This window comes from Pseudomonas sp. 10-1B (genome assembly GCF_000935045.1).
Taxonomy (GTDB): Bacteria; Pseudomonadota; Gammaproteobacteria; order Pseudomonadales; family Pseudomonadaceae; genus Aquipseudomonas.
In genome coordinates this window covers 1-56,673 of sequence record NZ_JYKS01000008.1, presented here as the reverse complement: position 1 = coordinate 56,673, position 56,673 = coordinate 1, and the positions used below count along the sequence as shown (strand labels likewise).

Below are 56,673 nucleotides of genomic sequence, written 5' to 3'. Positions count from 1 at the left end.
CGCGACAGGCTGGCGAGGCCTTCGCCACGGCAATCGAAAGCGTGAGGGTTTCTTTCATTGCGGCTATAATCGCCGCCTTTTCATCAGGCATTGCTTTTTCGACATGAGCCAATCCAGCGAGCTGATCCAATCCGCCCAACGCACCCTGCGCCTGGAACTCGAGGCCGTAGAGGCCCTGCTGGCGCGCATCGACGACAATTTCGTCAAGGCCTGCGAACTGATCCTGGCCAGCAAGGGCCGGGTCGTCGTGGTCGGCATGGGCAAGTCCGGGCACATCGGCAACAAGATCGCCGCCACCCTGGCCAGCACCGGCACACCGGCGTTTTTCGTGCACCCGGCCGAGGCCAGCCATGGCGACATGGGCATGATCACCCGCGATGATGTCATCCTTGCCCTGTCGAATTCCGGCAGCACCGCCGAAATCATCACCCTTCTGCCTCTGATCAAACGCCTGGGCATCAAGCTGATCAGCCTGACCGGCAACCCGGATTCGCCGCTGGCCCAGGCCGCCGAGGTCAATCTCGATGCCCGCGTCGAGCAAGAGGCCTGCCCGCTGAACCTGGCGCCCACCTCCTCCACCACGGCATCGCTGGTGCTGGGCGACGCGCTGGCCATCGCCCTGCTCGAGGCCCGCGGCTTCACCGCCGAGGACTTTGCCTTCTCGCACCCAGGTGGTGCGCTGGGCCGCCGCCTGCTGCTCAAGGTCGAGAACGTGATGCACGCCGGCGACGCCCTGCCCCAGGTACCGCGCGGCACCCTGCTCAAGGACGCACTCCTTGAAATGTCTCGCAAAGGTTTGGGCATGACCGTGATCGTCGAAGCCGACGGCAGGCTGGCCGGGGTCTTCACCGACGGCGACCTGCGCCGCAGCCTGGACCGCAATATCGACGTGCACACCACCCTGATCGACCAGGTAATGACCGTGCACGGCAAGACGGCCCGCGCCGAAATGCTCGCCGCCGAGGCCTTGAAGATCATGGAAGACCACAAGATCGGTGCCCTGGTGGTGGTGGACCGCGATGACCGCCCGACCGGTGCCCTGAACATGCATGACCTGCTGCGCGCCGGCGTAATGTAAAGGAGCGATGGAATGAACCAGGACCTCATGCAACGCGGCAAAGGCATCAAGCTGGCAGTGTTCGACGTGGATGGCGTGCTCACCGACGGGCGCTTGTACTTCCTCGAGGACGGCAGCGAATTCAAGACCTTCAACACCCTCGACGGCCAAGGCATCAAGATGCTCATGGCCTCGGGCGTGACCACCGCGATCATCAGCGGGCGCAAGACCCCGGTGGTCGAACGCCGGGCGAAGAACCTCGGCATCCCGCACCTGTACCAGGGCCGCGAGGACAAATTGGTCGTGCTCGACGGCCTGCTCGCCGAGCTGGGCCTAAGCTATGATCAAGTAGCCTACTTGGGCGACGACCTGCCCGACCTGCCGGTGATTCGCAGGGTAGCCTTGGGCATGGCAGTGGCCAACGCCGCACCATTCGTCCGCCAGCACGCCCATGGCGTGACCCAGGCACGCGGCGGTGAGGGTGCGGCCCGTGAATTCTGCGAACTGATCATGCAGGCCCAGGGCACCCTGGACACTGCCAACGCCAACTACCTGTAAGGCTGCCCATGTTCAGCAAAAAAGTCCGCAATATTGCGCTGCTGGCGGCGATCGCCGCCGTGCTCGCAGCCATCGGCTACTGGAATGTCAGCCCGGAGAGCTTCCTCGACCAGCCCGTGGCGCAGGTCGATGAAAGCGCCATCGACTACTATGCGATCAACGCCCATAGCGTGCAGTTCTTGCCGGACGGCAAGTTGCAGTACGAAATGACCGCAGACAAGGTCGAGCACCTGAAGGCCTCTGAAGTTACCCTGGTGACCACGCCGAACCTGCACATGTACCGCGGCACCGAATACCCCTGGCACGTCCAGAGCGAGCGCGCCGAGGTAAACCCGGACGGCAGCGAGGTCGAACTGATCAACCAGGTACGTGTCGCCCGCACCGACGAAAAGCAGCGCGACACCATCATCACCAGCTCACGCATGACCGTATTCCCGCAGAAGCAATATGCGCAGACCGAGCAAGCCGTTAAAATCGACGGCGCCGGTGGCACAACCACGGGCAAGGGCATGAAAGCGTATTTGAAAGAAGGCAAGATGGACTTGCTCTCTAACGTAAGAGGACAGTATGAGGCTCGTTAAAACCCTCCCCCTTTTGCTCAGCCTGAGCGCAGCACTGGGAAGCGCGAGCGCCTTCGCCCTGCCGAATGACCGTGATCAGCCCATCCGCATCCAGGCCGACAACGCGCATCTGGACGACAAGCAGGGTGTCGCGACCTATACCGGTGACGTGATCATCACCCAAGGTTCGATGATGATCAAAGGCAATACCGTGACCATGACCCGCGCCGCCAATGGCGACATCGACGTGGTCACCTCGGTTGGCAACCTGGCCTACTTCGAGCAACAGCAGAGCACCGCCAAGCCCGACAAGATGAAAGGTTGGGCAGTGACCATTCAGTACCAGGCGCAGAAAGACACCGTGATCCTCACCGACCGCGCCAAGGTCGAGAACGAGGGCAATACTACCGAAGGCGAGAAAATCGTCTACAACACCAAGACCCAGGTGGCGACCGCCGGCCGTGGCGGCAACGTGACCCAACCACGTCAGCGCATCGACATGGTGATCCAGCCCAAGAAGAAGGCCGAGTAAATGGCAACCCTCAAAGCCCAGCACCTGGCCAAGAGCTACAAGGGGCGGCAAGTCGTACGTGACGTCAGCCTGTCGATCGACAGCGGCCAGATCGTCGGCCTGCTCGGCCCCAACGGCGCCGGCAAGACCACTTGCTTCTACATGATCGTCGGCCTGGTCCAGGCCGAACAGGGGCGCGTACTGATCGACAGCCTCGATGTCAGCCACCAGCCCATGCACGGCCGCGCCCGCGCCGGTATCGGCTACCTGCCGCAAGAAGCCTCGATCTTTCGCAAACTGTCGGTGGCTGACAACATCATGGCCATCCTCGAGACCCGCAAGGACCTCGACCGCGACGGCCGGCGCAAAGAACTGGAAAGCCTGCTGCAGGAGTTCCACATCAGCCACATTCGCGACAACCTTGGCATGAGCCTGTCCGGTGGCGAACGCCGCCGCGTCGAGATTGCCCGCGCGCTGGCGACCGCGCCCAAGTTCATCCTGCTGGATGAACCGTTCGCCGGTGTCGACCCGATCTCGGTCGGTGACATCAAGCAGATCATCCATCACCTCAAAGCCAAAGGCATCGGCGTACTGATCACCGACCACAACGTGCGCGAGACCCTGGATATCTGCGAAACCGCCTATATCGTCAATGATGGCCAACTGATCGCCGAAGGCGACGCCGAGACCATCCTGGCCAATGACCTGGTCAAAGAGGTTTACCTAGGCCACGAGTTCCGGCTCTGACCCCGGCACGTGCCTGGAGCACTGGCAAATTGCCCTGAAACTGGGGTTAAAGTTGTTACAGCGCTCTAGGCAAACGCTACAATTTAAGGCATAAAACTTGCTTGATCTGGCGCTTCGGCGCCCTCGTGTAGTGGATGGCGCATGCGCGCCGGCGAACAAGGTACCAAGCCCCAGCCATGAAACCATCGCTCGTCCTAAAAATGGGCCAGCAACTGACGATGACACCGCAGTTGCAACAGGCCATCCGCCTGCTCCAGCTCTCCACCCTGGACCTCCAACAGGAAATCCAGGAAGCGCTGGAGTCGAACCCGATGCTCGAACGTCAGGAAGACGGCGACGACTTCGACAACAGCGACCCGATGGCGGACAACGCCGAGAACAAGCCGGCCGCCGAAGCCCAGGACAACAGCTTCCAGGAAAGCACGGCCAGTGCCGACAACCTGGAAGACGGTGAGTGGAGCGAGCGCATCCCCAACGAGCTGCCGGTGGACACCGCCTGGGAAGACATCTACCAGACCAGCGCCAGCAGCCTGCCGAGCAACGATGACGACGAGTGGGACTTCACCACCCGCACATCGGCCGGCGAGAGCCTGCAAAGCCACCTGCTGTGGCAGCTGAACCTGGCGCCGATGTCCGACACCGACCGCCTGATCGCCGTCACCCTGATCGACAGCATCAACGGCCAGGGCTACCTGGAAGACACCCTCGAAGAAATCTGCGCCGGTTTCGACCCGGAGCTGGATATCGAACTGGATGAGGTCGAGGCGGTGCTGCACCGCATCCAGCAGTTCGAGCCGGCCGGCGTCGGCGCGCGCAACCTGGGCGAATGCCTGCTGCTGCAATTGCGCCAACTGCCTGTCGACACGCCATGGATGACCGAGGCCAAGCGCCTGGTCACCGATTTCATCGACCTGCTCGGCAGCCGCGACTACAGCCAGCTGATGCGGCGCATGAAAATCAAGGAAGACGAGCTGCGCCAGGTCATCGAACTGGTACAAAGCCTCAACCCGCGCCCCGGTTCACAAATCGAATCCAGCGAGCCGGAGTACGTGGTCCCCGACGTCATCGTGCGCAAAGACAGCGACCGCTGGCTGGTGGAACTGAACCAGGAGGCCATCCCGCGCCTGCGTGTAAACCCGCAATACGCCGGTTTCGTGCGCCGCGCCGACACCAGTGCCGACAACACCTTCATGCGCAATCAGTTGCAGGAAGCGCGCTGGTTCATCAAGAGCCTGCAAAGCCGCAACGAAACCCTGATGAAGGTCGCCACGCAGATCGTCGAGCATCAGCGCGGCTTCCTCGACCATGGCGATGAAGCGATGAAGCCGTTGGTGCTGCACGACATCGCCGAGGCCGTGGGCATGCACGAGTCGACCATTTCGCGGGTGACCACGCAGAAATACATGCACACACCGCGTGGCATCTACGAACTGAAATACTTTTTCTCCAGCCACGTCAGCACCTCCGAAGGCGGAGAATGCTCGTCCACGGCGATCCGCGCGATCATCAAGAAACTGGTTGCGGCGGAAAATCAGAAAAAGCCATTGAGTGACAGCAAGATCGCTGGTTTACTGGAGGCACAAGGCATCCAGGTAGCCCGTCGCACCGTCGCCAAGTACCGCGAGTCCCTCGGCATCGCACCGTCGAGCGAGCGCAAGCGACTGATGTAGCCCCTAGGATGTGCCACAGCGTTTGTGGGGCAGGTGCAAGACCTGCCTCTTTATGCACGGGCAACAAAGGAGAAGCTGTATGCAAGTCAATATCAGTGGACAGCATGTAGAAGTCACCCAACCACTGCGCGATTACGTGCTTGAAAAGCTCGCACGCGTGGAAAGTCACTTCGACAAGATCACCAACGTGCAGGTCATCATGAAAGTCGAGAAGCTGCAGCAGAAGGTCGAGGCGACCCTGCAGATTCCCGGCGGCGAAGTGGTTGCCAATGCCGAGCACGAAGACATGTATGCAGCGATCGATGCCCTGGCCGACAAGCTCGACCGCCAACTGAAAAAACACAAGGAAAAACAGCAAAGCCTGCTGCAAGGTGCAGCCGCCCGCTGATCCCCCTCATCCATGATCCGACTTGAAACCATCCTGACCCCCGGCCGTTCCCTTGTGAACGTGCCGGGCGGCAGTAAGAAGCGCGCCCTGGAAAAGGTCGCCAACGTCATCGCCGAACAAGTGCCAGAACTGGAGATGCAGGACATCTTCGAAAAACTGGTCGCTCGGGAAAAACTCGGTTCGACCGGTTTCGGTAATGGCATCGCCATACCGCACTGCCGGCTTGAAGGATGTTCCTCCCCGGTCAGCGCCCTGCTGCACCTGGAAGCACCCATCGACTACGACGCCATCGATGGCGCGCCCGTGGACCTGCTGTTCGTCCTGCTGGTGCCTGAAGCCGCCACCGATGCGCATCTGGAACTGCTGCGCCAGATTGCCAGCATGCTCGATCGCAAGGAGGTCCGTGATCGCCTGCGTGCGGCCACCAGCAGTGAGGCCCTGTTCCAGGTTGTCCTGGACGTACAGAACGAGCACTGAACATGCGCCTGATCATCGTCAGCGGCCGGTCCGGCTCCGGCAAGAGCACCGCCCTCGATGTCCTGGAAGACAACGGTTACTACTGCATTGACAACCTGCCCGCCGGGCTGCTGCCGCAGCTGGCGGAAAACGCGCTGATCAACACCGAACTGCTGCAACCCAAGGTCGCCGTGTCGATCGACGCGCGCAACCTGCCCAGCCACCTCACGCGCTTCCCTGAACTGCTCGAAGAAGCTCGTGCCCGGCATATCCAGTGCGACGTGCTGTACCTGGATGCCGACGAAGAAACCCTGCTCAAGCGCTTCTCGGAAACCCGTCGACGCCACCCGCTGACCAATGCCGACCGCTCGCTGGCAGAAGCGATCCGCGTCGAGAGCGACCTGCTGGGGCCGATTGCCGACCTGGCCGACCTGAAGATCGACACTACCAACCTCAACCTGTACCAGCTGCGTGATTCGATCAAGCTGCGCCTGCTCAACCAACCCGAGCCTGGCACCGCGTTCCTGGTCGAGTCGTTTGGCTTCAAGCGCGGGATGCCGGTCGATGCCGACCTGGTGTTCGATGTGCGCTGCCTGCCCAACCCTTACTGGAAGCCCGAACTGCGTGAGCACTCCGGCCTCGACCAACCGGTGATCGACTACCTGGCCGCGCAACCGGATGTCGAAGACATGTTCAACGACATTTCCAGCTACCTGCTCAAGTGGCTGCCGCGCTTCGCCGCCAGCAACCGTGCCTACGTCACCATTGCCATTGGCTGCACCGGCGGCCACCACCGTTCGGTGTACATCACCGAACGCCTTGGCCAGTTGCTGCAGCAATCCCTGAAAAACGTCCAGGTCCGCCACCGCGACCTCTAGCCCAAGGATCCGCCCCACGATGCCCGCCCGCGAAATCACCATCATCAACAAGCTGGGTCTGCATGCCCGGGCGGCAGCCAAGTTCGTCGGCGTGGCCGGCCGCTTCCCCTGCCAGGTCAGGGTAGGCCGCGCACCGGACAAGCTGGTGGATGGCAAAAGCATCATGGCGGTGATGATGCTGGCGGCCGGCAAAGGCACCCAGGTGCACCTGCATACCGAAGGCGAGCAGGACAACGACGCCATGGATGCGCTGGTTGCGCTGATCAACAACTTCTTCGACGAAGGCGAGTAAGCACCGCAACATCTTCTGTCAATTGTCAGGATGCAATGAGGAACGGTTGTATTTATACCTATATAGGTATAGATTGAGGCCATTCCATGGATGCATTCAAACGAATCAGGGCGCTGTACTGGGTAGGCAACAGCAAGAAGGATCTCCAGGCACTTCCAGAGGATGTACAGGACATCTTCGGCTTTGCATTGCATCTGGCGCAGGAAGGCGGCAAGCACCAGCAAGCCAAGAGCCTTAAAGGCTTTACAGGTGCGGGCGTGCTGGAGGTCGTGGAGGATTACAACCGCAATACCTACCGTGCGGTTTACACCGTGAGCTTTGGCTCGGCCGTCTATGTACTGCACTGTTTCCAGAAGAAGTCCACCTCTGGCATCAAGACTCCGGGTCATGACATAGCCCTGATCAAGTCACGCCTGAAGCTGGCGGAGGCTCACTCAAGAGGAGAAACAAATGACTGAGATCGAAGCAGGCAGCGGTAACGTCTATGCCGACCTCAACAGTGCCGACGCCAATGAAATGCAGGTAAAAGCACAGCTTGCCAGCAAGATCTGCAGCATCATCAAGGCTCGTCACCTCACCCAGGTGCAGGCCTCTGCAGTACTTGGGTTACCCCAACCCAAGGTATCCGAGATGATGCGAGGCAAGTTTCGCGGTATCAGCGAAACCAAGATGATCGATTGCCTGGCGCGCCTCGGACGCGATGTGCAGATTGTGGTCAAGACCGCCCCCCGCTCGCGTCGCGAAGGGCGAGTAGAAGTCATCTTCGCCTGAAGGGGCCTGCAAGAAACAAGCGCCCCCCAAGCTGACTTACGACATCGCCGTATCCATCACCATCATCAGGCAGAAGCCGATGCACAGCCCCAGGCTGGCCAGTCGGTGATGGCCATTGCTGCGCGATTCCGGGATGATTTCCTGGGTCACCACCAGCAACATGGCCCCCGCCGCGCAGGCCAGGCCCAGGGGCAACAGCAGCTCGGCAATGTTCACCAACCAGGCACAGATCACCGCTGCCACCGGCTCGACCAGCCCTGAAGCAGCCCCGATCAAGAATGCCTTGAAGCGCGGCATGCCCGCCCCTGCCAGTACCAGCGCGATCACCAACCCCTCGGGTACGTCCTGCAAGGCAATGCCCATGGCCAGGCTGTCGGCGTCGGCCATGCCACCACCAGCCGAAACCCCGATGGCCATGCCTTCGGGGATGTTGTGGGCGATGATGGCGATCACGAACAGCCAGATGCGTGCGGCAATCACTGGCTGGTTCTCCGTGCCGACCAGCGCTTCCGGCGAGGCGCCGGACACCTTGAGGTCGACCAGAAACAGGCACAGCGCACCGAACATCAAGCCAAAGCTGATCAGGCTACCGGCCCCCCAAGGGCTGAAACCGATGGCCTGGGCCGCCCCCAAGCCTGGGATGATCAGGGAAAATGCCGTGGCGGCCAGCATCACGCCGGCGCCGAAGCCCAGCAGCGTGTCGGCCAGCGCCACCGGCATGTTGCGAATGACCAGTACCGGTACCGCGCCCAGCGCCGTCCCCAGTGCGCACAACGCACCGCCCTCCAGGGCGCGCAGCATGCGTGGTTCCAGGTCCAGCCAGGCGAGGCCGCGCGCCACCAGCAGCGCGGAGCCGGCCAGTAACAGCAAGGTCCCAAGCGCCAGGCGGAACAGGCGCACACTGCTGACAGACATCACCTCAGAGCGCATACCGGTCGGACTCACTTCAGGGCTTCGAGGTAACGGCGGTCCACTTCCGCCCAGTCGATGACGTTGTAGAAGGCACCAATGTATTCCGGGCGGCGGTTCTGGTACTTCAGGTAGTAGGCATGCTCCCACACGTCCAGGCCGAGGATCGGCGTGTTGCCGTGCATCAGCGGGCTGTCCTGGTTACCGCTGCTTTCCACCACCAGGGTTTTCTGCGGCGTCACGCTGAGCCAGGCCCAACCGCTGCCGAAGCGGGTCAGCGCGGCCTTGGTGAAGGCCTCCTTGAACGCCTCGAAACCGCCCAGCTGCGCGTCGATGGCCTGGGCCAGCTGGCCCAGCGGCTCAGCGCCGCCCTGCGGCGACATCACGGTCCAGAACAGGCTGTGGTTGGCGTGCCCGCCACCATGGTTGGTCACCGCGCCACGCAGGTTTTCCGGCAACTGCTTGACCGCAGCGACCAGTTTTTCCACCGGCCACTCGGCCCACTCGGTACCTTCGATGGCGGCGTTCAGGCCGTTGACATAAGTCTGGTGGTGCTTGGTGTGGTGGATTTCCATGGTCTGCGTGTCGATGTGCGGTTCCAGCGCATCGTAGGCGTAAGGCAAAGCAGGCAAGGTATGCGGCATGTCAGTGAATTCCGTAGGCATGGGTTCTGGGCGCCACGTCCGACTGGGCAGCGAGTTCGCTGCTCCCGGCGCTGTGGCGGTTGAGCAGGCGCTCGGTACGCGGGTACTGGCCGTACTCGGCGATGAAACTCAGCAATTCGGTGTAGGTACGCCCACTATGGCGCAAGGCTGCATCACGCAGCGCCTGGGGCAGGCGCGCCTCCTGGCTGGCCTGCAACAGCCGCTGGTGGGCGGCACACAGGTAGTCGGCACTCTCGTGCGGCTGGTTCAGGCGCAGGTGCAGGTCGGCCAGGTTGTGGTGGGCGATGACGAACGCCGCCACCGCTTCGTCGACGTCATGCCAGCGCTCGAACAGCACCTGGGCCAGCGCCAGGGCTTGCAGGTAGTGTTCCCGGGCGTCGACCAGCTCGCCTTGTTCGAACAGGCGGTTGGCGGTTTCCGTGGTGCGTTTCCAGTGCTGCATGACAGTCTCCTGAGCGGTGACGCAGGGTCAGATACCGCCGGCGGTGAGTTTTTCCGGGTTCAGCAGCGCTTCCAGCTGGTCGCGCGACAGGTCGGTATGCTCCAGCGCCACATCGATGATCGGGCGGCCCTGCTTGTAGGCGGTCTTGGCGATTTCGGCGGCCTTGAGGTAGCCGATGATCGGGTTCAGTGCGGTGACCAGGATCGGGTTGCGTGCCAGGGCCTCCTTGAGCTTCTCTTCGTTGACCTTGAAAGTGGCGATGGCCTTGTCGGCCAGCAGGCGGCTGACGTTGGCCATCAGCTCGATGCTCTCCAGCAGGTTGCGAGCGATCACCGGCAACATCACGTTCAACTCGAAGTTGCCCGACTGGCCGGCGACGGCGATGGTCGCGTCGTTACCGATCACCTGGGCGGCGACCATGGCGGTAGCCTCCGGGATCACCGGGTTGACCTTGCCTGGCATGATCGAGGAGCCCGGCTGCAGGCCTTGCAGCTCGATTTCGCCCAGGCCGGCGAGCGGGCCGGAGTTCATCCAGCGCAGGTCGTTGGCAATTTTCATCAGCGCCACGGCGGTGGTCTTGAGCTGGCCGGACAGGGCCACGGCGGTGTCCTGCGAACCGATCAGGGCGAACAGGTTTTGCCCAGGGGTGAACTCGACCTGGGTCAGGGCGCTGAGCTGGCGGGCGAAACCGGCAGCGAACTGCGGATGGGCGTTGATGCCGGTACCCACGGCGGTACCGCCCTGGGCCAGCGCCTGCAGGCTCGGCAGGGTCGCCTCGATATGCGCCTTGGCAGCGTTGATTTGCGCTGCCCAGCCATCCAGCACCTGGCTCATGCGCACCGGCATGGCGTCCATCAGGTGGGTGCGGCCGGTCTTCACGTACTGGTGCACCTGCGCCGACTTGCTCTCGATCACCTGCACCAGGTGGCTCAGGGCCGGCAGCAGTTGCTCGTGCAGGGCCAGGGCGGCGCTGACGTGAATGGTGGTCGGGATGATGTCGTTGCTGCTCTGGCCACAGTTGACATGGTCGTTGGCGTTGACCGCGTCACCCAGTACACGGCTGGCCAGGGTAGCGATCACTTCGTTGGCGTTCATGTTCGAGCTGGTGCCGGAGCCGGTCTGGAACACATCCACCGGGAAGTGCTGGATGAAATCTTCGGCCAGCAGTTGCTCGACGGCCTTGACGATGGCCTGGCCCTGCGCGGCCGACAGTTGCTCCAGCTCGACGTTGGCCTTGGCGGCGGCAGCCTTGGCCAGCAGCAACGCACGAATGAACTGGGCCGGCATGCGCTGGCCGCTGATCGGGAAGTTGTCGACCGCGCGCTGGGTCTGGGCACCGTACAGGGCCTGGGCCGGCACCTGCAGTTCGCCCATGCTGTCACGCTCGATACGGGTATCACTCATCATCAAATCCTTGCATCAGTTCATCGGGAGAAATCGACGGCAGCAGGCGGCAATTGGCCAACTGCAGGGCGTAGGGCTGCCAGCGCTGGTTCTGCTCTTGGCGGTCGAGGTTGCGCAGGTCCAGCAGCGGGCGCCAAGCCTGGTCCAGGCACAGGCAGCGCCAATGCCAGGGCAGCATGCGGTCGCAGGCGGTATCCAGCAGCAGGCGGAAGGATGTCAGTGCCACCGTCCATGGCGAGGTCTCGGTGCAGCACACCAGATAGCGGCCTTCGGCCAGATAGTGCTCGATCAGGCGCGGCTCGTCGGGTTCGAGCGCGCAGCGGATGCGCCGACTGAGCCAGCGCCAGTTTTCCAGGTAGGGGAGTTCGCGGAGGACGGGTTTCATGAACATCATCGCCGGGTTACTGGATAATGATATTCATTATTAAGTGATAAATAGAATCACTTCAAGAAAAAGGTGATGAAAGAAAAAACCCGGCGCGAGGGCCGGGTCTTGTATTCCACTAAAAATTCTTTATTGCCTGCACCGGCCCTTTCGCGGGCTCGCCCGCTCCCACAGGGATTGCACAGGCTTCAAGCTGTGGGAGCGGGCAAGCCCGCGAAGACGCCAGTACAGGCTAATGATCAGCTCCCTGCAACAGTCATCCGCTCGATCAACACCGACCCGGTGTGGATATTGCTGCGGGTCTCAAGATCACTGCCAATCGCGACAATCTGCTGGAACATATCTTTCATATTACCGGCAATGGTCACTTCCTGAACGGCATGCTGGATCTCGCCATTTTCGACCCAGAACCCCGCCGCGCCACGGGAATAATCGCCCGTCACCATATTCAGCCCATGCCCCATCAGCTCGGTCACCAGCAACCCGCGCCCCATGCGGCGGATCAGCGCCGCCTGGTCTTCGACCCCATGGCTGACGAACAGGTTGTGCACACCGCCCGAGTTGGCCGTGCTCGGCAAGCCCAGCTTGCGCCCGGAATAGGTACCCAGCAGGTACGACACCAGCTCGCCTTTGTCGACGAACGGCTTGGCATAGGTGGCCAGGCCATCACCGTCGAACGCGGCGCTGCCCAGCGCGCGCGGAATGTGCGGGCGCTCGTCGAGGGTCAGCCAGGTGGGGAACAGGCGCTGGCCAATGGTCCCCTCGAGGAATGACGACTTGCGGTATAGGTTGCCACCGGAAATGGCCGACAGGAAGCTGCCGAACAGGCCGCCGGCCAGTTCGGCCGAGAACAGCACCGGTACCTCGCAAGTCGGCACCGGCCGGGCCCCAAGGCGGCTGGCGGCACGCTGGGCGGCGCGCACGCCAATGCTGCGCGGGTCGGCCAGCAGGTTGCCCTGGCGGTTCACGTCGTACCAGTAGTCACGCTGCATCTGCCCGTCGCCTTCGGCGATCATCACGCAGCTCAGGCTGTGCCGAGTCGAGGCGTAACCACCGATGAAACCATGACTGTTGCCATACACACGGCAGCCCTGGTGGGTATTGAGGGTGGTGCCATCGGCGTTGAGAATGCGCGAGTCGGCGTCGAACGCCGCAGCCTCGCAGGCCAGGGCCATCTCGATGGCCTTCTCGGGCTCGAGATCCCAGTCGTGGTACAGGTCCAGGTCAGGGATTTCACGGGCCATCAGCGCCGCGTCGGCCAGGCCCGAACATTCGTCTTCGGAAGTATGCTTGGCAATCGCCAAGGCTGCAGCGACGGTTTCGCGGATCGCCTCCGGGCCACTGGCCGAGGTGCTGGCCGAGCCCTTGCGCTGGCCCACATAGAGGGTGATGCCAAAGCCCTGGTCGCGGTTGAACTCGACCGTTTCGACCTCGCGCTGGCGTACCGTGGTGGACAGGCCCTGCTCCAGCGACACCGCCACTTCACAGGCACTGGCCCCCTGGCGGCGCGCTTCGGCGATGATCGCCTCGACCTGCTCCTGCAATGCTGGCAGGTCTTTCGGACCTACGCTCTGGACTGCACTCATGGTTCTCTCCACTCAAATTCTGCGTTCGGCGAGGGTCATTCTACGACCGGGCCGGACAAGCGGCCCCCGACTGGTTATCATGGCGGCGATTCTTAGCGGACTGCCACCATGGTTGATTCAAACGACGACGCCTTCGACGGCGAAAAAAGCAAAACCCAGATCAAGCGCGAACTGCATGCGCTGGTCGAACTCGGCGAGCGCCTTACCACGCTCAAGGCCGATACCCTGGCACGCCTGCCGTTGACCGACGAACTGCGCAAGGCCCTGGCCGAGGCCAGCAAGCACACCGCTCATGGTGCGCGCAAACGCCACATGTCGTTCGTCGGCAAGCTGATGCGCGTGCAAGACCTGGATGCCATCCAGGCCTTGCTCGAACAGATGGACAGCTCGACCCGCCAGTACAACGAGCGCTTCCACAGCCTGGAGCGCTGGCGTGACCGATTGATCGACGGTAACGACGAAGATCTCGAACGCTTCGTCAACGAGTACCCCGAAACCGACCGCCAGCAGCTGCGCTCGCTGGTACGCCATGCCCAGCACGAGAAGGCGCGGAACAAACCGCCTGCCGCCGCGCGCAAGGTGTTCAAGTACATCCGCGACCTCGACGAGTTGCAGCGCGGATTGCGCTGACAGACCGGGACCCTGTGGGAGCGGGCGCGCCCGCGAACACCGGCGAAGCCGGTGCCACGCACCGCGTCGCCTGCTTCGCGGGCATGCCCGCTCCCACAACGGTCCCTGAGGCCATCACGCGCCTGTACCGCCCACGGTAATCGCATCCAGCTTCAAGGTGGGCTGCCCCACCCCGACCGGTACCGATTGCCCGTCCTTGCCACACGTCCCCACCCCGCTGTCCAGCGCCAGGTCGTTACCGACCATCGACACCCGGCTCATCGCCTCCGGACCATTGCCGATCAAGGTCGCGCCCTTCACCGGCGCGGTGATCTTGCCGTCTTCGATCAGGTAGGCCTCACTGGTCGAGAACACGAACTTGCCGCTGGTGATGTCCACCTGGCCACCGCCGAGGTTGGCGCAGTAGATGCCCTTCTTCACCGAGGCGATGATTTCCTGCGGGTCGCTTTCGCCGGCACGCATGTAGGTGTTGGTCATGCGCGGCATCGGCAGGTGCGCGTAGGATTCACGGCGGCCGTTGCCGGTCACCGCCATACCCATCAGGCGTGCGTTGAGCTTGTCCTGCATGTAACCCTTGAGCACACCGTTCTCGATCAGCGTGGTGCATTCGGTCGGGGTGCCTTCGTCGTCCACGCTCAGCGAGCCACGGCGGCCTTCGAGGGTGCCATCGTCGACGATGGTGCACAGGCTCGACGCCACTTTCTCGCCAATGCGACCGCTGAACGCCGAACTGCCCTTGCGGTTGAAGTCGCCTTCCAGGCCATGGCCGACGGCCTCGTGCAGCAGCACACCCGACCAGCCCGAACCCAGCACCACCGGCAAGGTACCAGCCGGCGCCGGGATCGCCTCCAGGTTCACCAGGGCCTGGCGCAGCGCCTCGCGGGCATAACCCATCACCCGTTCCTCGGTGAAGAAGCGGTAGTCGGTACGCCCGCCACCGCCCTGCCCGCCGCGCTCGCGGCGGCCGTTCTGCTCGACGATGACGCTGACGTTGAAGCGCACCAGCGGGCGCACGTCGGCGGCCAGGCTGCCATCGGCGGCAGCGATCAGGATGCGCTCCCAGACCCCGGCCATGCTCACGCTGACTTGCTGGATGCGTGGGTCCAGGGCACGGGTGGCAGCATCGACACGCTTGAGCAGCTCGACCTTTTCGGCCCGGCTGAGCACATCCAGCGGGTTGTCCGCGGGATACAGAGCCGTCACGTCCTGGCTGCGGAACGCTTGCACCTTGCCGTTCTGCCCGGCACGGGAAATCGAACGAGCGGCGCGGGCCGCCGAGGTCAGCGCTTCGAGGTTGATGGCGTTGCTGTAGGCGAAGCCAGTCTTTTCACCAGACTGAGCACGCACGCCCACGCCCTGGTCGAGGTTGAAGCTGCCTTCTTTGACGATGCCGTCTTCCAGCGCCCAGGTTTCCGATATCTGGCCCTGGAAATACAGGTCGGCGGCGTCGATGCCGGGGCCGGCCAACTCACCCAGCACGCTCTGCAGGCTGTCCAGGGTCAAGCCGCCTGGGGCCAGGAGCTGCTCGCTGACGGTGGATAACATCTGGCTCATAGTCACTCCGAGGTGTGCGCAGGCCGCAACGCGCCCTGCGAGAAAAAGCGCCGGTGCGATACCACCGGCATGCGCGCCCGGATGGACGCTTGTTCATCAATGTCGCGCTCGGCAAGCAGTACCGCTTCGCCTTGCGCCTGTTCCGCGACGATGCGCCCCCAAGGGTCGACGATCGCCGCATGGCCATGGGTTTCCCGTGGGCCGGGGTGGGTGCCACCCTGTGCCGCGGCCAGCAGGTAGCACTGGGTCTCGATGGCACGGGCGCGCACCAGCACTTCCCAGTGCGCCGCGCCCGTTACCGCAGTGAAAGCAGCTGGCGCAGTGATCAGTTCCGCGCCGGCAGCGCGCAGTTCGCTATACAGCTCGGGGAAGCGCAAGTCGTAGCATACGCTCAGGCCCACCCGCCCTACCGGCGTATCAGCCACCACCACCTGGGCGCCATGGGCGTAGTCGTCGGACTCGCGGTAGCGGCCACGGTTGTCGGCAACGTCCACGTCGAACAGGTGCAGCTTGTCATAGCGTGCCGCCACCTCACCGTGTTCGTCGATCAGCAGCGAGCAGGCATGGGCCTTGGCCTCGGGCTGGCCGACCGGTGGCAAGGGCAAGGTACCGGCGACAATCCATAACCTGAGGTCGCGTGCGGTGCGTTTCAACCATGGCAGGATCGGCCCAGCGCCCAACGCTTCGGCGCGACCGATGGCTGCGGCGTCCTTGCGGCCCATGGCGGCGAAGTTTTCCGGCAGCACGGCCAGCCGTGCGCCACCGAACGCCGCCTGCTCCAGCAGGGCACCGGCACGCTGCAGGTTGGCCAGCACATCGTCCTGGCTGACCATCTGGATTACCGCTGCCTTCATGGGCACTCCTAGCGGGATTTCTCGAAAGGTTTCACAAATGTGATTCTAGGCTCTTTCCACGGCCCTTCGACACGGTAGTGCACACTGGCAAAGCGCGACACACGGTCGCCGATCAGCCGGTCGACCAGGAACAGCGCCCCGCCCACCGCCGGCGCGCCGACAATCAGGGCGGCCAGCGGCAGATTGTTGGTCACCGGCAGGCTCACCTGCAGGTTGGCATCGACCCGGTCACGGACCATGTCCAGGGTGCCATCCAGCTCGAAGTTGCTCGACGGGCCGGTCACGGTGATCGGCTCGCGGGTCACGTAGACGCCGTTACTGGCCGCCAGCACGCCTTTGACCCGGTCATAGGCCAGGCCCTTGTCGAACAGGTCGGAGAAGTCCAGACGCAGGCGCCGGCCAATGGAGTTGAAGTTGAGCAGGCCGAATACCCGCAGCGCCTGGGCGCTGCCTTCGACCTCGACGAACTGGCCAGTACGTAGCGCCGCGTCCATGCTGCCGGAGAACCGCTTCAGGCCCACCCAGGCGGGCGAACCCGGCCAGCGGCCATCCACATCCAGGCGGAAATCGCGGCTGGTGACGGTCGGCGCAAAGCCCCAGGCCTTGAGCACATCCGCCAGGTTCTTGCCGTCCAGGCGCCCTTTGTACCAACTGCTGGTTCTGCCTGGCTCGCCTTCCCAGCCGCCGCCGCCATCGATGCGCAGGCCCTTGAAGTCGAGATCGATGGCGCTGGCGCTGACGCCACGCGCGGTCGGCCGCAATTTGATCGACGCGCTGCCGAACAGGTCGTCGCCGCGGTAGAGCTTGTCGATGCTCAGGTCCAGCGCAGGCACCTTGCGCGGGTCGAATGCCGCCAGCGGGTCCGGGCCATCCTCAGCCTGCTCTTCAGCCGCATCAGCGGCGGGCAGGCGCAAGGTCTGCAGGCGCACTACCATGGGCGCGCCCTTGGCGTCCGGCACCCGGGCATTGCCGATGACCTCCTTGCTGTCCAGGCGCAGGTTCCAGGCCGGGCCGTCACGGATCAGGCGCACCACGGCCTGGTTCAGGTCCATGCCAAAGGCTTTCAGCTGGCCAATACTCAAGTCGACGCTTTGCAGGTTCTGCCGCGTACTGCCACCCGGGTCGTCGCCGGCAAGGCGCGCCGCCTGCTCTTGCCACGGCCCCAGGTCCAGCGCCTCCAGGCGCCCGCGCACCCGCAGGCCCTGGCCGGCAGGTACCTGGGCGTCACCGGCCCCCAGCAACAACTCGCCACGGCCCTGGGCCAGCTTGTCGGCAGGCGCGGCGTAGGCAAAGCGTGCAAGGTTGGTGTAGGCGGCATCGAAGCGCCGCTCCGAGCCTTGCAGGGTCATGCTGAAACGGCTGTCGCGGGTATCTGCCGCAGCCTTGCCAAAGGGTGCCGGCAAGTCGATGGCCAGGCCCTTGAGGTTCGAGGTGACGCTCAGGCGATTGTCCCGGCTACCCAGGCTGAGCTGCAATTGGTACGGCAGGTCGCCGGACGCTGGCAGCGCCTGGTCGAACTGCAGCCAGTCGGTCAGGGCCTTGAGCGACACCAGGCCATTGGCGTTGATGCGTGTCTGCATCTGCCCAGGCTGGCCCTCGGCGGTGATTTGCGCCGTCACTGGCTTGCCGAAGGCCTGCAGGCTGATGCCCTTGCCGCTCAGGCCCTTGTCGAAATCGAAGCTGAAATCCCCCTTCAGGCGGCTCAACTCCAGGCTTGGCGGCGCGACCTTCAGGCGCGCATCGGCCGTGGCGAAGTCCACCTGCACTTTCGGCCGTTGCCCGTGGGCCAGCGGGATATCGAGTTTGACATTGCCCTTCAGCGGCCCCTCGCCCTCCCAGCCGGCGAAAATCTCGCCCGTGCCGATAGGCGCTTCCTTGAGGATTTTCAGGCCATCGCCCAGGCTGCCGTCGAAGTCGCCATCGAGGTACAGGTGGCTGTGATGGTCACCGTCGACATGCGGGATATTCACATTCACATTGCTGACCTTGGTGTCGAGCAGCACGCCACGCTGGGCCTTGATGCGCACACCGCTGTCCTCGATCAGCACATCGCCATCCACATGCTGCACCTGCGGCCAGCCAGGCTGGAAGTTCAGGGCCGCGTCACGCACCTTGAAGAACAGGCTGATGCTGCGGGCTTCGGGCGCAGCGTCATGGTTCAGCGAGCCCTGGTACTGGAAGTAGCCTTCGTCCACCGTGCCTTTGACGATCGCGCTGCGCAGCCATTCGTCCAAGGCCGGGCTGAGTACCTCGGGCAGGTACTTGGCAGTGTAGCGACCATCGCCTTCGGTCAGGCCGACGCGCAGGTCCATGTAGTCCTCGCGGCCGTCTTCGAACAACAGGCGAATGAGGAAGTCACCGGCGATCTTGCCCTCCTCGCCCAGCACCTTGAGGTATGGCGCGACCAGGGTGAAACCGTCCTTGTCCAGGGTCCAGGTGAGGCGTGCATTGGCCTTCTGGTAGTGCCAGGGTTTGGCGAAGATCGGGTACAGGTGCAGCATGAACGCATCGGTATCCAGGCGCAGCTCACCGTGGCCGAGGTCACCGCTGATGCTGCCGCTGACGTTACCGGCAGCCGGAGCATTGTGATAAGCATTGAAGCCGACCTTTTCCAGGTTGGCTTCGAACTGCAGGCGCTGGTCGCCCTCGGCCTTGGGGCGGGCCTCCAGGCGCACATTACGCAGCGCACCGGTCACCTTCAGGCCGTCGATCACCTCCTTGAGGTTATCCGGCAGTGGTGCCAGGGCGTCAATCAGCGGGGTCAAAGGCGTAAGGTGGAGGCGGTCGGCCTGCACCTGCCAGCGCTCACCCGCGGCGTCCTCGCCGGGGCGCTGGCGCAATTGCATGCGCGACTCCCAACGGGTCTTGCCGATATCCATGGCCAGGGAGTCGAGCACCACATCGAAACCTTGTTGCTGACGCTGGAACCAGGCATCCAGCGCCAGGTTGTTCAGTTTGGCGGCCTCGCGCCCGGCATAGGCACCCTGCAGCTCAGGTGCATTGAGCCGCACCACTGCCCGCTGCAATTGCCCCTTGCGCCAGTCGACCCAGAACTCGCCGCCCGCCCGCAGGGCGTCGGCGCGCCACTGGCCCAACAAGCGTGGCGGCAGCCAGCGCGCCCAGTCACTCTGCGGCAGGCTCAGGTAGGCTTCGACCTGGCTTTCGCGCCAGGCCTTGGCCGAGGTGCGGCTGCGCAGGTTCAGCGCCAGGGGCTGGCCATCGGGCAAGGTCGCGCGCAGTTCCACGACCTGGCGCGAAGCCCCGGCCTGCAGGCCGGCGCTGACATAGGTCAGGGTCAGCGGGTCGCGCTGCCAGGGGTGCAGGGTGACCTGGCTATCGAACACATCGATACGGCCCAGCTGGCGCAGACGCTGCAGCGCCTCGGCAGGGTCGAACGGCGCGTCATCCTTGTGCGGCAGGCCCTCCAGGCCCCACCCACCCTGCTCGTTCTCGCGCAAGATCAGTTGCAGGCCACCCAGTCGAATGCGCGCCAGGCGCACTTCGCGGGCGGTGACGCTGGCCCACATGTCGGGCACCACCTTGACGTCGTCCAGGCGCAAGGCTGTCGCGCCCTCGCCCAACTGCAGGTCGCGCACCCGCAGCACCGGTGCCAAGCCGCTCCAACTTCCCTCCAGGGCACCGATGTGCACCGGCAGGCCCAGCGCCTGCTCGGCCTTGCTTTGCACATCGGCACGGTACTCTGCAACCAGCGGCATCAACTCGCGGCCCAGGCTGACATACAGCGCCACCAATACCGCCAACAGGGCGCACACGCCCAGCCCCCAGCGGGTCAAGGCGACAAGAACGCGGGTCAGACGTCCCATGGCCATGGCCCTCCAAGTCGTTTACCCATGATGGCCCGTAGCGGCGGTTTTGCCAGCTCGACCCTCCTGCGGCGCGTTCGAGAAAGCCTCAGAGCAGCACCACGTCGTATTGTTCCTGCGAATACATCGACTCGACCTGGAAGCGAATGGTTCGGCCAATGAAGGCCTCCAGCTCCGCCACGTTGCCGGACTCTTCATCCAACAGGCGGTCGACCACCTTCTGGTTGGCCAGCACTCGGTAGCCTTCGGCCTGGTAGGCGCGGGCCTCGCGCAGGATCTCGCGGAAAATTTCGTAACAGATAGTCTCGGGGGTTTTCAGCTTGCCGCGGCCCTGGCAGGCCAGGCAGGGTTCGCACAGCACCTGCTCCAGGCTTTCACGCGTGCGCTTGCGGGTCATCTGCACCAGGCCCAGTTCGGTGATGCCGATGATATTGGTCTTGGCGTGATCGCGTTCCAGCTGCTTTTCCAGGGTACGCAGCACCTGGCGCTGATGCTCTTCGTCTTCCATGTCGATGAAGTCGATGATGATGATGCCGCCAATGTTGCGCAGGCGCAGCTGCCGGGCGATGGCGGTGGCAGCCTCGAGGTTGGTCTTGAAAATGGTCTCTTCAAGGTTGCGATGGCCGACGAAGGCACCGGTGTTGACATCGATGGTGGTCATCGCTTCGGCCGGGTCGACCACCAGGTAACCACCGGATTTGAGCGGCACCTTGCGTTCCAGCGCGCGCTGGATCTCGTCTTCGACACCGTACAGGTCGAAGATCGGTCTTTCGCCAGGGTAGTGCTCGAGGCGGTCGGCGATTTCCGGCATCAGTTCACCAACGAACTGCGTGGTCTTCTGGAAGGTCTCCCGCGAATCGATGCGGATTTTCTCGATCTTCGGGTTGACCAGGTCGCGCAGGGTACGCAGGGCAAGGCCCAGGTCTTCGTAGATGACCGTGGGTGCGCCGCAGGACTTGATCTGGGTGCCAATCTGCTCCCACAGGCGACGCAGGTAGCGGATGTCCTGCAGGATCTCTTCAGCGCGTGCGCCTTCGGCAGCCGTGCGCAGGATGAAGCCACCGGCATCCTTGATGTCCTCGCTTTCCATGCAATTGCTGACCACCTGCTTGAGGCGATCGCGCTCGGCTTCATCCTCGATCTTCAGGGAGATACCGACATGGCTGCTGCGCGGCATGTACACCAGGTAGCGTGACGGGATCGACAGCTGTGTGGTCAGTCGCGCGCCCTTGGTGCCGATCGGGTCCTTGGTCACCTGCACCACCAGGGCCTGGCCTTCGTGCACCAGCGCGGTGATGTTCTCGACCGCAGAGCCTTCGCGCTGGGAAATTTCCGAGGCATGGATGAACGCGGCGCGCTCCAGGCCGATGTCGACGAAGGCCGCCTGCATGCCCGGCAGCACACGCACCACCTTGCCTTTGTAGATATTGCCGACGATGCCCCGGCGCTGGGTACGCTCGACGTGTACTTCCTGCAGCACCCCGTTTTCCACCACCGCCACGCGTGACTCCATCGGGGTGATGTTGATCAGGATCTCTTCACTCATGGCAGGCTCTCGTCAAAGGTCTTAAGTAATGATGGATCGCGTACGCAGTGCTGGCTACCGCTGGTTTGTTACCTCTGGCGTATGCGCGGGCGATTGCCAGCAGGCAATGCCGAATCGAGCGAGCAGCTCGGCTGTTTCACTGAGGGGCAAGCCAACCACCGCCGAATAGCTGCCGGAAAGGCCGGTGACGAACACCGCAGCCAGGCCCTGGATGGCGTAGCCGCCGGCCTTGTCCGCGGGTTCGCCACTGGCCCAATAGCGTTGCGCCTCATCGGCGCTGATGGCACGAAAGCGTACCTTGCTGGTAACGCACAGGCTGTGCACGCGCTGGCCATCGCTGAGGGCGACCGCGGTCAATACCTGGTGCTCACGGCCAGACAGCTCGGCCAGCATGGCCAGGGCATCTTCGCGGTTTTCCGGCTTGCCGAGAATACGACCATCGAGCACCACGGCGGTGTCTGCGCCGAGCACTACGGCTCGACTCTCCAGGACCGCGGTGTCGCTATTCGCGGGCACGCCCGCTCCCACAGGGACGGCGCTGCCTTCAGTATCATCACTGGACCTGTGGGAGCGGGCATGCCCGCGAATAGCCTGCATCGGATCTTCCAGACTGGCCAGGCCGGCGGCAGCCTTGGCCCGGGCCAGGCGTTCGACGTAGGCCGGGGCGCTTTCGTCGGGCAGCGGGGTTTCATCGATAGGGGCACTGACGACGCTGAACGGCACGCCGATCTGGGTCAGCAGTTCACGACGACGGGGCGAGCCGGAGGCCAGGTATAGCGGGTTCATACAGACATCTCCCTGTCAGTCGCGGCGTCGCCGTCAGTTGATATGCAAGCGTCGGCGCAGGTCGCGCAGGGCAAAGCTGATCCAGGGCCAGAGCAAGGCACTGATCACCGCCGACCAGACCAGCGCCAGGGTGGGCAGGCGGTTGCCGGTCAGCGCGCTGAGCCACAGCTGGATCAACTGGGCGATGCCGAAGATCACCAGGATCACCAGGCTCTGCTGCCACATGGGGAACATGCGTAACCGCTGCTGCAGGGACAGGACCAGGAAGGTGATGAGGGTAAGAATCAGCGCATTCTGCCCAAGCAGGGTGCCATACAACACATCCTCGGCCAGGCCCAGCACGAACGCCGTGGTCATGCCGACCTTGTTCGGCACGGCGAGGGTCCAGAACGATACCAGCAAGGCCAGCCACATGGGCCGGAACACTTCCATGAACTGCGGCATGGGCGAGACGCTGAGCAGCAGGCCGATGGCGAAAGTCAGCCAGATGACCCAGCCGTTGTTGCGGCGTGATGCTGCCATCATTGTCTCCGGGGTTGGGCGGGCGCGGCAGGCGTAGCCGCCGGGGCCGCAGGCTGTGCCAGCGGAGCTGCCGAGGCCGCTGGCGTGGCCGGTGCGACCGGCGCGCTGCCGGCAGGTGTACCCTGCTCGCCCGTGCTGGCCGGCTGGCCAGAGGCCGAGTCGCCCTTGCGGTCGGCCTCTTCCTGGGCGATACCGGCATCGGTGGCGCGCTGCTCGGGGGTACGCCGATCGCTGAACACCAACAGCATGTAGCGGCTGCGATTGAGCGCGGCGGTGGGGATGGCGCGCACGATGGCGAACGGCTGACCGGAATCGTGGATCACTTCGTTGACCGTGGCCACCGGGTAGCCGGCCGGGAAGCGCTGGCCCATGCCGGAACTGACCAACAGATCGCCTTCCTTGATGTCGGCGGTATCGGCCACATGGCGCAGCTCCAGGCGCTCCGGGTTGCCGGTGCCGCTGGCGATGGCGCGCAGGCCGTTGCGGTTGACCTGCACCGGAATGCTATGGGTGGTGTCGGTCAGCAACAGGACCCGCGAAGTGTAGGGCATCAGCTCGACCACCTGGCCCATCAGGCCACGGGCGTCGAGCACCGGCTGGCCCAGGAACACGCCATCACGCTCGCCCTTGTTGATCAGGATGCGGTGGGTGAACGGGTTGGGGTCGACACCGATCAGCTCGGCCACTTCGACCTTTTCGTTGACCAGCGCCGAGGAATTGAGCAACTCGCGCAGGCGCACGTTCTGCTCGGTCAGGGCCGCCAGCTTCTGCAGGCGCCCCTGCAGCAGCAGGGCTTCGGTCTTGAGCTTTTCGTTTTCGGCGATCAGTTCGGTGCGGCTGCCGAACTGGCCCGCCACACCTTGCCACATGCGCTGCGGCAGGTCGGTGATCCAGTACGACTCCATGAGTACCAGGCCCATCTGGCTGCGCACCGGCTTGAGCACGTCGAAGCGCGCGTCGACCACCATCAACGCGACCGACATCACCACCAGAACGAGCAGGCGAACGCCCAGCGAAGGGCCCTTGGAGAAAAGCGGTTTAATGGGCCGTTCCTCGTGGACGACTCAGGAGGTCATTGGACATGGGCAACGCACCAGCCTGGTTGCGGGTTGACGGATACGGCGCCCGGAACGGGCGCCAGCCCAGCGCATACAGGTAGCACTGTGCGTACTACCTGTAAACCGGGCGCTCGTGAACAGCGAGCGGGATCACTCGCTGGAGAGCAGGTCCATCGCGTGCTTGTCCATCATTTCCAGGGCGCGACCACCGCCACGGGCGACACAGGTCAGCGGGTCCTCGGCGACGATCACCGGCAGGCCGGTTTCCTGGGCCAGCAGCTTGTCGAGGTCACGCAGCAGCGCACCGCCACCGGTCAGCACCAGGCCACGCTCGGCAATGTCCGAGGCCAGCTCCGGCGGCGATTGCTCCAGGGCGCTCTTGACCGCCTGGACGATGGTCGCCAGCGATTCCTGCAGCGCTTCGAGCACTTCGTTGGAGTTGAGGGTGAAGGCACGCGGTACACCTTCGGCCAGGTTGCGGCCGCGCACGTCGACTTCGCGCACTTCGCCGCCCGGGTAGGCAGTACCGATTTCCTGCTTGATGCGCTCGGCGGTGGACTCGCCGATCAGGCTGCCGTAGTTGCGGCGCACGTAGGTGACGATGGCTTCGTCGAAGCGGTCGCCGCCAACCCGGACGGATTCGGCATAGACCACGCCGTTCAGCGAGATCAGGGCGATTTCAGTGGTACCACCACCGATATCGACGACCATCGAACCGCGGGCCTCTTCGACCGGCAGGCCGGCACCAATGGCGGCGGCCATCGGTTCTTCGATCAGGAACACTTCACGGGCACCGGCACCCAGGGCCGACTCGCGAATGGCGCGGCGCTCTACCTGGGTAGACTTGCACGGCACGCAGATCAGCACGCGTGGGCTTGGCTGCAGGAAGCTGTTCTCGTGAACCTTGTTGATAAAATACTGCAACATTTTTTCGCAGACGCTGAAGTCGGCGATGACGCCGTCCTTCATCGGACGAATGGCTGCGATGTTGCCAGGCGTACGGCCCAGCATGCGTTTGGCTTCGGTACCGACGGCGACGACGCTTTTCTGATTGCCATGGGTACGGATGGCAACAACCGAGGGCTCATTCAGGACGATACCGCGCTCACGCACGTAAATAAGGGTGTTGGCAGTACCCAGGTCGATGGAAAGATCGCTGGAAAACATGCCACGCAGTTTCTTGAACATGGGAAAGTGACCCTGGGGAAAGCGTGGGTAAAAAAGTGCGGCAAACTCTAACAATGGCAGGGATTTTGGGCAAGGAGCCAATATGTTAAATTGGCTGTTTTTCCGAGCACGCCAGCAGAAATTCGCGGCCGTTAGACCGCCAGAAAGCTGACATGTTCCTCACTGCGGACCCAAATTCCGTTCTTTAGTTTCCCCCTGGAGATCCTCATGGCGCTTGAACGCTGCGACGTGGAAAAGATCGCCCATCTGGCCCGCCTGGGCCTGAATGATGGCGAACTGCCACGCATTACCGACGCCCTGAACAGCATTCTCGGCCTGGTCGACCAGATGCAAGCGGTCGATACCACTGGCATCGAACCCCTGGCCCACCCGCTGGAGGCCAGCCAGCGCCTGCGTCCCGACCAGGTCACAGAAAGCAACCAGCGCGACGCCTACCAGGCCATCGCGCCATCGACCGAGAGCGGTCTGTACCTGGTTCCCAAAGTCATCGAGTAAGGGATAGAGCCTGCCATGCATCAATTGACCCTGGCCGAGATCGCCCGCGGACTCGCCGACAAGTCGTTTTCCTCCGAAGAGCTGACCGGCGCCCTGCTGGCGCGTATCAAGCAGCTCGACCCGCAGATCAACAGCTTCATCAGCGTCACCGAAGACCTGGCCCTGGGCCAGGCACGTGCCGCCGACGCCCGCCGCGCCGCTGGCGAAACCGGCGCGCTGCTGGGTGCGCCAATCGCCCACAAGGACCTGTTCTGCACCCAGGGCGTACGCACCAGCTGCGCCTCGAAGATGCTCGACAACTTCAAGGCGCCGTACGACGCCACCGTGGTCGCCAAGCTGGCCGAAGCCGGCATGGTCACCCTGGGCAAGACCAACATGGACGAGTTCGCCATGGGTTCGGCCAACGAATCCAGCCACTACGGCGCGGTGAAGAACCCGTGGAACCTCGAGCACGTCCCGGGCGGTTCGTCCGGTGGCTCGGCTGCTGCCGTGGCCGCGCGCCTGCTGCCGGCCAGCACCGGCACCGACACCGGCGGCTCGATCCGCCAGCCGGCGGCACTGACCAACCTCACCGGCCTCAAACCGACGTACGGTCGTGTGTCGCGCTGGGGCATGATCGCCTACGCCTCCAGCCTCGACCAGGGCGGCCCGCTGGCCCGCACCGCCGAGGACTGTGCCCTGCTGCTGCAAGGCATGGCTGGTTTCGATGCCAAGGACTCCACCAGCATCGAAGAGCCGGTGCCAGACTACAGCGCCAACCTCAACGCATCCTTGCAAGGCCTGCGCATCGGCCTGCCGAAGGAGTACTTCGGTGCTGGCCTGGACCCACGCATCGCCGACCTGGTCCAGGCCAGCGTCAAGGAGCTGGAAAAGCTCGGCGCGGTGGTCAAGGAAATCAGCCTGCCGAACATGCAGCACGCCATCCCGGCCTACTACGTGATCGCCCCGGCAGAAGCCTCGTCCAACCTGTCGCGTTTCGACGGCGTGCGCTTCGGCTACCGCTGCGAAGCCCCGAAAGACCTCACCGACCTGTACAAGCGTTCCCGTGGCGAAGGCTTCGGCGCTGAAGTGCAGCGCCGCATCATGGTCGGCACCTACGCCCTGTCGGCCGGCTACTACGATGCCTACTACGTGAAGGCGCAGCAGATCCGCCGCCTGATCAAGAACGACTTCATGGCGGCCTTCAACGACGTCGACCTGATCCTCGGCCCGACCACGCCGAACCCGGCCTGGAAGCTCGGTGCCAAGAGCAGCGACCCGGTCGCCGCCTATCTGGAAGACGTCTACACCATCACCGCCAACCTGGCGGGCCTGCCGGGCCTGTCGATGCCAGCCGGCTTCGTCGATGGCCTGCCGGTCGGCGTGCAACTACTGGCGCCATACTTCCAGGAAGGCCGCCTGCTCAACGTCGCACACCGCTACCAGCAAGTGACCGACTGGCACACCCGCGCCCCCAACGGCTTCTGAGGAATTCACACATGCAATGGGAAGTTGTGATCGGGCTGGAAATCCACACTCAGCTCGCCACCCAGTCGAAGATCTTCTCCGGCAGCGCCACCACCTTTGGCTCCGAGCCGAACACCCAGGCCAGCCTGGTTGACCTGGGCATGCCCGGCGTACTGCCGGTGCTGAACCAGGAAGCCGTGCGCATGGCGTGCATGTTCGGCCTGGCCATCGATGCCGAGATCGGCAAGCGCAACGTGTTCGCGCGCAAGAACTACTTCTACCCGGACCTGCCCAAGGGCTACCAGATCAGCCAGATGGACCTGCCGATCGTCGGCAAGGGCCACCTGGACATCGCCCTGGAAGACGGCACCATCAAGCGCATCGGCGTAACCCGCGCGCACCTGGAAGAAGACGCCGGCAAAAGCCTGCACGAAGACTTCAGCGGCTCCACCGGCATCGACCTGAACCGTGCCGGCACGCCGCTGCTGGAAATCGTCTCCGAGCCGGACATGCGCAGCGCCAAGGAGGCCGTGGCCTACGTCAAGGCGATCCACGCGCTGGTGCGCTACCTGGGCATCTGCGACGGCAACATGGCCGAAGGCTCGCTACGCTGCGACTGCAACGTGTCGATCCGCCCGAAAGGCCAAGCCGAGTTCGGCACCCGCTGCGAGATCAAGAACGTCAACTCGTTCCGCTTCATCGAGCGCGCGATCAACAGCGAAATCCAACGCCAGATCGACCTGATCGAGGACGGCGGCAAGGTGGTGCAGGAAACCCGCCTGTACGACCCGAACAAGGACGAGACCCGCTCCATGCGCAGCAAGGAGGAAGCCAACGACTACCGTTACTTCCCCGACCCGGACCTGCTGCCGGTGGTGATCGAGGACAGCTTCCTCGAAACCGTCCGCGCCGGCCTGCCGGAGCTGCCGACCCAGAAGGTCGAACGCTTCCAGAGCCAGTACGGCCTGTCGGCCTACGACGCCAACGTGCTGGCCTCGAGCCGGGAGCAGGCAGACTACTTCGAGGAAGTGGTGAAGATCGGTGGTGACGCCAAGCTGGCTGCCAACTGGGTCATGGTCGAGCTGGGCAGCCTGCTGAACAAGCTGGGCATCGAGATCGACCAGGCGCCGGTCAGCGCCGCGCAGCTGGGTGGCATGCTGCTGCGCATCCGCGACAACACCATCAGCGGCAAGATCGCCAAGACCGTGTTCGAGGCCATGGCCGCCGGTGAAGGCGATGCCGACAGCATCATCGAGAGCAAAGGCCTGAAGCAGGTCACCGACACCGGTGCGATCGACAAGATGCTCGACGAAGTGCTGGCGGCCAACGCCGAGCAGGTCGAACAATACCGCGCAGCCGACGAGGCCAAGCGCGGCAAGATGTTCGGCTTCTTCGTCGGCCAGGCCATGAAAGCCTCCAAAGGCAAGGCCAACCCGGGGCAGGTGAACCAATTGCTCAAGGCCAAGCTCGAAGGGTGACCTGAAATGCGGCGAGGGCTTACGCCCTCGTTCGCCGGCAAGCCAGCTCCCACAGGTACCGCATCGTGCCCAAAGGCAGTGATGTACCTGTGGGAGCTGGCTTGTCGTGGCGACGAACCGCGGCGATGGGCCGCACAGCGGCCCCAATTGCAGCATCGGAGCAAGAACTTGCTAAAACGATCCCTCACTACCCTGGCCCTCTTTTCCCTCCTGGCCGGCTGCGCCAGCCACGACATCGACCCGCGCGGCTACGACAAAACGGGCACCGCCTCCTATTACGGCTCCCGCCACCACGGCAAACGCACCGCCAGCGGCGAAGCCTTCAACCAGCATGGCCTCACTGCTGCCCACCGGAGCCTGCCCTTCGGCAGCCGTGTTCTGGTCACCAACCTGGCCAACCAACGCAGTGTCGTGGTCCGTATCAATGATCGTGGCCCACATACCCGTGGCCGCCTGATCGACCTGTCACGCGCCGCAGCGGAAAAAATCGGCATGCTCCGTAGCGGAACGGCGCGCGTCCGGGTACAAGGGCTTAGCGACTGACGCGACAGGAGTCCGACCATTTTCGACCTGGCCACCCTTCCCACCTTCAGCCTCCTGCAACTAGGCATCGCCTTGCTGTTGCTGGTCGCTGGCGCCGAATTGCTGGTGCGCGCAGCCCTGCGCCTGGCCCAGCGCCTGCACGTGCGCCCACTGATCATCGGCCTGAGCCTGGTGGCCTTCGGCAGCACCGCGCCACAACTGACCGTGAGCCTGCAGGCCGCCTACCAGGGCGCGCCGGATGTGGCGGTGGGCAGTGTGGTCGGCAGCAACATCTTCAACGTGCTGGTCATTCTCGGCCTGGCCGCGCTGATCATCCCGCTGCGCGTGTCACGCCAGCTGGTGCGCCTGGACATTCCGCTGATGATCATCGCCAGCGGCCTGGTCTACGCCTTGTCCGCCAACGGCCACCTGGGCCGGTTCGAAGGCGGCTTGCTGCTGCTCGGCCTGGCCGGTTACCTGGCGATGCTGTGGCACCAGTCGCGGCACTACGCACGCACCTACCCCGCACCGCACACCGTCACAACCAGCGCCGGGCGCTTCTGGTCGGGCACGCTACTGCAAGTGGTGGCTGGCTTTGGCTTGCTGAGCCTGGCAGGCCACCTGCTGCTGGAGGCCGCCGTCGAGGTCGCCACTGACCTGGGCCTGTCCGAGCGTATCATCGGCCTGACCGTCGTCGCCGTCTGCACTTCCCTGCCAGAACTGGCCGCCGCGCTGATCGCCGCTCTGCGTGGCGAACGGGAAATCGCCGTGGGCACGGTGATCGGCAGCAACCTGTTCAACTTGCTGGCGGTGCTGGGCCTGACCGCAGTGGTCGCCCCCGAACCGCTGTCGATCTCGCCCAACGCCCTGGCCTTCGACCTGCCGGTGATGCTGGGCGTTGCCGCGCTGAGCCTGCCGGTGTTCTATTCCGGTTACCGGATCACCCGCGCCGAAGGCCTGGTGTTTCTCTGCCTGTACCTGGCCTATGGGCTGCACGTGGCGGCCTTTACCATGGGCATGCCGCTGGCCGGCCGCCTGGAGCGCTTGATGCTGTTCTATGTGCTGCCTGTGCTCGCCGTGGTGCTGCTGTACACCACGGTGCGTGCCTGGCGCCGTCAACACTAAGGAAAACGACATGACCGAGAGCAACAAGACCGGCGAGCAGATTCGCCGCCAGGTGATGGGCGATGCGTTCGTCGACCGTGCCCTGGGCAATGCCACCGACTTTACCCAGCCGCTGCAGGACTTCGTCAACGAGCATGCCTGGGGCAGTGTATGGGCGCGTGACGGGCTGCCGTTGAAGACCCGCAGCCTGATTACCCTGGCCACACTGACGGCACTCAAGTGCCCGCAAGAGCTCAAGGGGCATGTGCGCGGGGCGCTGAACAATGGCTGTACGGTAGAAGAGATTCGCGAGGCGCTGCTGCATTGCGCGGTATATGCGGGGGTACCGGCGGCGATCGATGCGTTCCGCGCGGCGCAGGAAGTGATCGACAGTTATCAAGGCTGATTCAGCCTTTTTCAGGCCCGGCCTCTTCGCGGGCACGCCCGCTCCCACAGTGTGGGCGCACAGGCCTTGAAACCTGTGCAGCACCTGTGGGAGCGGGCGAGCCCGCGAAGAGGCCGGTACTGTATTACCTATTTAGCCTGGCGAGCCTTCTTCAGCTTGAAGGCTACCCACAACGCGGCAATCCACGCCGGAATCAGCATCACCGAAATACGGATCGGCGGGGTCAGGTACATCACCACCAGGATCAGCACGATGAACGCCAGGCACAGGTAGTTGGTCAGCGGGTGCCCCAGGCTCTTGTAGAACGGCATGATCCCCGCCGCCAGCTTGGCCTTGCGGAACTTCAGGTGGGTAATGCTGATGCTGGCCCAGTTGATCACCAGCGCCGATACCGCCAGGGCCATGAGCAAGCCAAAGGCTTCACCTGGCATCAGGTAGTTGATCAGCACGCACATGCCCGTGGCGAAGGCCGATACACCCAGCGCTGCCAGCGGCACGCCGCTACGGCTGACCTTGAGCAGCTGGCGCGGTGCATCACCCTGGCTGGCCAGGCCGAACAGCATGCGGCTGTTGGCGTACACGCAGCTGTTGTACACCGACAGCGCGGCGGTCAGCACCACGATGTTGAGGATGGTCGCCACCAGGTCGCTGTCCAGTTCGTGGAAGATCATCACGAACGGGCTACCGCCCTGCACAACCTTCTGCCACGGGTACAGTGACAGCAGCACCGCCAGGGCACCGATATAGAAGATCAGGATGCGGTACACCACCTGGTTGGTGGCCTTTGGAATGCTCTGGCGCGGGTTTTCCGCCTCGGCGGCAGTGATGCCCACCAGTTCCAGGCCACCAAACGAGAACATGATCACCGCCAGGGCCATTACCAGGCCGGTGACGCCGTTAGGGAAGAAGCCACCGTACTGCCACAGGTTGGCCACACTGGCATCCGGGCCGCCATGGCCACTGCTCAACAACCAGGCGCCGAAGCCGATCATGCTGACGATGGCCACCACCTTGACCAGGGCGAACCAGAACTCCATTTCGCCGTAGATCTTCACCTGAGTGAGGTTGATCAGGTTGATCACCACGAAGAAGATCGCCGCCGTGGCCCAGGTCGGGAAGTCCGGCCACCAGTACTGCACATAGATACCCACCGCCGTCAGCTCGGCCATGCCGACCAGCACGTACACCACCCAGTAGTTCCAGCCCGACACGAAGCCGGCGAACTCGCTCCAGTACTGGTGGGCGAAGTGGCTGAAGCTGCCGGCCACCGGCTCCTCCACCACCATTTCGCCCAACTGGCGCATGATCAGGAAGGCCATCAGGCCGGCAATGGCATAGCCCAGCAGCACAGACGGGCCGGCCAACTGGATGGTCTGGGCGATGCCCAGGAACAACCCGGTACCGATGGCCCCGCCCAGCGCGATCAACTGGATATGGCGATTCTTCAGCCCGCGCTGTAACCGCTCGGGCGTGCTCTGGTCTTGCATGAAGTGTCCTTTAGCTCAGTGAGGCTGTGTTTTTTGTGTTGTTTGCAGTCAAGGATCTAGATCCATCCGCCCCACTGCAAGATGAAAATGCCAATGTTGGTGGTGATCGCCGCCATTAGCGTGGTAATCACGATGATCGACGCGGCCAGTTCATGGTTGCCGTTGGCCGCCCGCGCCATCACGTAGCTGGCAGCTGCGGTCGGGCTGCCGATGTACAGGAACAGGATGCCCAGCTCGGCCCCGCGGAAGCCGCACAGCCAGGCACCGAGGGTGCCGAGCAGCGGTAGCCAGACCATCTTCACCAGGCTGGCATCGATGGCCAGCCTGCCGCTGTCGCGCAGTGCCGCCAGCGACAGGGTGCCGCCAATGCAGATCAGCGCCAGCGGCAAGGTCATCTGCGCCAGGTAGTCGCCCGAGGTCAGCAGCCAGTTGGGCAGCGGCACCTGGCCGTAGGCCATGGGGGTAGCGACCAGCACGCTGATGACCAGCGGGTTGCTGAAGATGCTCTTGCAGAGGCTCCACGGGTCAGACTTGAGGTCCGGGCTGTATACCGCCAGCACCACCACCGACAGCGAGTTGTACATGAGGATGACCAGGCCGGCGAGTACCGCGCCCAGCGAAATACCGTAGTCGCCGTACAGGCTGGCGGCCAGGGCCAGGCCGATCACGCCGTTGTTGCCGCGGAACGCGCCCTGGGTATAGATGCCTCGTTCCGCCAGCGGGCTGCGCCAGATGGCCATCCCCCAGGCGATGGCGAAGCCTGCCAGTGTGGCGACGATGAAATAGAGGAGGACGCTGGGTTTGACCGCTGCCGCCAGGTCGGCGTGGTAGATACCGAGGAACAGCAGCGCCGGCATGCAGACGTTGAACACCAGCTGCGAGGCAACGCGGTTGAAATTGTCGTCGATCAGGTGGATGCGTTTGAGCAGTACGCCCATGAACAGCATGGCGAAAACCGGTGCCGTGATGTTCAGCGTCTGGATAAGAAGGGCGAGCATGCGCAAGCGATCCTGCAGGGGGTTGCCGTTAGGCGGCTAATGATACGCCAACGGCTGGGACTTGCGGGGATCGCGGGGGGTTATAGAGAAATTTCTGTCAGTACCGGCCCTATCGCCGGCAAGCCAGCTCCCACAGGGACCCACAGGGTTCGAAGTCTGTGCAATACCTGTGGGAGCTGGCTTGCTGGCGATAGGGCCGGTACTGTCGGTAAAGAATCAGCGCCGAACCGGGCGCTTCTGCAGCTTGCGCTGCAAGGTCCGGCGGTGCATGCCCAGCGCCCGCGCGGTGGCCGAGATATTGCCCTCGTGCTCGTTCAGCACACGCTGGATGTGCTCCCATTGCAGGCGGTCGACCGACATCGGGTTTTCCGGCACCAGGGTATCCAGGTCGGTGTGCTCCGACAGCAGCGCCGCCAGCACGTCGTCGGCGTCGGCCGGTTTGCACAGGTAGTTGCAGGCACCGCGCTTGACCGCCTCCACCGCAGTGGCAATGCTCGAGTAACCGGTCAGGATCACCACGCGCATCTCCGGGTCCAGCTCCAGCAGCTTGGGCAGCAGCACCAGGCCGGAGTCGCCTTCCATCTTCAGGTCCAGAGTGGCGTAGTCCGGCAGGTCCTGCTGGGCCAGGATCAACCCCTCCTCGGCGGAACTGGCGGTGCTCACGCGGAAACCACGGCGGCTCATGGCCCGGGCCATGACCCGGGTGAAGGTGGCATCGTCATCCACCAGCAGCAGGTGCGGCAGCTCTTCGCTTTCGACCTGGTTTTCTTCGCTCATCATTCATCTCCTCGCTTGCCATAGGGCAGGCGCAGTTCGGTCAGGGTGCCACCCTGTTCATGACTATAGAGTTTCACCGAACCGCCCGCACGGGTCACGCTGGCCTTGCTCAAGAACAGGCCCAGGCCGAAGCCTTTGCCTTTGGTGGTAATGAAGGGTTTGCCGATGGCTTCGGCAATCGCCGGCGGCACACCGGGGCCATGGTCGCGGATGCTGATGACGATGTCCTGGGCGTCCCAGTCCAGGCGCACTTCAAGGTCATCGGGGCAGGCATCGGCGGCATTGTTCAACAGGTTCAGCAGCGCCTGGGTCAGGTCCGGTGGCGGGGTCAGGCGCGGCACCTGGCCGTCGCGCAGGCGCTGGAAGCGGTAGCTAGCCTCGGGGCGCATCAGGTGCCAGCGGTTGAGCGCCTCGTCCAGCCACGCGGTCACGTCCTGCTCCAGCACCGCCAGGCGGCGGTTGGCTTCGGCGGCGCGTACCAGCTGCTGCAGGGTTTCCTTGCACAGCTTCACCTGGTCCTGAAGGATCTGCAGGTCTTCCTGCAGCAATGGGTCGGCATGGTCCTGGCGCATTTCATTGAGCAGCACGCTCATGGTCGCCAGGGGCGTGCCCAGCTCATGGGCAGCACCGGCGGCCTGGGTGGCCACAGCCAGCAGTTGCTCATCACGCAGGCTTTCTTCACGCCGCTCGGAACGCAGCTGCTCCTGACGGCGCAGCTCTTCGGCCATGCGTGCGGCAAAGAAGGTGATCACCGCTGCGGCCAGGGCAATACTCAGCCACATGCCGTAGACCTGCATCTTGTCCCGCGCCATCGGCAGGCCTTCGAGCGGGTAGAACTGCACCAGCAGCAGGCTGTAGGCGGTCAGCGCGATGCCCGACAGGATCAGCGAATACAGCCACGGCAGGGTGACCGCGGCAATCGCCAACGGTACCAGGTAATACGACACGAACGGGTTGGTCGAACCGCCGGAGTAATACAGCAAGGCGCTGTGGATCAGCAAGTCACAGGCCAGCTGCAAGGCGTACTCCAGCTCGGTGACCGGCAACGACAGGCGCAAGCGCAAGGCCGTGAAGGCACACAGCAGCGAAGACAAGGCCAAGGTGCCGGCCAGCGACAGCCACGGCAAAGGCAGCAGTTCGGTCCAGTAGGCGACGCCCACGGAGCCGGCCTGGGCAGCCAGGACCAGGACCCGAATGACGGTCAGGCGCCAGAGGTTCTGGCGGGTAGCGGACAGCGGTTGTACGGCGGCGAGCATGAGCTCTCCTGATGAGTGCTCCAGAAAATCGGCTGGAGTATACCGAAGCCGGGCGCCTCGCTGCAGCGATGCGGCAAAGCGCCACAGGTTGTCACAGGTTCATGATGGCATTTTTGAACCCACTACACTGTTGCCGGTCTTATGGGCCATGCGTGGAATGGATGACCAGCCTCCACGCCTTTCATTGCCAAGGAGTAACACATGCACATTCCACGTCGCGGCGCCGCCCTGATTCTGTCCTGCGGCCTGCTCGCCAGCCTGCCGGTGCTGGCCGCCGATGAACCGCGCTACAACCAGGTATCGCTGCGCGCCGAAGTCAGCAAGGAAGTGGCGCGCGACCTGATGGTCGTGACCCTGTACAGCGAAGCGCAGAACACCGACCCGGGCAAGCTCGCCAAGCAGATCACCGAAACCATGAACAAGGCCGTGCAGCAGTCGCGCCAGGTCAAGGATGTGAAGATCAGCCAGGGCAGCCGCAACAGCTACCCGGTCTATGACAGCAAGGGCCAGAAGATCACCGGCTGGCGCGAGCGCGCCGAGCTGCGCCTGGAAAGCGCCAACTTCCCGGCCCTGTCCCAGCTCACCGCCGACCTGCTGCAAGAGCTGAAAATGGGCGGCATGGACTTCTCCATCGCCCCGGCCACGCGCAAGGCCAGCGAGGATGCCCTGCTCAAGGACGCGGTCGATGCCTTCAAGGCACGTGCGCAACTGGCCACCGAGGCGCTGGGTGGCAAGGGCTACAAAGTGGTCAGCCTGAACCTGAACAGCAGCGGTTATCCACGCCCGTACATGCGCAGCGCACCGATGGCGATGAAGGCCATGGGGGCGGATGAAGCGGCGCCGGCGCCTGATATCGAAGCGGGCACCAGTGAAGTCAGCATGAATGCCGATGGGCTGATCGAAGTGCAGATGCCTTGAGACCGCCGGGGGCGCTTTGCGCCCCATCGCCGGCAAGCCAGCTCCCACAGGAACCTCACAAGCCTGAAAAGTAGTGGAACCTTTTGTGGGAGCTGGCTTGCCGGCGATGAGGCCATCCGAAAAAACGCAGTATCAGACCTTTCCTACGCACCACCAAGGTGCCTCCTACATTTTCCCCCGCCCCGAAACATCCCGCAAAAAGCCATCATTTTGCCTGCGCAAACGTTTTACTTCGCCAAAAGTTATACCGATGCGACATCCATGTACGTTCGTGCCACCTTTCCGGCGCCAACTATCCTTATGTGTATTGCATTGGGAACAGCCCCTGCATAAGTATCCGCAGGTCGGCTCACGAGGCCACCTCAATCGAAAAATGACAACAATGAGGCCACCATGCTCAAACACGCAGTCATTCCGTTCCTGCTTGGCGCAGGCTTGCTCACCGGCGCACCGTCGGCCCTCGCCGCGTCCAACCTGGTGTTCTGCTCCGAAGGCAGCCCGGCCGGTTTCGACCCGGGGCAATACACCACAGGGACCGATTTCGACGCCTCGGCCGAGACCGTGTTCAACCGTCTGACCCAGTTCGAGCGCGGCGGCACCGCGGTTATCCCGGGCCTGGCGACCAAGTGGGAAGTGTCCGACGACGGCAAGACCTACACCTTCCACCTGCGCGAAGGGGTCAAGTTCCACACCACCGACTACTTCAAGCCCAGCCGCCCATTCAACGCCGATGACGTGCTGTTCACCTTCAACCGCATGCTCGACAAGAATCATCCGTTCCGCAAGGTCTACCCCACCGAGTTCCCGTACTTCACCGACATGGGCATGGACAAGAACATCGCCAAGCTGGAGAAGCTCGACGAGCATACGGTGAAGTTCACCCTCAACGAGGTCGACGCTGCGTTCATCCAGAACCTGGCCATGAGCTTCGCCTCCATCCAGTCCGCCGAATACGCCGATCAGTTGCTCAAGGATGGCAAGGCCGCCGACATCAACCAGAAGCCGATCGGCACCGGCCCGTTCGTGTTCAGCAAGTACCAGAAGGACGCGCAGATCCGCTTCAAGGGCAACAAGGATTACTGGCAGCCCGATGACGTGAAGATCGACAACCTGATCTTCGCCATCACCACCGACGCCTCGGTACGCATGCAGAAGCTGAAGAAGAACGAGTGCCAGGTCACCCTGTTCCCGCGCCCGGCCGATATCGAGCCGCTAAAGAAAGACCCCAAGCTACAGATGCCCCAACAGGCCGGTTTCAACCTCGGCTACATCGCCTACAACGTGATGGACAAGATCAAGGGCAGCAACGAGCCCAACCCCATGGCCCAGCTGAAAGTGCGCCAGGCGCTGGACATGGCCGTGGACAAGAAGAAGATCATCGAGTCGGTCTACCAGGGCGCCGGCCAGTTGGCAGTCAATGCCATGCCGCCTACCCAGTGGTCCTATGACGACAGCATCAAGGATGCCCCGTTCGACCCCGAGAAAGCCAAGCAACTGCTCAAGGAAGCCGGCATCAAGGAAGGCACCGAGATCACCCTGTGGGCCATGCCCGTGCAGCGACCGTACAACCCCAATGCCAAGCTGATGGCCGAAATGCTCCAGTCCGACTGGGCCAAGATCGGCATCAAGGCAAAGATCGTCAGCTATGAATGGGGCGAGTACATCAAGCGCTCCAAGGGCGGCGAACAGGGTGCCATGCTGATCGGCTGGAGCGGCGACAACGGTGACCCGGACAACTGGCTGGGCACCCTGTACGGCTGCGATGCCGTCGACGGCAACAACTTCTCCAAGTGGTGCTACAAGCCCTACGACGACCTGATCAAACAGGCAAAAGCCACCCCCGACCAGGCCAAGCGCACCGAGCTGTACCAGCAGGCGCAGCACATCCTCAAGGAGCAGGTGCCAATCACCCCGATCGCCCACTCCACCGTGTACCAGCCCATGAGCGCCAAAGTGAAGGACTTCAAGATCAGCCCGTTCGCGCTGAACTCCTTCTACGGCGTCAGCGTGGACAAATAGGGTAATTCAGGCACCCGCTGAGCGGCGGGTGCCCGCCATCCTTGCCATCTCTTCATGTCGTCCTGCGGCTATCCGCCGCGGGGTCGGCGAACTGTTGCCGCCATTCATACCCAGAGGCGGCGCAAACAGACGAAAAAGGACTTGCCATGCGTCATGCCACCCGTCTTTCGACCCTGCTGGCCCTGGGCCTGATTAGCCAATCCCCTGCCCTGCTGGCCAACAACCTGGTGTTCTGCTCCGAAGGCAGCCCCGCCGGCTTCGACACCGCCCAATACACTAGCGCCACCGACAACGACGCTGCCGAACCGATCTACAACCGCCTGGTCGAGTTCGAGCGCGGCGGCACCGCCGTGCACCCTGCCCTGGCGACCCGCTGGGAAGTGTCCGACGATGGCCTGCGTTACACCTTTCACCTGCGCGAAGGGGTGAAGTTCCATAGCAACAAGGCCTTCACTCCGAGCCGCGACTTCAATGCCGACGACGTGCTGTTCACCTTCAACCGCATGCTCGACAAGGGCCACCCGTTCCGCCAGGCCTACCCGACCGAGTTCCCCTATTTCATCAGCATGGGCCTGGACAAGAACATCGCCCGCGTCGAGAAGGTCGACCCGCTGACCGTAGTATTCACCTTGAACACGGTCGATGCCGCGTTCATCCAGAACCTGGCGATGAGCTTCGCCTCGATTCTGTCTGCCGAGTACGCCGACAAGCTGCTGGCCAGCGGTCGCCCCAGCGACATCAACCAGCAACCGATCGGTACCGGGCCATTCGTGTTCCAGCGTTACCAGAAGGACTCGCAGATCCGCTACAAAGGCAACAAAGCCTACTGGGCGCCGGATGAGGTGAAGATCGACAACCTGGTGTTCTCGATCAACGTCGACCCTTCGGTGCGCATCCAGAAGCTGCGTCGCAACGAATGCCAGGTCACCCTGCACCCTCGCCCGGCCGACCTGCCGGCGCTCAAGGCCGACAGCAAGCTGCAGGTGCTGCAGCAACCGGGCTTCAACCTCGGCTACATCGCCTACAACACCCAGCACCCACCGTTCGACCGCCTGGAAGTACGCCAGGCGATGGACATGGCGGTGAACAAGAAGGCCATCATCCAGGCGGTGTATCAGGACTCCGGCCAACTGGCGGTCAATGCCATGCCGCCGACCCAGTGGTCCTATGACGAAAGCCTCAAGGACGCGCCCTACGACCCGGAAAAGGCCAAACAGCTGCTGCAGCAGGCCGGGGTCAAGGCTGGCACCGAAGTCACCCTGTGGGCCATGCCGGTGCAGCGCCCGTACAACCCCAACGCCAAACTGATGGCCGAAATGCTCCAGGCCGACTGGGCCAAGCTCGGCTTCAAGGTGCGCATCGTCAGCTACGAATGGGGCGAATACCTCAAGCGCATGAAAAGCGGCGAGCACGACATCGCCCTGATCGGCTGGACTGGCGACAACGGCGACCCGGACAACTGGTTGGGCACCCTCTACAACTGCGATGCCATCGGCAGCAACAACTACTCGCTGTGGTGCGACCCGCAGTACGACAACCTGGTCAAGCAGGCCAAGCAAGTGACCGACCGCGCGCAGCGCACCGCCCTGTACCAGCAGGCCCAGCAGCGGCTCAAGCAGCAGGTACCGATTACCCCGGTGGCGCATTCCACGGTCAACCAACCGCTCAGCGTCAAGGTTTCCCAGTTCAAGGTCAGCCCGTTTGGGCGCAATGATTTTTCCGGTGTGAGTGTTGATTAAGCGTTAACCGGTACCGGCCTCTTCGCGGGTGAACCCGCTCCTACACAGGCCCGTGTAGGAGCGGGTTTACCCGCGAAAGGGCCAGTACAGCCAACACAGCACCCCGATTCAGCCCGGCGATCCCGTGGCAACCCTGGCAACACCGCAGCAATCACCCGGCCCACAAGGCCGGCAATAACTAGAAAAGAAAGGGAGCTTTAACCTTGAGAGTATTCACCTTGACCGCACTGGCGTTAACCATCAGTGCCTTATCCACCGTGGCCCAGGCCGACTCGCAAAGCCAGGACTACCTCCCCGTCACCCTCAAAAGCGACAGCGAGCAGGCGCAGGCCAGCGGCTTCATCGACGGCCAGAGCCTGACAGGCAGTACCCGCAACTGGTACGCCCGCGAACGCGCCGCCCGCGCGCCGCTGTGGAAGTACTACAAGAGCGACGGCACCCGCCACGACACCCACAGCCGCGAGAACTGGGTGCAGGGCACCATCCTCAACTACAGCTCCGGCTTCACCCAGGGTACCGTGGGCTTCGCCGTCGAGGCCGCCGGCTACAACGCCATCGCCCTGCAGCAGAGCCGCGAAGCGGTCGCCGGCCCCAACAACCGTACCCTGACCCACAGCGATGGCGACCCCATCGGCCAGTGGAGCAAACTGGGCCTGGGCAACATCAAGGCACGCGTGTCCAACACCACCCTCACCCTGGGCCGGCAGTCAGTGGACACCCCGATGATCGCCTATATCGGCAACCGCGCCCTGCCGTCGAGCTTCCAGGGCGCATTCCTGCACAGCGCCGAGTTCGACAACCTCAGCTTCGACCTGGGTACCTTCGACCGTGTCTCGCCACGTACCGAGCAGAGCCTCAGCAAGTTCCGCAGCGAGTACGGTGCCACCGGCGTGGAAACCGACCGGGCCAGCACCGCCGGCATCAACTACCAGCCGTTCAAGAGCCTGAGCACCAGCCTGTACGCCACCAAGGTCGACGATTTCTGGAACCAGTACTACTTCGGCGCCAACCACGTGCTCGGTGACAGCGCAGTGCTCAGCCTGAGCACCGGCCTGAACTACTACAAGACCGTCGACGCCGGCAGCCAGAAGATGGGCAAGATCGACAACGACACCTACAGCCTGTCATTCGGCCTGACCCACCAGGCCCACACCCTCAGCGCCTCGTGGCAGCAGGTCAACGGCAACGAATACTTCGACTACCTGCACGAAACCAACGGCATCTACCTGGCCAACTCGCTGCTGTCCGACTTCAACGGCCCCAACGAGAAATCGCTGCAGATTTCCTACGTGCTGAACATGGCGCCCTACGGCGTGCCCGGCCTGAAGTTCAACCTGTACAACGCCCGCGGCTGGGGCATCGACGGCACCCACTACCGCGGCAGCGCCTATGACGTGAATGGCCTGGACGGCGAAACCCACTACGAGTGGGGCATCGGCACCAGCTACGCGGTGCAGAGCGGGCCACTGAAAGACACCAGCATCCGCGCCACCTACACCACGCACCGCGCCAGCAAGGCGCAGGGCGATGGCAGCCTGGATGAGTTCCGCGTGGTCACCACCATTCCGTTCAACATTCTCTGACCGCTGGCGCCACGGCCGGCTTCGCTGCGGGCCGTGGCGGCTACGCTGGAATCAATGCAAGCAGGGAGTCTTCAACCCATGCAGAGAGCTTTCATCAAATCACTACCGCTACGCCTGGCCCTGGCCGCGCTGGTGCTCGGCAGTGCCACGCAACTGGCAGCCAAACCGCTGGTGGTATGCACCGAAGCCAGCCCGGAAGGGTTCGACGTCGTTCAATACACCACGGCGGTCACCTTCGATGCCTCGTCCGAAACCCTGTTCAACCGCTTGGTCGACTTCAAGCCCGGCACCACCGACATCCAGCCGGCCCTGGCCGAACGTTGGGACATTTCGCCAGACGGCCTGACCTACACCTTTCACCTGCGCCAGGGGGTGAAGTTCCACACTACCGATTACTTCACGCCTACCCGCGAGTTCAACGCCGACGACGTGCTGTGGAGCCTGCGTCGCCAACTCGATCCGGCCCACCCGTGGCATGACAAGACCAGCGTCGGCTACCCGTACTTCGAAAGCATGGCCTTCAAGGACCTGCTCAAGTCGGTGGACAAGACCGACGACCACACCGTGGTGATCACCCTCACCCGTCCGGAAGCCCCGTTCCTGCATGACATGGCCATGGGTTTCACTTCGATCTACTCCGCCGAATACGGCGACCAGTTGCTCAAGGCCGGCAAGACCGCCGAGCTGAACAGCAAGCCGATCGGCACCGGCCCATTCATTTTCCAGCGCTATAACAAGGACGCTCAGGTCCGCTTCAAAGCCAACCCGGACTACTTCCGCGGCAAGCCGCCGGCCGACGCCCTGGTATTCGCGATCGCCACCGACAGTAACGTGCGCCTGCAAAAACTGCGCGCCAACGAGTGCCAGGTGGCGTTGTACCCCAAGCCGGACGACGTGCCGTCGATCAAGGCCGACCCCAAGCTCAAGGTGGCCGAAATCGAAGCGCTGGTCACCGGCTACATCGCCATGAACACCCAGCACAAATACCTCAGCGACGTGCGCGTGCGTAAAGCCATCAACATGGCCTTCGACCGCCAGACCCACGTCGACCAGCTGTTTGGCAAAGGCAATGCACTGGTCGGTGTGAATCCGTATCCACCGACCATGGTCGGCTACAACACCGACAACAAGAACCCGCCTCGCGACCTGGCCAAAGCCCGCGAACTGCTCAAGGAAGCTGGCGTGCCCGAAGGCACGGTAATAACCCTGTTCACCCGCAACGGTGGCGGCGCTACCAACCCCAACCCGCGCCTGTCTGCCGAGATGCTGCAGGCCGACCTGAAACAGATCGGCCTGCAACTGGATATCCGCGTGATGGAATGGGCTGAAATGCTGCGCCGCGCGAAGAAGGGTGAAGCCGACCTGGTGTCTACCGGCTGGGCCGGCGACAACGGCGACCCGGACAATTTCCTCAGCCCACTGCTCAGTTGCGATGCGGCCAGGACCGGCGAGAACTACGCGCGCTGGTGCAACCCGAAATTCCAGGAGCTGATCAGCCGTGCCCGCGAAGTGATCGACAACGACGAGCGCGCAAGGCTCTATAGCGAGGCATTGAAGGTGTACGATGACGACCAACCCTGGATCAGCATGGCTCATCCGAAGATGTTCACCGCCATGCGTGACAACGTGGAGGGCTACGTGATCAGCCCTCTGACCAACAACAACTTCGCCACCACCAAGGTGAAGTAGAACAACAACGACCGCCGGCAACCCACACGGGCACCGGCGGCACTGCCGTAGCGCGCTGCTGGCCGCACGGTCTGATGAGGTAACCCCGACAATGTTGAGTTTTATTGCCCGGCGCCTTGGCCTGCTGATACCGACCTTTTTCGGTATCACCTTGCTCACCTTCGCGCTCATACGCCTGATCCCCGGCGACCCGGTGGAAGTGATGATGGGCGAACGCAGGGTCGACCCCGAAATGCATGCCCAGGCCATGGAGCGCCTGGGCTTGAACAAGCCGTTGCCAGTCCAGTACCTGGACTATGTCGGCAAGCTGGCCCACGGTGATCTCGGAGAGTCGCTGCGCACCCGCGAAAGCGTGTGGAGCGAATTCCTCACCCTGTTCCCCGCCACCCTGGAGCTGGCCTTTGCCGCCTTGCTGTTCGCCGGCACTGTCGGCCTGCTGGCCGGGGTGATCGCCGCGCTCAAGCGCGGCTCGCTGTTCGACCACGGGGTGATGGGCATATCGCTGGCCGGCTATTCGATGCCGATCTTCTGGTGGGGCTTGATCCTGATCATGTTCTTCTCGGTGAGCCTGGGCTGGACCCCAGTGTCCGGGCGCATCGACCTGCTCTACGACATCGAGCCGAAAACCGGCTTCATGCTTATCGACACCCTGCTCAGCGACGAAGAAGGCGCGTTCAAGGACGCGGTGATGCACCTGATCCTGCCGGCCATCGTGCTCGGCACCATCCCGCTGGCGGTGATCGCCCGCATGACCCGTTCGTCGATGCTCGAAGTGCTGCGCGAGGACTACATCCGCACCGCCCGCGCCAAAGGCCTGTCGCCGGCCCGCGTGGTATTCGTGCATGGCCTGCGCAATGCCTTGATCCCGGTGCTGACGGTGTTCGGCCTGCAGGTCGGCACGTTGCTGGCCGGTGCGGTGCTGACCGAAACCATCTTTTCCTGGCCGGGCATCGGCAAGTGGCTGATCGAAGCCATCGGTGCCCGTGACTACCCCGTGGTCCAGAACGGCATCCTGTTGATCGCCTGCCTGGTGATCCTGGTCAACTTCGTCGTGGACATCCTCTACGGCCTGGCCAACCCACGCATCCGTCATCAGCGCTGAGGCCCTTGCCATGACTAGCCCGATTCCGAAATCCGTGTCGCCGGCCAGCCCGGTGGACCAGAGCCTGCTCTACCCCTCGCCGTACAAAGAATTCTGGCAAGCCTTCGCGCGCAACAAGGGCGCGGTGATGGGCCTGGCCTTCATGAGCCTGGTGGTGTTCTGCGCGCTGTTCGCACCGTGGGTAGCCCCGCATGACCCCAGCGAGCAGTACCGCGACTTCCTGCTGACCCCGCCGGTATGGCTGGAAGGCGGCACCTGGCAGTTCATCCTCGGCACCGACGAACTCGGCCGCGACCTGCTTTCGCGGCTGATCCAGGGCGCGCGGCTGTCGCTGCTGATCGGCTTGTCGTCGGTGGTGATGTCGCTGATCCCGGGCATCCTGCTGGGCCTGCTGGCCGGTTTCTTCCCGCACATTCTCGGCCCGTCGATCATGCGCCTGATGGACGTGATGCTGGCCCTGCCTTCGCTGCTGCTGGCAGTGGCCATCGTCGCCATCCTCGGCCCAGGCCTGATCAACACGGTTATCGCCATCGCCATCGTGTCGCTGCCGTCCTACGTGCGCTTGACCCGCGCCGCGGTGATGGGCGAGCTGAACCGCGACTACGTCACCGCCGCACGCCTGGCCGGTGCCGGGCTGCCACGGCTGATGTTCGTCACCGTGCTGCCCAACTGCATGGCGCCGCTGATCGTGCAGGCCACCCTGAGCTTCTCCTCGGCCATCCTCGATGCCGCCGCCCTGGGCTTCCTCGGCCTCGGCGTACAGCCGCCAACCCCGGAGTGGGGCACCATGCTGGCATCGGCCCGTGACTACATCGAGCGCGCCTGGTGGGTGGTCAGCCTGCCCGGCCTGACCATTCTGCTCAGTGTGTTGGCAATCAACCTGATGGGCGACGGCCTGCGCGATGCGCTGGACCCGAAACTCAAGAACGCCGCCTGAGGAGAACGCCATGTCACTGTTGCAGATCAACAACCTGAACGTGCGCTTCGGCGACGCCAATGCAGTACCAGTGGTCGATGGCCTGGACCTGGCGGTAGAGGCCGGCGAGATCCTGGCCATCGTCGGCGAATCCGGCTCGGGCAAGTCCGTGACCATGATGGCCCTGATGGGCCTGATCGACGCCCCCGGGCGGATCACCGCCGACGCCCTCACCTTCGACGGCACCGACATGCTCAAGCTTAGCGGCCGCCAGAGGCGCAAGGTGGTGGGCAAGGACATCGCCATGGTCTTCCAGGACCCGATGACCGCGCTCAACCCCAGCTACACCGTGGGCTACCAGATCGAGGAGGTACTACGCCAGCATCTGGGCCTGAAGGGCAAGGCAGCGCGCCAGCGTGCCCTCGATCTGTTGAAAAAGGTCGAGATCCCGGCTGCGGAAAGCCGCCTGGATGCCTACCCGCATCAACTGTCCGGCGGCATGAGCCAGCGCGTGGCGATTGCCATGGCCATTGCCGGCGAGCCCAAGCTGCTGATCGCCGACGAGCCGACCACCGCGCTGGACGTGACCATCCAGGCGCAGATCATGGAGCTGCTGGTGAACCTGCAGAAGGAGCGCAACATGGCGCTCATCCTGATCACCCACGACCTTGCCGTGGTTGCCGAAACGGCCAAGCGGGTGTGCGTGATGTACGCAGGCCAGGCCGTGGAAGTGGGCCAGGTGCCGGAGCTGTTCGACGTGCCCGCCCATCCCTACAGCGAAGCGTTGCTGGCGGCGATCCCCGAGCACAGCATCGGCGCCGAACGCCTGGCCACCCTGCCCGGCATCGTCCCCGGCCGCTACGACCGCCCCGTGGGCTGCCTGCTGTCTCCGCGCTGCCCGTACGTGCAGGAAAACTGCCGGCGCCAGCGCCCGCCGCTTGACCCACAGGCCCACAGCCTGGTGCGTTGCTTCTACCCGCTGAACCAGGAGGTGGCGTGATGGCCGTCGTTCTATCTGCCCGGGAGCTGACCCGGCACTACGAGGTCTCCCGCGGCCTGTTCAAGGGCCACGCCCTGGTCCGTGCGCTGAATGGCGTGTCATTCGAACTGGAGGCTGGCAAGACCCTGGCCGTAGTTGGCGAGTCCGGCTGCGGCAAGTCGACCCTGGCCCGCGCCCTGACGCTGATCGAAGAGCCGTCATCCGGCTCGCTGCAAATCGCTGGCACCGAGGTGAAGGGCGCCAGCAAGTCCGAGCGCAAGCAACTGCGCCGGGACGTGCAGATGGTGTTCCAGAGCCCCTATGCCTCGCTCAACCCGCGGCAGAAGATCGGTGATCAACTGGCCGAACCGCTGCTGATCAACACCTCGCTGAGCAAGGCCGAGCGGCGCGAGAAAGTGCAGAAGATGATGGAACAGGTCGGCCTGCGCCCCGAGCACTATCAGCGCTACCCGCACATGTTCTCCGGTGGCCAGCGCCAGCGTATCGCCCTGGCCCGGGCGATGATGCTGCAGCCCAAGGTGCTGGTGGCGGACGAGCCGACCTCGGCGCTGGACGTGTCAATCCAGGCCCAGGTGCTGAACCTGTTCATGGACCTGCAGAAGGAGTTCAACACCGCCTACGTGTTCATCTCGCACAACCTGGCGGTGGTGCAGCATGTGGCCGATCAGGTGCTGGTGATGTACCTGGGGCGGCCGGCGGAGATGGGGCCGAAGGAGGACATCTACGAGAAGCCGCTGCACCCGTATACCCAGGCGCTGCTGTCGGCGACACCGGCGATTCATCCTGATCCGCTTAAGCCGAAGATTCGTATTGCCGGGGAGTTGCCCAACCCGCTGAACCCGCCGGATGGGTGTGCGTTTCACAAGCGTTGCCCGCATGCGACCGAACGCTGTGCCAAGGAGGTGCCGGCGTTGCGGCAGGTGAGTACCCGGCAGGTGGCTTGTCACTATGCCGAGCAGTTCCTTTAGATCGGTGTAGCCCTCATCGCCGGCAAGCCAGCTCCCACAAGTACACCACTGCCTTCAAGGCCTGTGAAATACCTGTGGGAGCTGGCTTGCCGGCGATGGACCGCGCAGTGACCCCGGTTTTCTCAATGCATGAAGAACCAAATCAGGATGATCACCGGAATCGGCACCCCAATCATCCACAGCAGTATCGAGCGCATGGCCTTTCTCCTTGTTCGATGGTGAAAAGACCAGTGCACCCGCCATGCCATCCGTATCAAAAAATTACATACATAGGAAACAAAGGCTTACCTCTCAACCCACTGGATAGAACCATGCAAAACGCCTGATCCACTGCCTTGCACCTAGGTGTTCTGCAATGCACTATCCACTCCATGACCGCCACCACCCTCTCCGACGGCCCCGAGCAAACCCCGCTCACCGCCGACACCGTGCTGCGCTACCACCTGTGCTGGAAGCACCTCGACCTCGACGGCGTCATCGCGCTCTACCACCCGGATATCCAGTACCACGACTTCTTCCAGAACCGCGTGCTCGGCTACCACGAGCTGCGTGACTACGTGCGCGCCTGCCTACCCCATGAAGCCGGCGAAGACATCGTCCACAACGACCGGATCCGCGTCGACGGTTGCACCGCGTTCATCCAGTACCAGGTCACTGTGCAAGGCGGCGACGGCCTGGTGGCGTTCCAGTCCAGCGAGGCGATCACGGTCAAGGACGGCCTGATCTGGCGGGTCAACGAATACGCCACGCTGGTGCGCCAGAACCGCAACGGCCTGGTCAGCAGCGGGCCGCGCCCGGCCACCAGCCGGCTGGGCCTGTCACCCCGGCAACTGTCGACGATGGCCCAGGATCTGGAGCACTACTTCCAGCGCCAGCGCCCCTACCTGGACCCGGAACTGGACCTGCAGCAGGTAGCCGACGCCAGTGGCTACAGCCGTAACCAGATCTCCTACCTGCTCAACCAGGTACTTGGGCAAAGCTTCTACCGCTACGTCAACCAAGCCCGCCTGCAGCACCTGATGGGCAGCCTCGACGACAATAGTGCCGAAGCGCCGATCGACAACCTGGCGTTCAATGCCGGCTTCAACTCGCTGTCGGCGTTCTACAAGTGCTTCCGCGAACATACCGGCCTGACGCCCAAGGCCTACCTGAAGCAAATTTCCCTGCGTGCACGCACGTAAGACAATCACCCGCCAACACCACTAGCATCGCCACAGACCTTGACCGAAGTGGAGCCGAACCCGATGCAACCCCTGCGCACGCTCAGCCTGTGGATGGACCAGCTCGACGAGCCACTGTGCCCCCGCCCGGCCCTGCGCGAAGACCTGGCAGCGGATGTGTGCATCATCGGCGCCGGCTACACCGGTTTGTGGACTGCCTACTACCTCAAGCGCCAGGCGCCACAGTTGAACATCGTGGTGATGGACGCCAACATCGCCGGTTTCGGCGCCTCGGGGCGCAACGGCGGCTGGCTGATGGGCAACCTGTTGGGCGAAGACCGCCTGCTCGCCACCCTGTCGCCGCAACAGCGCCGCGCCAGCATCGACCTGCTGCACGGTATTCCCGATGAAGTGCACCGCGTGTTGCAGCACGAAGGCATCGATTGCGACTACCGCAAAGGTGGCGTGCTGTATTGCGCCGCACGTTATCCAGAGCAGGAGCGCAGCCTGCGCGCCTACCTCGACGACCTGTATCGCCAAGGCATGACCGAGGACGATTACCGCTGGTTGCGCCCCGAACAGCTGGACGCCCAGCTGCGAGTCAGCAACGCCTATGGCGCCATCTACAGCCCGCACACCGCGACCATCCAACCCGCCAGGCTAGCGCGTGGCCTGGCCCGGGCAGTGGAAGCGCTGGGCGTGCCGATCTACGAGAACACCCCAGCCATCGACTGGCAGCCCGGCGAGGTACGCACGCCGCTGGCACGCATTCGCTGCCAGTGGATGGTGTCTGCGGTAGAGGGTTACGCCGCCAGCCTGCCGCCACTGGGCAAACATCAACTGCCGGTGCAAAGCCTGCTGGTAGCCACCGAGCCGTTGCCGGAAGCCATCTGGGAGCAGATCGGCCTGAGCCAGGGCCAGGCCTTCAGCGAAAGCAGCCGCCAGGTCACCTACGGCCAGCGCACCACCGACAACCGCCTGGTATTCGGCGCCCGCGGTGGCTACCGCTTCGGCGGCCGCCTGCGCGAGAACTTCAACCTCGACGAGCACGAAATCGAACTGCGCCGCTACCTGTTCAGCGAGCTGTTCCCGCAGCTCAAGCATGTGCGCATCACCCATTCCTGGGGCGGCAACCTGGGCATGGCCCGGCGCTTCCGCCCGCACATGCTCTGCGACCGCCAGCGCGGCATCGCCCTGGCCGGCGGTTACGGCGGTGAAGGCGTCGGCGCTACCAACCTCGGCGGGCGCACGTTGGCGGCGCTGATCCTCAACCAGCATAACGAGCTGACCGCACAGCCCTGGGTGCTCGACAACCGCCCGCTTTCGAGCCTGGCCAGCTGGCCACCGGAGCCCTGCCGCTGGCTCGGCTACAACGCGATCATCCAGAGTTTCGTCCACGAGGACCGGACCCTCGCCAACCCCGCCAGCGCGCCCTGGAGGCGGCGCCTGGCCAGCTCACTTGCGGACTTCATGGAAGGCTTCATGCAGTGAGCTCGGGGAGGTTCTTGCCTTAAGGGATGCAGTGCCTGAGAGATCGAGGTATGCGCCACTGGATTCCTGGGACCTGATCTTCAAGCCCGAGGCCCGGATCTGGACCAGTATCAAGGCAGGGAATGGAGACCTGTGTAGTTCACACTGGCCTCATCGCCGGCAAGCCAGCTCCTACTTCGACCGCATAGGCCTCAAGCCCTGTGCAGTACCTGTGGGAGCTGGCTTGCCGGCGATAGGGCCAGATCAGACTACACAGGATTCTGACCTGGCCCCGAGGATCAATGGTGCTCGCGGGTAGCGCGGAACTTGATGTCCGGCCAGCGCTCTTCCATCAGCGACAGGTTGACCCGGGTCGGCGCCAGGTAGGTCAGGTGGCCGCCACCGTCGATGGCCAGGTTTTCCATGGCCTTGGTCTGGAATTCCTCGAGCTTCTTCTTGTCGTCGCAGCTGATCCAGCGCGCCGACCATACGGTGATCGGCTCGTAGGCACACTCGACCTTGTATTCTTCCTTCAGGCGGCTGGCGACCACGTCGAACTGCAGCACACCGACCGCACCAAGGATGATGTCGTTGCTACGCTCGGGGAAGAACACCTGGGTCGCACCCTCTTCGGCCAACTGCTGCAAGCCCTGGCGCAGTTGCTTGGATTTCAGCGGGTCCTTCAGGCGCACGCGGCGGAACAGTTCCGGTGCGAAGTGCGGGATACCGGTGAAGCCCAGCGCCTCGCCTTCGGTGAAGGTGTCGCCGATCTGGATGGTGCCGTGGTTGTGCAGGCCGATGATGTCGCCGGCATAGGCCTCTTCCAACTGCTCACGCTCGGAGGAGAAGAAGGTCAGTGCATCGCCGATGCGCAGGTCCTTGTTGATACGCACGTGGCGCATCTTCATGCCCTTCTCGTACTTGCCCGAGCAGATGCGCATGAAGGCGATACGGTCGCGGTGTTTCGGGTCCATGTTCGCCTGGATCTTGAACACGAAGCCGGTGAACTTCTCTTCCACAGGCTCCACGGTCCGCTCGTGGGCAACACGGCCCAGCGGGCGCGGCGCCCAATCGACGACCGCGTCGAGCACGTGGTCGACACCGAAGTTACCCAGCGCAGTACCGAAGAACACCGGCGTCAGCTGGCCGTTGATGAACTCTTCCTGGTTGAACTCGTGGCAGGCGCCCTGCACCAGTTCCAACTGCTCGACGAACGCGTCGTACTGGTCGCCCAGGTGCGCGCGCGCCTCGTCGGAGTCCAGGTTCTGGATGATCTTGGCTTCGGTGCGCTCGTGGCCATGGCCCGGGGTGTACACCACGATGTAGTCGCCGGTCAGGTGGTACACGCCCTTGAAGTCGCGGTAGCAGCCGATCGGCCAGGTGATCGGCGCGGCCTTGATCTTCAGTACCGCTTCGATCTCGTCGAGCAGTTCGATCGGGTCGCGGATGTCACGGTCGAGTTTGTTGATGAAGCTGACGATCGGCGTGTCACGCAGGCGGCACACGTCCATCAGGGCGATGGTGCGCGGCTCTACACCTTTACCGCCGTCGAGCACCATCAGCGCCGAGTCCACCGCGGTCAGGGTGCGGTAGGTGTCTTCCGAGAAGTCTTCGTGGCCGGGGGTGTCGAGCAGGTTGATCATGTGCTCGCGGTACGGGAACTGCATCACCGAGGTGGTGATGGAGATGCCGCGCTGCTTCTCCATTTCCATCCAGTCGGAGGTGGCGTGGCGGTCGGACTTGCGCGACTTCACGGTACCGGCGACGGCAATGGCCTTGCCCATCAGCAGCAGCTTCTCGGTGATGGTGGTCTTACCGGCGTCGGGGTGGGAAATGATTGCGAAAGTGCGGCGCTTCGCGACTTCGGCGGCCTGGTTGGTCATGGGAAATCGCCTGACTGGGGGATTAAAAAGGGGCGATATCATACCTGAAGTTGGGCGGGGACCAAAATTTGATCCCCACCGATGGTCAATCACGCGTGTTTTGCCTGATCGTCGCAAAATCCGTCAAGCGTGACAGGTGGACGACCAGGCATATGAGCAACAAGCTCCAGCGTACCGCCCAGTGCCTCCACATAGCTGCGCAGGGTCGAAATCAACATGTCGCTGCGGTTTTCCACCTTGGAGATGTTGCCCTGACGAATGTCCAGGCGCTCCGCCAAACTTTCCTGCGTGAACTCAAGCTGTTTACGCAATGCCTGGAGTGTCATTTCTTCACGAATCAACTGACGCCCCAGCGCTTCCACACGCTCCCTACGCTCTGGGGACAATTCGCTCATGACCTCATCGAGTGTTTTAGACATTTTTTTCACCTCTCGAAAGGTGGCTGGCAAAACGAGTGTCCGCTCGGTTTATCAACCGCTGATAAAACTTGTGCCGCCCAATCCCGACCTTGTCGCCAGCCACCAAGATGACTGCCTGGCGGTATGGATCAAATGCAAATGCCACCCGCCATACTGCATTACGCTCGGTGAACCTCAGTTCCTTCATATTCGGATATCGGGATCCATTCAACGTATCAACATGTGGCCGTCCGAGCGAAGGTCCTGAGGATTGCAGTAAACGCAGATGACCAAGCATTCGCTCCTGAACACCTTTATCCATCGCTTCGAAATCGCTAATGAACTCCTCACAGAACCTGATCGTCCACACCGACAAAATACCTCCGAAGGAATATTCCCTCAAGCAAATACTGGAAAATTCCAGAAGGTAATTTTGTCCATTGGCATAATCAGATCGATATCAGGTAAACCAACGCCTGCAAGTACGAAAATCGATTTTTTTTCGTGCAAATTTTCGTGCCACCCAGTGATTAACACTGGCCAAATGCCGCTTCAGATGGGAACCTTTACGCCCACGGAGACGTCCACTCCCCTGCAACCCGCTTCGCTTGGGGACTGGTTTCATCAGCATTTTCGGGCCCGACGGGGTTCGGCTCATAGCCTGATCGCAGCCTTCGGCTTGCGTCACGCTGCTACTCGCGAACACACCACCCGCCGCCAGGAATGGCCGGCAACCAAGAAGTGTGCTCGCCGACAACACAAGGAGTCCGCCTGTGGCTAAACGCTACGGAAAAGGGCTGTTGGGATGGGCCGCCGTGCTCGTCATCCTGGCCCTGCTGGTCCACTGGATCGGCATCGACACGATCGCGCGTTATCGCGACGATCTTGGGTTCTACCTGCAAGCGCACCTGATACTGGTGCTGGCTTCGATGGCGGCGGCGCTGGCCGTGGGCATCCCGGCCGGCATTGCGCTCAGTCGACCGCACCGGGTCGACAAAGCCGAGCGCTTCATGCAGTTCTTCAACGTTGGCAACACCATCCCTCCCCTGGCCGTTCTGGCCATCGCCCTGAGTATCCTGGGCATCGGCGCCGGGCCTGCGATCTTCGCGCTGTTCCTCGCCTCGCTCCTGCCCATCGTGCGCAACACCTACGAGGGCCTGAAAAACGTCCCCGCCTCGCTCAAGGAAGCCGCCACCGGCATCGGCATGACCCCGCGCCAGCAACTGTGGCAAGTGGAATTGCCCAACGCCGTGCCGATCATCGTCGGCGGTGTGCGCGTGGCGCTGGCGTTGAACGTGGGCACCGCACCGCTGGCGTTCCTGATTGGCGCCAACAGCCTGGGCAGCCTGATCTTCCCCGGCATCGCCCTGAACAACCAGCCACAGTTGCTGCTGGGTGCCGCCTGCACGGCCTTGCTGGCGCTGGCGCTGGATGCCGCGGTGAGTTTCTCCAGCAAGCGCTGGCTGGAACGTGGCCTGGCCCAATAAAGAAAGGGAACGTATGAACAAGAGAATCGCCTTGCTGTTGGGCGCGGCCCTGCTATTCGCAGGTGTTGCCCAGGCGGCGGAAAAACCGCTGATCCGCATCGGCGCGCGGGTGTTCACCGAGCAGACCGTACTCGCCGAAATCACCGCGCAATACCTGCGCGCCAACGGCTTCGATGTGCGCGTCACCACCGGCCTTGGCAGCAGCATCGCACGCCAGGCCCAGGAGACCGGGCAGCTCGACCTGATGTGGGAATACACCGGCGTGTCGCTGGTGTCGTACAACCATATCGACGAGCGCATGCCCAGTGCCCAGGCTACCTACGCCAAAGTCAAGGAACTGGACGCGAAGAAGGACCTGATCTGGCTGACACCGTCGAAGTTCAGCAACACCTACGCCCTGGGGCTGCCCAAGCAGGTGGCCGAGGCCTACCCACAAATCAACACCATCAGCGACCTCAACCAGGCGCTACGTGACGAAAGCCAGCGCACCCACCTGGTTGCGCTGGACACCGAGTTCGCCAACCGCCCCGATGGCCTGGTCGGCCTGCGCGAGATGTATGACCTGCCGCTGGACCGGCGCAACATCCGCCAGATGGATGCCGGCCTGGTTTACACCGCCATGCACAACAATCAAGTGTTCGCTGGCCTGGTGTACACCACCGACGGCCGCCTGAACGCGTTCAACCTCAAGCTGCTGGAAGACGACAAGCACTACTTCCCCGACTACACCGCCGCTCCGGTAGTGCGCAAGCAGGTGCTCGACGCCAACCCGAAACTGGTCGACCTGCTCAAGCCGCTGGCCGAACAGTTGGATGATGAAACCATGCGCCAGCTCAACGCCAAGGTCGATGTCGAGCACCAGAACCCCACCGCGGTGGCCGCTGCCTTCCTGCGCGAGCGCCCACTGAACAGCGAGGGCCAGCCATGAACCTGATCGATACGTTCGCCCACCTGGACTGGGCCCAGGTGCTGCACCTGACCTGGCAACACATCATGCTGGTGGGCATCGCCGTGGGCCTGGCGATCCTCGTCGGGGTACCGCTGGGCATCCTCATGACCCGCTTCCCGGCCTTCGCCGGCCCGCTGCAAGCCAGCGCCACGGTGCTGCTGACCGTGCCCTCCATCGCCCTGTTCGGCCTGCTGCTGCCGTTCTATTCCAAGTTCGGCCAGGGCCTCGGCCCGTTACCGGCGATCACCGCAGTGTTCCTCTATTCACTGCTGCCGATCATGCGCAACACCTACCTGGCCCTGACCAACGTCGAGCCCGGCATCCGTGAAGCCGCACGCGGCATCGGCATGACCTTCGGCCAGCGCCTGCGCATGGTCGAGCTGCCCATCGCGGTGCCGGTGATCCTTGCCGGTGTGCGCACCGCCGTGGTGATGAACATCGGCGTCATGACCATCGCTGCCACCATCGGCGCCGGTGGCCTGGGCGTGCTCATTCTTACTTCCATCAGCCGCAGCGACATGTCGATGCTGCTGGTCGGCGCCGTGCTGGTCAGCCTGCTGGCGATCATCGCCGACCTGCTGCTGCAAACCCTGCAACGTGCCCTGACTCCAGAAGGACTGCGCTCATGATCGAACTGAAGAACCTCAGCAAAACCTTCAACGTCAACGGCAAGGACGTCAAAGCCGTCGACGCGGTAAGCCTCACCGTCAACGAAGGCGAAATCTGCGTGTTCCTCGGCCCTTCGGGCTGCGGCAAGAGCACCACGTTGAAGATGATCAACCGCCTGATCACGCCTACCTCCGGCCAGGTGTTCATCAATGGCGAAGACACCACCGGGCTGGACGAAGTGACCCTGCGCCGGCACATCGGCTACGTGATCCAGCAGATCGGCCTGTTCCCCAACATGACCATCGAGGAAAACATCACCGTGGTCCCGCGCCTGCTCGGCTGGGACAAGCAGAAGTGCCACGAGCGCGCCCGCGAGCTGATGCACATGATCAAGCTGGAGCCCAAGCAGTACCTGCAGCGTTACCCACGCGAGCTGTCCGGTGGCCAGCAGCAGCGTATCGGCGTGATCCGTGCGCTGGCGGCAGAAGCGCCAGTGCTGTTGATGGACGAGCCGTTCGGCGCGGTCGACCCGATCAACCGCGAGATGATCCAGAACGAGTTCTTCGAGATGCAGCGGGCACTGAACAAGACCGTGATCATGGTCAGCCACGACATCGACGAAGCGATCAAGCTGGGTGACAAGATTGCTATCTTCCGCGCCGGCAAGCTGTTGCAACTGGACCACCCGGATACCTTGCTGGCACACCCGGTAGATGACTTCGTGAGCAACTTCGTTGGCCAGGACAGCACCCTCAAGCGCCTGCTGCTGGTGCGTGCCGAGGATGCGGCGGACAACGCGCCGTCGGTAAGCCCGGAAACGCCGGTGAATGAGGCACTGGAGCTACTGGACGAGCACGACCGCCGTTACGTGGTGGTGACCGATGCGCAGAACAAGGCGCTGGGCTATGTGCGCCGGCGCGACATGCACCGCCAGCAAGGCACATGTGCTGACTTCCTGCGCCCGTTCAATGCCACGGCGGCGCATGATGAGCATTTGCGCATCCTGCTGTCGCGGATGTACGAGTTCAACCGGGCGTGGTTGCCGGTGCTGGATGCCGAGCAGGTGTTCCTGGGCGAGGTGACGCAGGAGTCGATTGCCGCGTACCTGAGCTCGGGGCGCTCGCGCGGGGCGAAGACCAGCATCGTATCGCCGGCTGAGGCGGTGGCTTCTTAGATTGCTGGGGGGCGCCTTGCGCCCCTTTCGCGACACAAGGCCGCTCCCACACAGGCTGTGTGAAAACTCAAAATCAGAGATCAGCCCGCCAGGGCTGATCTCTGATTGAGATTCTCAGATACCCGAGAGATACCTCTCAGGCCAGCATATCCAGCAGCCTGCGGGTTCCCAGGATGTTGATGGTTCGCTTCAGGTTGTAGCTGGTCACTGCCAGCGCCATCTCAGCTTTGGCTCCCTGTACTTGGCGCAGCAGGAACCGCCCGGTTCCCAGTGCCCACTGCTTCAAGTTGCCGAAAGGATGCTCAACAGTACTTTTCCGCCTCAGCATCATGTCCAGATTGGCATTCAAGCGTTTGGTCATTCGTTCAAACGCTGCCTCATTGGGATGGCGCTTCAGCG

Annotated in this window: 56 protein-coding genes; 34 read left to right on the top strand and 22 right to left on the bottom strand. The window is 63.3% G+C overall.

Features of this window, described 5'->3' with window-relative positions; genetic code table 11:
* The first annotated feature begins 103 nt into the window (after positions 1-103).
* The 12 genes from TZ03_RS06915 to TZ03_RS06860 all read left to right on the top strand — a co-directional run bounded on the left by TZ03_RS06915 (position 104) and on the right by TZ03_RS06860 (position 7,888).
* Positions 104-1,078: a KpsF/GutQ family sugar-phosphate isomerase gene (locus tag TZ03_RS06915; protein WP_051096605.1), complete on the top strand. Its 975-nt coding sequence runs from the start codon at positions 104-106 to the stop codon at positions 1,076-1,078.
* A 12-nt stretch (positions 1,079-1,090) separates the two neighbouring features.
* Positions 1,091-1,615: a KdsC family phosphatase gene (locus tag TZ03_RS06910; protein ID WP_051096604.1), complete on the top strand. Its 525-nt coding sequence runs from the start codon at positions 1,091-1,093 to the stop codon at positions 1,613-1,615.
* An 8-nt stretch (positions 1,616-1,623) separates the two neighbouring features.
* Positions 1,624-2,196, top strand: a complete 573-nt coding sequence (gene lptC, locus TZ03_RS06905; RefSeq protein WP_051096603.1) for an LPS export ABC transporter periplasmic protein LptC — start codon at positions 1,624-1,626, stop codon at positions 2,194-2,196.
* The gene (gene lptA / locus TZ03_RS06900) at positions 2,183-2,707 is read left to right on the top strand and encodes a lipopolysaccharide transport periplasmic protein LptA (RefSeq protein WP_051096602.1); all 525 of its coding nucleotides are present in this window, start codon (positions 2,183-2,185) and stop codon (positions 2,705-2,707) included. The genes lptC and lptA overlap by 14 nt, the downstream gene beginning before the upstream one ends.
* Positions 2,708-3,433: an LPS export ABC transporter ATP-binding protein gene (lptB, locus tag TZ03_RS06895; RefSeq protein WP_051096601.1), complete on the top strand. Its 726-nt coding sequence runs from the start codon at positions 2,708-2,710 to the stop codon at positions 3,431-3,433.
* Between the two features lie 176 nt (positions 3,434-3,609).
* Positions 3,610-5,103, top strand: a complete 1,494-nt coding sequence (locus TZ03_RS06890) for an RNA polymerase factor sigma-54 (RefSeq protein WP_051096600.1) — start codon at positions 3,610-3,612, stop codon at positions 5,101-5,103.
* A 79-nt stretch (positions 5,104-5,182) separates the two neighbouring features.
* Positions 5,183-5,491, top strand: a complete 309-nt coding sequence (gene hpf, locus TZ03_RS06885) for a ribosome hibernation-promoting factor, HPF/YfiA family (RefSeq protein WP_003255135.1) — start codon at positions 5,183-5,185, stop codon at positions 5,489-5,491.
* A gap of 12 nt (positions 5,492-5,503) precedes the next feature.
* Positions 5,504-5,968 (top strand): PTS IIA-like nitrogen regulatory protein PtsN, encoded by a 465-nt coding sequence (gene ptsN / locus TZ03_RS06880; RefSeq protein ID WP_051096599.1) that lies wholly within the window; start codon positions 5,504-5,506, stop codon positions 5,966-5,968.
* 2 nt (positions 5,969-5,970) lie between these two features.
* Entirely contained in the window at positions 5,971-6,825 is an 855-nt protein-coding gene (rapZ, locus tag TZ03_RS06875; RefSeq protein ID WP_051096598.1) for an RNase adapter RapZ, read from the top strand.
* 19 nt (positions 6,826-6,844) lie between these two features.
* Positions 6,845-7,117 carry an HPr family phosphocarrier protein gene (locus TZ03_RS06870; protein WP_051096597.1) on the top strand — a complete coding sequence of 91 codons (273 nt, stop codon included), beginning with the start codon at positions 6,845-6,847 and terminating at the stop codon, positions 7,115-7,117.
* An 86-nt stretch (positions 7,118-7,203) separates the two neighbouring features.
* Entirely contained in the window at positions 7,204-7,575 is a 372-nt protein-coding gene (locus TZ03_RS06865) for a type II toxin-antitoxin system RelE/ParE family toxin (RefSeq protein WP_051096596.1), read from the top strand.
* Positions 7,568-7,888 (top strand): helix-turn-helix domain-containing protein, encoded by a 321-nt coding sequence (locus TZ03_RS06860; RefSeq protein WP_051096595.1) that lies wholly within the window; start codon positions 7,568-7,570, stop codon positions 7,886-7,888. The genes TZ03_RS06865 and TZ03_RS06860 overlap by 8 nt, the downstream gene beginning before the upstream one ends.
* A gap of 36 nt (positions 7,889-7,924) precedes the next feature.
* On the opposite strand, the gene TZ03_RS06855 is transcribed toward TZ03_RS06860, so the two are convergent.
* The 6 genes from TZ03_RS06855 to pmbA form a co-directional block, all read right to left on the bottom strand.
* Positions 7,925-8,818, bottom strand: coding sequence for a ZIP family metal transporter (locus tag TZ03_RS06855; RefSeq protein WP_051096594.1), 894 nt, complete (start codon positions 8,816-8,818; stop codon positions 7,925-7,927).
* Positions 8,819-8,829: 11 nt separating this feature from the next.
* Positions 8,830-9,441: a superoxide dismutase gene (locus TZ03_RS06850; protein WP_051096593.1), complete on the bottom strand. Its 612-nt coding sequence runs from the start codon at positions 9,439-9,441 to the stop codon at positions 8,830-8,832.
* Between the two features lies 1 nt (position 9,442).
* Complete coding sequence (locus tag TZ03_RS06845; protein ID WP_051096592.1) at positions 9,443-9,904, bottom strand: hypothetical protein; 462 nt, start codon at positions 9,902-9,904, stop codon at positions 9,443-9,445.
* A 27-nt stretch (positions 9,905-9,931) separates the two neighbouring features.
* Complete coding sequence (locus TZ03_RS06840) at positions 9,932-11,308, bottom strand: class II fumarate hydratase (protein ID WP_051096591.1); 1,377 nt, start codon at positions 11,306-11,308, stop codon at positions 9,932-9,934.
* Positions 11,301-11,702, bottom strand: a complete 402-nt coding sequence (locus tag TZ03_RS06835; protein ID WP_051096590.1) for a hypothetical protein — start codon at positions 11,700-11,702, stop codon at positions 11,301-11,303. The genes TZ03_RS06840 and TZ03_RS06835 overlap by 8 nt, the downstream gene beginning before the upstream one ends.
* A 230-nt stretch (positions 11,703-11,932) precedes the next feature.
* Entirely contained in the window at positions 11,933-13,279 is a 1,347-nt protein-coding gene (pmbA, locus tag TZ03_RS06830; RefSeq protein WP_051096589.1) for a metalloprotease PmbA, read from the bottom strand.
* A 108-nt stretch (positions 13,280-13,387) separates the two neighbouring features.
* On the opposite strand from pmbA, the gene yjgA reads away from it, so the two are divergent.
* A complete protein-coding gene (gene yjgA / locus TZ03_RS06825; RefSeq protein WP_051096588.1) occupies positions 13,388-13,909 on the top strand; it encodes a ribosome biogenesis factor YjgA in 522 nt (173 codons plus the stop codon).
* A 114-nt stretch (positions 13,910-14,023) separates the two neighbouring features.
* Here the strand turns inward: yjgA and tldD are convergent, their stop codons facing one another.
* The 8 genes from tldD to mreB form a co-directional block, all read right to left on the bottom strand.
* Positions 14,024-15,463, bottom strand: coding sequence for a metalloprotease TldD (gene tldD / locus TZ03_RS06820; RefSeq protein ID WP_024086333.1), 1,440 nt, complete (start codon positions 15,461-15,463; stop codon positions 14,024-14,026).
* Positions 15,464-15,465: 2 nt separating this feature from the next.
* On the bottom strand, positions 15,466-16,317 hold the full coding sequence (locus tag TZ03_RS06815) for a carbon-nitrogen hydrolase family protein (RefSeq protein WP_051096587.1): 852 nt from the start codon (positions 16,315-16,317) through the stop codon (positions 15,466-15,468).
* Between the two features lie 8 nt (positions 16,318-16,325).
* Positions 16,326-20,147: a YhdP family protein gene (locus tag TZ03_RS06810; RefSeq protein ID WP_051096586.1), complete on the bottom strand. Its 3,822-nt coding sequence runs from the start codon at positions 20,145-20,147 to the stop codon at positions 16,326-16,328.
* A gap of 82 nt (positions 20,148-20,229) precedes the next feature.
* Complete coding sequence (gene rng, locus TZ03_RS06805) at positions 20,230-21,687, bottom strand: ribonuclease G (RefSeq protein WP_051096585.1); 1,458 nt, start codon at positions 21,685-21,687, stop codon at positions 20,230-20,232.
* Between the two features lie 54 nt (positions 21,688-21,741).
* On the bottom strand, positions 21,742-22,473 hold the full coding sequence (locus tag TZ03_RS06800; RefSeq protein ID WP_051096584.1) for a Maf family protein: 732 nt from the start codon (positions 22,471-22,473) through the stop codon (positions 21,742-21,744).
* Between the two features lie 33 nt (positions 22,474-22,506).
* Positions 22,507-22,995, bottom strand: coding sequence for a rod shape-determining protein MreD (mreD, locus tag TZ03_RS06795; protein ID WP_015269051.1), 489 nt, complete (start codon positions 22,993-22,995; stop codon positions 22,507-22,509).
* Positions 22,995-23,978: a rod shape-determining protein MreC gene (mreC, locus tag TZ03_RS06790; protein WP_051096583.1), complete on the bottom strand. Its 984-nt coding sequence runs from the start codon at positions 23,976-23,978 to the stop codon at positions 22,995-22,997. Before mreC ends, mreD begins: the two co-directional genes overlap by 1 nt.
* Before the next feature lie 225 nt (positions 23,979-24,203).
* Entirely contained in the window at positions 24,204-25,241 is a 1,038-nt protein-coding gene (gene mreB, locus TZ03_RS06785; RefSeq protein ID WP_003255163.1) for a rod shape-determining protein MreB, read from the bottom strand.
* A 207-nt stretch (positions 25,242-25,448) separates the two neighbouring features.
* Between mreB and gatC the strand changes: the two genes are divergently transcribed.
* The 6 genes from gatC to TZ03_RS06755 all read left to right on the top strand — a co-directional run bounded on the left by gatC (position 25,449) and on the right by TZ03_RS06755 (position 30,692).
* Positions 25,449-25,736 carry an Asp-tRNA(Asn)/Glu-tRNA(Gln) amidotransferase subunit GatC gene (gatC, locus tag TZ03_RS06780; protein WP_003255165.1) on the top strand — a complete coding sequence of 96 codons (288 nt, stop codon included), beginning with the start codon at positions 25,449-25,451 and terminating at the stop codon, positions 25,734-25,736.
* Between the two features lie 15 nt (positions 25,737-25,751).
* The gene (gene gatA / locus TZ03_RS06775) at positions 25,752-27,203 is read left to right on the top strand and encodes an Asp-tRNA(Asn)/Glu-tRNA(Gln) amidotransferase subunit GatA (RefSeq protein WP_051096582.1); all 1,452 of its coding nucleotides are present in this window, start codon (positions 25,752-25,754) and stop codon (positions 27,201-27,203) included.
* A gap of 11 nt (positions 27,204-27,214) precedes the next feature.
* Positions 27,215-28,660 (top strand): Asp-tRNA(Asn)/Glu-tRNA(Gln) amidotransferase subunit GatB, encoded by a 1,446-nt coding sequence (gene gatB / locus TZ03_RS06770; protein WP_051096581.1) that lies wholly within the window; start codon positions 27,215-27,217, stop codon positions 28,658-28,660.
* A 168-nt stretch (positions 28,661-28,828) separates the two neighbouring features.
* Entirely contained in the window at positions 28,829-29,203 is a 375-nt protein-coding gene (locus tag TZ03_RS06765) for a septal ring lytic transglycosylase RlpA family protein (protein WP_051096709.1), read from the top strand.
* Between the two features lie 78 nt (positions 29,204-29,281).
* Complete coding sequence (locus TZ03_RS06760) at positions 29,282-30,307, top strand: calcium/sodium antiporter (protein ID WP_236692781.1); 1,026 nt, start codon at positions 29,282-29,284, stop codon at positions 30,305-30,307.
* 10 nt (positions 30,308-30,317) lie between these two features.
* The gene (locus TZ03_RS06755) at positions 30,318-30,692 is read left to right on the top strand and encodes a carboxymuconolactone decarboxylase family protein (protein WP_051096580.1); all 375 of its coding nucleotides are present in this window, start codon (positions 30,318-30,320) and stop codon (positions 30,690-30,692) included.
* Positions 30,693-30,820: 128 nt separating this feature from the next.
* On the opposite strand, the gene TZ03_RS06750 is transcribed toward TZ03_RS06755, so the two are convergent.
* From TZ03_RS06750 to TZ03_RS06735, 4 genes are all read right to left on the bottom strand, one after another.
* Complete coding sequence (locus TZ03_RS06750; RefSeq protein WP_051096579.1) at positions 30,821-32,179, bottom strand: amino acid permease; 1,359 nt, start codon at positions 32,177-32,179, stop codon at positions 30,821-30,823.
* A 56-nt stretch (positions 32,180-32,235) separates the two neighbouring features.
* A complete protein-coding gene (locus TZ03_RS06745) occupies positions 32,236-33,177 on the bottom strand; it encodes an AEC family transporter (RefSeq protein ID WP_051096578.1) in 942 nt (313 codons plus the stop codon).
* Between the two features lie 216 nt (positions 33,178-33,393).
* Positions 33,394-33,954, bottom strand: coding sequence for a response regulator transcription factor (locus TZ03_RS06740; RefSeq protein ID WP_051096577.1), 561 nt, complete (start codon positions 33,952-33,954; stop codon positions 33,394-33,396).
* A complete protein-coding gene (locus tag TZ03_RS06735; protein WP_051096576.1) occupies positions 33,954-35,210 on the bottom strand; it encodes an ATP-binding protein in 1,257 nt (418 codons plus the stop codon). Before TZ03_RS06735 ends, TZ03_RS06740 begins: the two co-directional genes overlap by 1 nt.
* Before the next feature lie 201 nt (positions 35,211-35,411).
* On the opposite strand from TZ03_RS06735, the gene TZ03_RS06730 reads away from it, so the two are divergent.
* From TZ03_RS06730 to TZ03_RS06680, 11 genes are all read left to right on the top strand, one after another.
* Complete coding sequence (locus TZ03_RS06730; RefSeq protein ID WP_051096575.1) at positions 35,412-36,128, top strand: SIMPL domain-containing protein; 717 nt, start codon at positions 35,412-35,414, stop codon at positions 36,126-36,128.
* Positions 36,129-36,521: 393 nt separating this feature from the next.
* Complete coding sequence (locus tag TZ03_RS06725) at positions 36,522-38,147, top strand: ABC transporter substrate-binding protein (RefSeq protein ID WP_051096574.1); 1,626 nt, start codon at positions 36,522-36,524, stop codon at positions 38,145-38,147.
* 146 nt (positions 38,148-38,293) lie between these two features.
* The gene (locus TZ03_RS06720) at positions 38,294-39,886 is read left to right on the top strand and encodes an ABC transporter substrate-binding protein (RefSeq protein WP_051096573.1); all 1,593 of its coding nucleotides are present in this window, start codon (positions 38,294-38,296) and stop codon (positions 39,884-39,886) included.
* 203 nt (positions 39,887-40,089) lie between these two features.
* Positions 40,090-41,469, top strand: coding sequence for an OprD family porin (locus TZ03_RS06715; protein WP_051096572.1), 1,380 nt, complete (start codon positions 40,090-40,092; stop codon positions 41,467-41,469).
* Positions 41,470-41,547: 78 nt separating this feature from the next.
* Positions 41,548-43,158, top strand: coding sequence for an ABC transporter substrate-binding protein (locus tag TZ03_RS06710; protein WP_051096571.1), 1,611 nt, complete (start codon positions 41,548-41,550; stop codon positions 43,156-43,158).
* 91 nt (positions 43,159-43,249) lie between these two features.
* Complete coding sequence (locus TZ03_RS06705) at positions 43,250-44,260, top strand: ABC transporter permease subunit (protein ID WP_051096570.1); 1,011 nt, start codon at positions 43,250-43,252, stop codon at positions 44,258-44,260.
* 10 nt (positions 44,261-44,270) lie between these two features.
* Positions 44,271-45,197 (top strand): ABC transporter permease subunit, encoded by a 927-nt coding sequence (locus tag TZ03_RS06700; RefSeq protein WP_051096569.1) that lies wholly within the window; start codon positions 44,271-44,273, stop codon positions 45,195-45,197.
* A gap of 10 nt (positions 45,198-45,207) precedes the next feature.
* On the top strand, positions 45,208-46,176 hold the full coding sequence (locus TZ03_RS06695; RefSeq protein WP_051096568.1) for an ABC transporter ATP-binding protein: 969 nt from the start codon (positions 45,208-45,210) through the stop codon (positions 46,174-46,176).
* On the top strand, positions 46,176-47,144 hold the full coding sequence (locus tag TZ03_RS06690) for a peptide ABC transporter ATP-binding protein (RefSeq protein ID WP_051096567.1): 969 nt from the start codon (positions 46,176-46,178) through the stop codon (positions 47,142-47,144). Before TZ03_RS06695 ends, TZ03_RS06690 begins: the two co-directional genes overlap by 1 nt.
* A 371-nt stretch (positions 47,145-47,515) precedes the next feature.
* On the top strand, positions 47,516-48,325 hold the full coding sequence (locus TZ03_RS06685; protein WP_051096566.1) for an AraC family transcriptional regulator: 810 nt from the start codon (positions 47,516-47,518) through the stop codon (positions 48,323-48,325).
* A gap of 63 nt (positions 48,326-48,388) precedes the next feature.
* Complete coding sequence (locus tag TZ03_RS06680; RefSeq protein ID WP_051096565.1) at positions 48,389-49,795, top strand: NAD(P)/FAD-dependent oxidoreductase; 1,407 nt, start codon at positions 48,389-48,391, stop codon at positions 49,793-49,795.
* Between the two features lie 278 nt (positions 49,796-50,073).
* Here the strand turns inward: TZ03_RS06680 and TZ03_RS06675 are convergent, their stop codons facing one another.
* The 3 genes from TZ03_RS06675 to TZ03_RS28450 all read right to left on the bottom strand — a co-directional run bounded on the left by TZ03_RS06675 (position 50,074) and on the right by TZ03_RS28450 (position 52,377).
* Complete coding sequence (locus TZ03_RS06675; RefSeq protein WP_051096564.1) at positions 50,074-51,657, bottom strand: peptide chain release factor 3; 1,584 nt, start codon at positions 51,655-51,657, stop codon at positions 50,074-50,076.
* 89 nt (positions 51,658-51,746) lie between these two features.
* Entirely contained in the window at positions 51,747-52,076 is a 330-nt protein-coding gene (locus TZ03_RS06670) for a helix-turn-helix domain-containing protein (protein ID WP_051096563.1), read from the bottom strand.
* Entirely contained in the window at positions 52,069-52,377 is a 309-nt protein-coding gene (locus tag TZ03_RS28450; RefSeq protein WP_082056562.1) for a type II toxin-antitoxin system RelE/ParE family toxin, read from the bottom strand. The genes TZ03_RS06670 and TZ03_RS28450 overlap by 8 nt, the downstream gene beginning before the upstream one ends.
* A gap of 451 nt (positions 52,378-52,828) precedes the next feature.
* Between TZ03_RS28450 and TZ03_RS06665 the strand changes: the two genes are divergently transcribed.
* From TZ03_RS06665 to TZ03_RS06650, 4 genes are read left to right on the top strand one after another with little or no spacing between them, the layout of a single operon-like run.
* Entirely contained in the window at positions 52,829-53,542 is a 714-nt protein-coding gene (locus TZ03_RS06665) for an ABC transporter permease (protein WP_051096562.1), read from the top strand.
* Between the two features lie 13 nt (positions 53,543-53,555).
* Positions 53,556-54,470, top strand: coding sequence for a glycine betaine ABC transporter substrate-binding protein (locus tag TZ03_RS06660; protein ID WP_051096561.1), 915 nt, complete (start codon positions 53,556-53,558; stop codon positions 54,468-54,470).
* Positions 54,467-55,120, top strand: coding sequence for an ABC transporter permease (locus TZ03_RS06655; RefSeq protein ID WP_051096560.1), 654 nt, complete (start codon positions 54,467-54,469; stop codon positions 55,118-55,120). The genes TZ03_RS06660 and TZ03_RS06655 overlap by 4 nt, the downstream gene beginning before the upstream one ends.
* Positions 55,117-56,274 carry a betaine/proline/choline family ABC transporter ATP-binding protein gene (locus TZ03_RS06650; RefSeq protein WP_051096559.1) on the top strand — a complete coding sequence of 386 codons (1,158 nt, stop codon included), beginning with the start codon at positions 55,117-55,119 and terminating at the stop codon, positions 56,272-56,274. Before TZ03_RS06655 ends, TZ03_RS06650 begins: the two co-directional genes overlap by 4 nt.
* Before the next feature lie 136 nt (positions 56,275-56,410).
* Here TZ03_RS06650 and TZ03_RS06645 read toward each other — a convergent pair.
* A partial coding sequence (locus tag TZ03_RS06645) for a transposase (RefSeq protein ID WP_051096558.1) occupies positions 56,411-56,673 on the bottom strand: 263 nt, incomplete at its 5' end.

Excerpts from the sequence above, each read along its gene's own strand:
- TZ03_RS06915 (WP_051096605.1), top strand. The coding sequence starts at position 104 with ATGAGCCAATCCAGCGAGCTGATCCAATCCGCCCAACGCACCCTGCGC.
- TZ03_RS06910 (WP_051096604.1), top strand. The coding sequence starts at position 1,091 with ATGAACCAGGACCTCATGCAACGCGGCAAAGGCATCAAGCTGGCAGTG.
- lptC (WP_051096603.1), top strand. The coding sequence starts at position 1,624 with ATGTTCAGCAAAAAAGTCCGCAATATTGCGCTGCTGGCGGCGATCGCC.
- lptA (WP_051096602.1), top strand. The coding sequence starts at position 2,183 with ATGAGGCTCGTTAAAACCCTCCCCCTTTTGCTCAGCCTGAGCGCAGCA.
- lptB (WP_051096601.1), top strand. The coding sequence starts at position 2,708 with ATGGCAACCCTCAAAGCCCAGCACCTGGCCAAGAGCTACAAGGGGCGG.
- TZ03_RS06890 (WP_051096600.1), top strand. The coding sequence starts at position 3,610 with ATGAAACCATCGCTCGTCCTAAAAATGGGCCAGCAACTGACGATGACA.
- hpf (WP_003255135.1), top strand. The coding sequence starts at position 5,183 with ATGCAAGTCAATATCAGTGGACAGCATGTAGAAGTCACCCAACCACTG.
- ptsN (WP_051096599.1), top strand. The coding sequence starts at position 5,504 with ATGATCCGACTTGAAACCATCCTGACCCCCGGCCGTTCCCTTGTGAAC.
- rapZ (WP_051096598.1), top strand. The coding sequence starts at position 5,971 with ATGCGCCTGATCATCGTCAGCGGCCGGTCCGGCTCCGGCAAGAGCACC.
- TZ03_RS06870 (WP_051096597.1), top strand. The coding sequence starts at position 6,845 with ATGCCCGCCCGCGAAATCACCATCATCAACAAGCTGGGTCTGCATGCC.
- TZ03_RS06865 (WP_051096596.1), top strand. The coding sequence starts at position 7,204 with ATGGATGCATTCAAACGAATCAGGGCGCTGTACTGGGTAGGCAACAGC.
- TZ03_RS06860 (WP_051096595.1), top strand. The coding sequence starts at position 7,568 with ATGACTGAGATCGAAGCAGGCAGCGGTAACGTCTATGCCGACCTCAAC.
- TZ03_RS06855 (WP_051096594.1), bottom strand. The coding sequence starts at position 8,818 with ATGCGCTCTGAGGTGATGTCTGTCAGCAGTGTGCGCCTGTTCCGCCTG.
- TZ03_RS06850 (WP_051096593.1), bottom strand. The coding sequence starts at position 9,441 with ATGCCGCATACCTTGCCTGCTTTGCCTTACGCCTACGATGCGCTGGAA.
- TZ03_RS06845 (WP_051096592.1), bottom strand. The coding sequence starts at position 9,904 with ATGCAGCACTGGAAACGCACCACGGAAACCGCCAACCGCCTGTTCGAA.
- TZ03_RS06840 (WP_051096591.1), bottom strand. The coding sequence starts at position 11,308 with ATGAGTGATACCCGTATCGAGCGTGACAGCATGGGCGAACTGCAGGTG.
- TZ03_RS06835 (WP_051096590.1), bottom strand. The coding sequence starts at position 11,702 with ATGATGTTCATGAAACCCGTCCTCCGCGAACTCCCCTACCTGGAAAAC.
- pmbA (WP_051096589.1), bottom strand. The coding sequence starts at position 13,279 with ATGAGTGCAGTCCAGAGCGTAGGTCCGAAAGACCTGCCAGCATTGCAG.
- yjgA (WP_051096588.1), top strand. The coding sequence starts at position 13,388 with ATGGTTGATTCAAACGACGACGCCTTCGACGGCGAAAAAAGCAAAACC.
- tldD (WP_024086333.1), bottom strand. The coding sequence starts at position 15,463 with ATGAGCCAGATGTTATCCACCGTCAGCGAGCAGCTCCTGGCCCCAGGC.
- TZ03_RS06815 (WP_051096587.1), bottom strand. The coding sequence starts at position 16,317 with ATGAAGGCAGCGGTAATCCAGATGGTCAGCCAGGACGATGTGCTGGCC.
- TZ03_RS06810 (WP_051096586.1), bottom strand. The coding sequence starts at position 20,147 with ATGGCCATGGGACGTCTGACCCGCGTTCTTGTCGCCTTGACCCGCTGG.
- rng (WP_051096585.1), bottom strand. The coding sequence starts at position 21,687 with ATGAGTGAAGAGATCCTGATCAACATCACCCCGATGGAGTCACGCGTG.
- TZ03_RS06800 (WP_051096584.1), bottom strand. The coding sequence starts at position 22,473 with ATGAACCCGCTATACCTGGCCTCCGGCTCGCCCCGTCGTCGTGAACTG.
- mreD (WP_015269051.1), bottom strand. The coding sequence starts at position 22,995 with ATGGCAGCATCACGCCGCAACAACGGCTGGGTCATCTGGCTGACTTTC.
- mreC (WP_051096583.1), bottom strand. The coding sequence starts at position 23,978 with ATGTCGGTCGCGTTGATGGTGGTCGACGCGCGCTTCGACGTGCTCAAG.
- mreB (WP_003255163.1), bottom strand. The coding sequence starts at position 25,241 with ATGTTCAAGAAACTGCGTGGCATGTTTTCCAGCGATCTTTCCATCGAC.
- gatC (WP_003255165.1), top strand. The coding sequence starts at position 25,449 with ATGGCGCTTGAACGCTGCGACGTGGAAAAGATCGCCCATCTGGCCCGC.
- gatA (WP_051096582.1), top strand. The coding sequence starts at position 25,752 with ATGCATCAATTGACCCTGGCCGAGATCGCCCGCGGACTCGCCGACAAG.
- gatB (WP_051096581.1), top strand. The coding sequence starts at position 27,215 with ATGCAATGGGAAGTTGTGATCGGGCTGGAAATCCACACTCAGCTCGCC.
- TZ03_RS06755 (WP_051096580.1), top strand. The coding sequence starts at position 30,318 with ATGACCGAGAGCAACAAGACCGGCGAGCAGATTCGCCGCCAGGTGATG.
- TZ03_RS06750 (WP_051096579.1), bottom strand. The coding sequence starts at position 32,179 with ATGCAAGACCAGAGCACGCCCGAGCGGTTACAGCGCGGGCTGAAGAAT.
- TZ03_RS06745 (WP_051096578.1), bottom strand. The coding sequence starts at position 33,177 with ATGCTCGCCCTTCTTATCCAGACGCTGAACATCACGGCACCGGTTTTC.
- TZ03_RS06740 (WP_051096577.1), bottom strand. The coding sequence starts at position 33,954 with ATGAGCGAAGAAAACCAGGTCGAAAGCGAAGAGCTGCCGCACCTGCTG.
- TZ03_RS06735 (WP_051096576.1), bottom strand. The coding sequence starts at position 35,210 with ATGCTCGCCGCCGTACAACCGCTGTCCGCTACCCGCCAGAACCTCTGG.
- TZ03_RS06730 (WP_051096575.1), top strand. The coding sequence starts at position 35,412 with ATGCACATTCCACGTCGCGGCGCCGCCCTGATTCTGTCCTGCGGCCTG.
- TZ03_RS06725 (WP_051096574.1), top strand. The coding sequence starts at position 36,522 with ATGCTCAAACACGCAGTCATTCCGTTCCTGCTTGGCGCAGGCTTGCTC.
- TZ03_RS06720 (WP_051096573.1), top strand. The coding sequence starts at position 38,294 with ATGCGTCATGCCACCCGTCTTTCGACCCTGCTGGCCCTGGGCCTGATT.
- TZ03_RS06710 (WP_051096571.1), top strand. The coding sequence starts at position 41,548 with ATGCAGAGAGCTTTCATCAAATCACTACCGCTACGCCTGGCCCTGGCC.
- TZ03_RS06705 (WP_051096570.1), top strand. The coding sequence starts at position 43,250 with ATGTTGAGTTTTATTGCCCGGCGCCTTGGCCTGCTGATACCGACCTTT.
- TZ03_RS06700 (WP_051096569.1), top strand. The coding sequence starts at position 44,271 with ATGACTAGCCCGATTCCGAAATCCGTGTCGCCGGCCAGCCCGGTGGAC.
- TZ03_RS06695 (WP_051096568.1), top strand. The coding sequence starts at position 45,208 with ATGTCACTGTTGCAGATCAACAACCTGAACGTGCGCTTCGGCGACGCC.
- TZ03_RS06690 (WP_051096567.1), top strand. The coding sequence starts at position 46,176 with ATGGCCGTCGTTCTATCTGCCCGGGAGCTGACCCGGCACTACGAGGTC.
- TZ03_RS06685 (WP_051096566.1), top strand. The coding sequence starts at position 47,516 with ATGACCGCCACCACCCTCTCCGACGGCCCCGAGCAAACCCCGCTCACC.
- TZ03_RS06680 (WP_051096565.1), top strand. The coding sequence starts at position 48,389 with ATGCAACCCCTGCGCACGCTCAGCCTGTGGATGGACCAGCTCGACGAG.
- TZ03_RS06675 (WP_051096564.1), bottom strand. The coding sequence starts at position 51,657 with ATGACCAACCAGGCCGCCGAAGTCGCGAAGCGCCGCACTTTCGCAATC.
- TZ03_RS06670 (WP_051096563.1), bottom strand. The coding sequence starts at position 52,076 with ATGTCTAAAACACTCGATGAGGTCATGAGCGAATTGTCCCCAGAGCGT.
- TZ03_RS28450 (WP_082056562.1), bottom strand. The coding sequence starts at position 52,377 with ATGGATAAAGGTGTTCAGGAGCGAATGCTTGGTCATCTGCGTTTACTG.
- TZ03_RS06660 (WP_051096561.1), top strand. The coding sequence starts at position 53,556 with ATGAACAAGAGAATCGCCTTGCTGTTGGGCGCGGCCCTGCTATTCGCA.
- TZ03_RS06655 (WP_051096560.1), top strand. The coding sequence starts at position 54,467 with ATGAACCTGATCGATACGTTCGCCCACCTGGACTGGGCCCAGGTGCTG.
- TZ03_RS06650 (WP_051096559.1), top strand. The coding sequence starts at position 55,117 with ATGATCGAACTGAAGAACCTCAGCAAAACCTTCAACGTCAACGGCAAG.